The following is a 57481-nucleotide window of genomic DNA, read 5'->3' on the forward strand; positions in this document are numbered from 1 at the left end:
TCCTTTTGCTCAACCGGCGCGACCGCCTCGGTCTTCGGCAAGTTGATCGGTATCGCGTTGGTCAACAGCGGCGCGGTGACGATAAACACCACCAGCAGCACCAGCATCACATCCACCAACGGCGTCACGTTGATCTCGCTAAGCACCTCGTCGCTGTCTTGCGTGGAGAAGGCCATATCAGGACGCCTCCTTCACTTTCGCTGCGTTGCCCGGCGCTGCAACCTTGTGCGCAGTCGGGTGGATCAGCACCCGGAATGCACTCTTCTGCGCCAGGCTGTAGAAGTCGTGGGCGAAGTCATCAAGATCCGCCGCGGTCAGTTTCAAACGCCGTAAAAAGTAGTTGTAAACCAGTACCGCCGGCACCGCGACGGCGATACCCACACCGGTCGCAACCAGTGCCGCTCCGATCGGACCGGCCACGGTCTCAAGGCTCGCCGAGCCGGCCGCGCTGATGCCCTTCAACGCCTCCATGATTCCCCACACCGTGCCGAACAGACCAATGAACGGCGAGGTGCTACCAATACTTGCGACGACCGCCAGACCGGTTTCCAGCGAACGTCGCTCACGCACGATCTGCTGGCGCAAGGCACGTTCCAGGCGATCCTGATGGTTGATCGCCTGGCTCAGATCACTGGTCTGCGGCGCCTCGCCCACCTGTATCGCCGCATACCCGGCCTGGGCCACCCGTGCCGCGGCGCCGGGCCGGGTTTCGCTCAGTTCAGCGGCAGCGTCCAGACTCGACGCCGCCCAGAAGCGCTTGTGGAACTGGCGGTCCTGAGCTTTCAGGCGCCCGAACTGCACAGCCTTGAGCAACGCCAGACCCCAGGTGGCGACGGAAAAAACCACCAGCAGCCAGATCACCGCGCTTTCGATGGATTCCAGTGGAGATGCCAGTAACGTCATGATGTGTTCCCTCGTGTAAACATTTCGCGCGAATTTGGTTTCGGTTTAATGAATCTTGAAATCGATGGGCACGCTGACCCAGCCGTTCTGGGCGACATCACCCTGCTTGGCCGGAACGAAACTCCAACGCTTTACGGCGTTGAGCGCGGCGTCGTCGAGTTGCTGCCGGCCACTGCTTTTTGCGATCTGGATTTCGCCCGGTTTACCGCTGGCCAGCACGTGAACCCGTAACAACACCGTGCCTTCCCAACCGCGACGCTGGGCCAGCGACGGGTATTCCGGCGCCGGGTTTTTCAGGTACGCAGCGTTGGCTGATGCCGGCGTCACGGGCGGTGGCGCGGGTGGAGCGGGCGCGGCGACCGGTGCTGCCGGTTTCGGTGGTGCTGGCGGTTGCTCTACCGCTTTCTGCGCTGGTTTAGGCGCAGGTTTAACCACAGGTTTGGGTTTCGGGATCGGCTTGGGCGGAGGCGGTTTCACCGCCAACTCGTCCTCCACCGGCGCTGGCGGCTCGACCACAGGCGCCGGTGGCGGCACGACGGCCGGAGGCGCTGGTGGTGCCGGGCGTGAAAATTCGATAGTCATCGGTGGAATTTCCGGCGGCACGACGGGTAGCACCGGTGTCGGTTTCTGGCTGATCCAGTAGATCACCGCGCCATGCACCAGCAGCGCCAGCACGCCAAGCAAAATGGTTTCGCGCCGGCTCAAAATCCCCTTGGGCGCACGCTGCAAACGCAACTGCCCTAACGGCAGGCGGTGCGGCCGGCCGAGATCGACCAGTTCGCCAACCGGCGATTGACGCCACAGCAATTCCCCTGCGCTGGCGGCGGTCTGGACATTGCCCATTGATTCACTCCCTGCGGTCTTTTGCGTTCGCTACAAAAACTGTCGATCCACCGTTTGTTGAATCCCCCACGGTCGATTGACGAGTCGATCATTGGGCCTTTCGCTTATCTCCGAAAGTAACCTTTGACGTTATAGCTAGGCCTTTATGGAATATAAAAACCGGTCGTTTTTGCCAAAGCCGCACGCCGCGCGGGCTGCAGCGATGGCTAAAAAACCGCATGCTTTGCAGGCATCGAAAGTATTCACTCGCGGCATCAAAATCCGGCATCGCTCATCAGAAGTCATAGCGGCCGGTGACGCCCAACGTGCGCGGCGTGCCCAGCAAGCCTTCATAGCCGCCGTTGCCGCCCGTCCAAAGGGTCGTGTAGTAGGTTTTGTCGAAGGCGTTTTTCAGCCACAGCGACACGTCCCACTGCCCCTGATTGAAATCGCCGCGCAGGCCCGTGGAGAAGTTGACCACGGCGTAGCTGGGGATCTGGCCGTAATCGGAATCCTCAACCGTGCCCACCGCTTTGGAGCGGAACGCATAACTGCCGGTGACGTAAGGCTCGAAGCCGTTATCGAGGTTCCATTTGTATTCGCCGTTGGCGTTGCCGATCCATTTCGACGCGCCGACCACTTGATGGCCGCTGAGGTCGCAGGAGGCCGGTGCGCCAGGGGCCTGGCTGACTTCAGGTGGGCACGGCGCATCTTTGTAGGAGAGATAGCTGACGTCGTTATAGGAGCCGTTGAAATTCAGGGTCAGGCCACGCAGCGGCACCACCGTGCTTTCGAACTCGACGCCGCGCGAGCGCACGGAACCGGCGTTGGTCAGGTACTGCACGCGGTTCGCGGCGTCGTAGGCGTTGGTCTGGTAGGCGTTGACCTGCGTCCAGAACACGTTGGCGTTGAGTTGCAGGCGGTGATCCCAGAGGGTGCTTTTGAAACCGAGTTCGGCGTTATTTGCGCGTTCGGTACCGATCAACAGCGAGTCGGCGCCAGCAGTCGGTGCAGAGCCGACCGCAAGGTTGACCCCGCCGGATTTTTCGCCGTGGGACAGCGTGGCGTAACCGAGTACATCGTCGGTGATGCGATAGCTCAGATTGAGCAGACCGGAGGGGCTGGAGCTGTACTGATTCAAGTCACCGGAATCGTAGGCGCCGGCACGCCCCCGACGCGCATTGGCTGCCGCGCCCGCCACCGCCACACCGCCGACCGGCGCGTTGCGGCTGACCCAGGCGTTTTTCTCTTCATAAGTGCCACGCACCCCGGCGGTGAAGTCCAGACGCTCGGTCAGGTGCCAGGTGCCTTGGGCAAACAGGGCGAAACTGTCGGTCTTGATATGCCCATTGCCGACGCTGGTGACGTTGGCCAGCGCACCGGCCGGCGTGCCATTCCAGATATCGGCCTGCGGGCCGTACCAGGCGAAGGACTTGTTGTCCAGGTCCGAGCCGAAATAGTAGGCGCCAACGACGTAATCAAAGAACTCGCCCTTGGGCGAGGCCAGGCGAAATTCCTGCGAATACTGTTTGTCTTCCACCGACACGCCGGCGTTGTAACTGGCCGGCACGTTGAGGCCGTCGTCGTTGCGCGGCGTGAAGTTCCAGAAGCGATAGGAACTGATCGAGGTCAGGGTGAAGTCGCTCGGCAGCGTCCAGTTCGCTTCTACCGAAGTGCCGCCCTGATGCACGGTAACGTGCTGCTCGTTGTCGAGATTGACCTTGCGGTGCCGGCCATTGACCAGCGTCGCCCCGGCCGCGCTGGCCCGCGACTGATAAAGATTAACGCCGTTGATGGTCGGCCCGGTGTTGTAGAGCACGCGGGTGCCTGCACTGGAATCTTCTTCGTTGTAATCGCCGATCCAGCGCAGATTGAAATCTTCATTGGGCTTGAACAGCAACTGCGCACGGAAGCCCTCGCGCGAACCGCCGTTGAGGTCATGACCGTCGTATTCATTTTTGATGTCGCCGTCACTGCGCGTGCGATAAGCAGAAAAGCGTCCGGCCAGTTGATCGTTGAGCGGCCCGGAAATCGTGCCCTTGGTCTGAAAATAACCGTCCTCGCCCACCGATGTTTCCATGCTGCGCTCAGGCGTGAAACTGGGCGCGCGGGTACTGATGTTGATCACCCCGGCGGTGGTGTTTTTGCCGAACAGCGTGCCCTGCGGCCCACGCAGAACTTCGAGCTGTTCGATGTCCATCAGATCGAACACCGCCATCCCCGGGCGCCCCAGATAAACGTTGTCGATGTACAAGCCGACGCTGCCTTCCAGTCCATCACTGGCCGGGTTGTTACCCAGACCACGGATCGACACGCTGGACTGGCGCGCGTGCATGTAGGCGACGTTGACGCTGGGCACCAGTTGCTGCAAATCCTGAATGCGGTAGACCCGTTGCGCCTCAAGATTCTGCCCGCTGACCACGCTCATCGGCGTCGGTACGTCTTGCGAACTTTCCTCGCGGCGACGGGTGGTGACGGTCACGGTTTCCAGCTGCGAACTGTTGGCCGCCGCCTTACCTGCCGGGACCGGCGGCGGGGTTTCGGCCTCGGCAGCAAAACCGTGGGTCCAACTGGCGCTGCCTGCCAGCAACAGGGCCAGAGGCAGGCGTTTGAGCCGTCGGGGTGATGGGGGTGACGCGAGGTTCAACGGACTCATGGCGCGGCTCCTGGTCAAAAAACACACAGTCATCTTCAGCGCTGCATATTCTTTTGAGTTATTTATTTATGGATTTACAAATATTTACTGCATAAGAGATTGCCTTTATAAGGAGTCGACCTAATGCATATCCAATGCATTTCCCGGATATTTTTCATGTGAAAAATGCATATCGATCTGCGCCAACTTCGTCACTTCATCGCCCTGGCTGAACAACGCAGCTTCGTCGCTGGCGCACAGGCGGTGAACCTGTCGCAATCGGCGTTCAGCCGCAGTATTCAGGCGCTGGAACACAGCGTTGGCTGCCAGTTGGTCGACCGTGGGCGCAAGGAATTGCCGCCGACCAAACAGGGTCAGGTGCTGCTCGAACATGCGCGGCGACTGGTCAGCGGCGCGCAACAAATGGCCAACGAGATCAGCCAGTTCAATGGGCTTGAAGCCGGAGAATTACGCTTCGGTTGTGGGCCGGCGCCGGCAGCCGGATTGATTCCGCGCGCGATTGGCGCCTTCATTGGCCGTTACCCGAAAGCGCGCGTGCAGTTCCAGGTCGATGACTGGCAGAGCCTGAGCAAACGCTTGCTGAGCGAAGAGTTCGAGTTCTTCGTCGCCGACACCCGGCAATTCGAGGCAGACCCGGATTACCTGACGCACCGATTGCGGCCGCGCAAATGGCATTTCTGCTGCCGCGCCGGGCATCCGCTGGCGGCGTTTGCACGCGTCAGCGCCGAGCAGTTGATGAGTTATCCACTGGCAGTGAGCATTCGTCCGCCGAACCTGCGCAAGGTCATCGTCGACCTCAGCGGCCGCCCGGACTTCACGCCCAGCGTAGAGTGCGAAAACAGCTCCAGCCTGTTGAGCGTGGTACTGCGTTCGGAGGCGATCGGGATTGTCGGCGCTTATTCCGATGCGCTGCATCTGGCCAAGGCTGAGCTGGTGTGCCTGAAGATCGAAGGCCTGGCCGATGATCTTGAGGAGCTGTACACCCGCTACGGGATCGTCAGCCGCGCGGGGTATCGGTTGTCGCCGTTGGCCGAGGCGATGATTGAGCAGATCAAGGCGATTGATGCGATGGATGAGGAGGTGTGTTCGCTGGAGAATTTTGCTGTTTGATCTATTGCTATCGCGAGCAGGCTCACTCCTACAGGTGACCGCGTTCCAATTGTAGGAGTGAGCCTGCTCGCGATGGCGGCAGCCCAGGCACCAATGCAATCTCTGCATAAATCGCATTCCTCAAATGCACTTGCCGAACTCCCCCACCGAAAGCGAAAACCCTCACCTGTCCCACTGACCGGTGAACCCCATGCCCACCTCGCCCAATCCCGTGCGCAACGTGCTGTACATCATGTGCGATCAACTGCGCCGCGACTACCTGTCCTGCTACGGCCACCCGCACCTGCACACGCCCAACATCGATCGACTCGCTGCTGAAGGTGTGCGCTTTTCCCGCGCTTATACCCAAGGCACGATCTGCGGCCCGTCGCGGATGTCGGCTTACACCGGACGCTACGTCAGCAGCCATCAGGTGGCGTGGAATGCCGTGCCGTTGCCATTGGATGAACTGACGATTGGCGATTATCTGCGTCCCCACGGGATTCGTACCGCGCTGGTCGGCAAGACCCATGCGACAGCAAATGTCGACGCCCTGCAGCGTCTGGCGATCGACCCTGGAAGCGATCAAGCCACCATCCTCAACGAAGTCGGTTTTGAACCGTACATGCGCCATGACGGCATCTATCCCGACGATCCGCTGTTTGACGAAAAACGCGAATCCGCGCCTTACACCCACTATCTGCGCGACCACGGTTTCGACGGGCGCAATCCCTGGCACGACTGGGCCAACGCCGCCGAAGGCGAAGATGGCGAAATCCTCAGTGGCTGGAAAATGCGTCATGCGAATTTGCCAGCACGTATTCCCGAGCAACACTCAGAGACCGTCTACACTACAAATCGCGCCATCGACTTCATCACCGAGCAAGGCGAGAAATCATGGTGTTTACACCTCTCGTACATCAAACCGCACTGGCCCTACATCGTACCGACTCCGTACCATGCGCTGTACAGTACGAAATCGATTCTCGAACCGGTCCGCGCGACGCCCTCCGAAGCCAGCAATCACCCCGTCTACACTGCCTTTCGCCTGCATGAGGAAAGCCTCAATTTTTCCTGCGATTCAGTACGATTAAACGTAATTCCCACCTACATGGGCCTGGTCAAGCAAGTGGATGATCAGTTGGGGAGGCTTTTGGATTTTTTGCAGAGCAACGGGCGCTGGGAGGACACCTTGATCGTGTTCACCAGCGATCACGGCGACTTTCTTGGCGATCACTGGCTCGGCGAAAAGGAGTTTTTGCTCGAACAGGCGGTGGGTGTGCCGCTGATCGTGCGCGATCCGCGGGCAGCGGCGGACGTCACTCGCGGCACAGTTGATGAGCGCTTGGTGGAAACCATAGACGCGCTGCCGACATTTCTTCAGGCGCTGGGATTACCGGGAGCCGAGCACCGGCTCGAAGGGCGCTCGTTGATACCGCTGCTGCTGGGCGAGAATCCCGATTGGCGCCGCTATGCAATCAGTGAATACGACTACGCCTTCCAGGCGCCGGCGCGCGAACGCCTCGGCCAGCCAATCGACCGCTGCCGCATGACCATGGTGCGCAGCGAGCGCTGGAAATACCTGGCGTACGACGGTTTTCGACCGCAGCTGTTTGATCTGCTGAATGATCCGCAGGAGCTGCGCGATCTGGGGGATGACCCAGCGTACGCGGCGGTGCGCGAGGAGCATCTGGGGTATTTGTTTGAGTGGATGCGCGGGTTGAAGCGGCGTACGACGATCAGCCATGAAGAGATCGATTTGCGCGGGCAGCGGTTTCGTTATGGTGAGCCTGAAAGCGAGAAGGTCGTTCAGATCGGCGTGTGGTAAACGTCCTTCGCGAGCAGGCTCGCTCCCACAGGGTTTGGCGTCGATCACATCCGTTGTGTTCGACAAAAAAACACTGTGGGAGCGAGCCTGCTCGCGAAGAGGCCCGATCAGACGCCGCCAATATCCGCGCCTTTGATGGTCTGACTGCGCTGTCCATTCACGCCCACCGGCACTTCGCCCTTCAGCGTCACCCGGCGCACCACGCGATCCTGGGTGCCGTAATCATCAATCGCATAATGCTGCGTCGAGCGGTTATCCCAGATCGCCACATCACCGGCCTTCCAGCGCCAGCGCACGGTGTTTTCCTGGCGGATCACATGGCTTTGCAGCAAGCCGAACAGGTGCGCCGAATCCGCCTGCGAATAGCCCTTGATGCGCTTGACGAAATGCCCCAGCAGCAGGCTTTTTTCGCCGCTGACGGGGTGCACGCGCACCACTGGATGCTCGGTCTCGTAGACCGTGGAGGTGAACACCTTGCGATAACGCTCGAGTTTTTCTGCCGATACATCCGGTTTGGCGCTGGCGTAGTCGTATTCGTTGCTGTGCACGGCGACGAGTTTGTCGGCCAGTTCACGCAACTCGCTCGGCAAGCCGCTGTAGGCCGTCGCGGTGTTCGCCCAAAGGGTATCTCCGCCAAAGGCCGGGGCGACCACCGAACGCAGGATCGAGGCTTTTGGGTAAGCGTCAACGAAGGTCACGTCGGTGTGCCAGGAGTTGGCGCGCTGCCCTTCGGCGCCGTCCAGCTCAAGCAGATAACGCGTGCCTTCGCGCGAAGGGACCGTCGGATGCGCTACCGGCTCGCCGAGCAGATGAGCGAAGGCTTCCTGGCGCTGATCGTCGAGCTGAGTCTGCTCGCGGAAGAACAGCACTTTGTATTCGACCAGCGCCTGTTGAATCGCTTCGACAGTGGCCGCGTCCAGCTCACCGGACAGGTGCACACCGCGAATCTCGGCGCCGATACGGCCGGCCACCGGGTGAATGTCCAGCGTGTGGAGAGCGGGTTTTACAGCGAGTGCGGCATTGCTCATGGGAAGACCCTCATCGACCTGCTTGCGGTTGTACCGCAGCGAAACAACGCTCTATCTATATTCCATTTACATCTAATAGATATTTGCATGCTTCGTTGACGGAATAAGAGCTTGCATTTAAAACCTCTAGCAACCCTCGTCGCAAATGCCTTCGAGCTATTTTTAGGATGCCGGAAAAGCATATGGACCTTCGCCAGTTGCGCTACTTCATCGCCCTCAACGAGCACCGCAGTTTTGTCCGTGCGGCAGACGCGATGGGCATCACCCAACCGGCGTTCAGCCGCAGCATTCAAGGGCTTGAGCAGGAGTTCGGCTGCGTATTGGTCGATCGCGGCAACAAGGATTTGCGCCCGACGCCAGAAGGTCAGGTGGTGCTGCAACACGCCCTGACCCTGGTACAGGGCGCGGCGTTGCTCAGCGCCGAAGTGACGCAGATGACCAAGCTCGATGCCGGCGAAGTGCACTTCGGTTGCGGCCCGGCGCCGGCGGTGAAACTGGTGCCGGATGCGGTGGCGCAGTTCATCAACGCGCACCCGAAAGTACGCACCTGCTTCCAGGTGGATAACTGGGAAAAACTCAGCCGAGCGCTGAGCCGCGAAGAGATCGAATTCTTCATCGCCGACATCCGCCATTTCGAGGCCGATCCGAACTTTCAGACCCAACCGCTGACGCCCAAGCGCGGGGTGTTTTTCTGCCGGCCGGGGCACCCGTTGCTGGCCAAGGAAAGCCTGTCGACCAACGACATGTTCGACTACCCGCTGGCCGCCACGCTGATTCCGCCGGGCATTCGCAAACTGCTGGCGAACCTCAGCGGGCGCATCGATTTTTCGCCAACCATCGAAACCGAGCACTTTCCGGCACTGGTCAAAGTCGTGCTGCAATCCAATGCGATCGGTGTGGGCACGGAGGAGGCATTTGTCGAGGATGTCGCCAAGGGTTCGCTGGTGTTATTGCACTGGCGCAACCTGCCACAAAACCTTGAAAGCATGAACGCGCGCTGCGGCATCGTCAGCCGCACCGGGTTTCGTCTGTCACCGGCGGCCCGGGCGATGATCGAGACGTTGGTGGCGGTGGATCGCCAGGAAGATCGCGTTGCTGTTTAGAACGCCATCGCGAGCAGGCTCACTCCTACAGGGAAACGCATTCCAGATGTAGGAGTGAGCCTGCTCGCGATAGCGCCAGACCAGACGCCGAAAATTCAAAGTTGCGCTGCAGAAAGCTCAGGCGCCACCCAATCACTGACCTTGAACGGCTTGCGAATCAGCTTCTGCTGCGCCGCCAGGTCGACCTTGTCCTGCAGGCTGCTGAGGAACACCGGGTCCAGCGTCGAGGGGAAAATCTCGCTCAGATTCTGATCTTTCAGATCCTGAGCGAGGATCAGTGGCGGATAGCTCGCCAGCCCCGACACCAACTGTACATAGGCGTCTTTGTTGCTGTCCTGAGTCAGCCATTGCACAGCCTGTTGTTGCGCCTTGAGCAGTCTGGCGATGACTTCAGGGTGCGCGTCGACAAACTTGCCGTTGCCGAGCAAAACCGCCTGCACGCTGCCGGCGCCGCCAAGGTCTTTGGTGTTGAGCGGCAACTCCGCCAGGCCTTTTGCTTGCAAAGCACTCAAAGCGGAGCTGCCCCACGAGGCATCGATCTGTCTTGCCGCGAGCGCCGACACCGCTGCGTTGAAATCCAGATTGATGACTTTCACATCCTTCTCGCTCAAGCCCTGGCTCGCCAGCGCCGCATCGAACGACAGCTGCGTCGCCGTACCACGGAAGATCGCCACGCGTTTGCCTTTGAGGTCCTGCAGGGTCTTGATTCCCGAACCCGGCACCACGCCAAGGTATTGCTTGACGCCGCGCGCGGACGCGCTAAGCAAGCGCGTGTCCAGGCCGTTCGATTTGCCGATGATCGCGGCGAGATCACCGAGATAGGCCAGATCCACCTGGCCATTGGCAAACGCCTCGTTGATCACCGGTCCGGCGCCCTTGAAGAAGCTCCACTGAATCTTGATGCCCTGCTCGGCGAAGGCCTTTTCGAAGATCTGCTGATCGCGCAACACATCGACGATACCGCCGCCGCTGTGCTGCGTACCGGCGCTGAGGTCGGGCACGGCGATGCGAATCTCCTTGAGCTCCTCGGCCTGCGCACTGAGCGCAAGCAATCCTGCCAGTGCCGGGGCGACCAACAGGCTGATGACACGTTTGAAGGGAAGGTTCATGGGTGCGGCTCCTTGATCGCTGAGAAGCCGAAAGTAGGCTGAATGCGCACCTTCACTTAAATACTATAAATGCACATTTTTATAGTTTTTTGCGCTAAGCGAGCGTAACCGGGGGCTGTAGCGGGATATGCATTAAGAACATCGAAAATATTCTTCGAATGCATTGGATGCGCGTCGCTCTGGAAGCCTTAAATGGTCTTGCTTATCTCTTAATAGAATTGATTTGAATCTTGTTAGACCAATTTTGCATACCCGCACGTCACCTGTGGGAGCGGGCTCGCTCGCGAAGACCCTGTGCCATCCACCATCACTGGCACCTGACACTACGCCTTCGTGAGCAAGCCCACTCCCACAGATGCAAAGCGGTTCGCCATGCAACCCGACAACGGAGGTCACCCATGGCCCGTCAATCCCTGCTCAGCCTGCCCCTGACCGCGCCACCGCTGAAAAACCGACGGCCCTGGCCCAGCCTCAATCAACGCTTGTTGCCCTGGCTGCTGCCCATCAGCCTTTTTGCCCTGTGGTGGCTGGCCGCGCGCAATCAGTGGATGAGCGAGCAGATTCTGCCGACGCCATCGCTGGTCTGGAGCAGCGCTGTCGAACTTGCGCAAGGCGAGCTATGGAGCCATTTGTGGATCAGCCTGCAACGGCTGTTCTGGGGTTTGCTTGCAGGTATTTCGGCAGGCTCGATTCTGGGGGCCACGCTGGGGTTCAGTCGGCGTCTGGAGCGCTTGATTTTCCCGACCTTCGCCGGGTTGGCGCAGGTGCCGACGCTGGCATGGATTCCGCTGTTCATGGTGTTTTTCGGCATCGGTGAAGTGTTGAAACTGGTGGTACTGATCAAAGCCATCGTCGTACCGGTGACCCTGCACACGCTGGTCGGCGTGCGCGATGCGCAACCGAAACTGCGCGAAGCCGCCGCTGTATTGCGCCTGCCGCCGCGTCTGTTGATTCGTCGGCTGGTACTTCCTGCTGCGCTGCCGGCATTCATGGCCGGTGTGCGCCTGGCACTCGCCGCCGGCTGGACATCGCTGCTGGCGGTCGAGCTGATCGCCTCCAGCGAAGGCATCGGTTACCTGATGGTCTGGGCGCGGCAGCTGTTCATGCTCGATATCGTGTTTGTGTGCATCGTGATCATCGGGCTGATCGGCGTGGCCATGGATCGCGGCATCGGTTTGCTTGACCGCAAACTGGTGTACTGGCCACATCCGGCCACCGCGGAAATTCGCCGCGGCCCGCGTTATCAGGGCTGGCAGCGCCTGCAACCGTGGCTGCTGCCACTGGGCTTGCTGGCGCTGTGGCAGGTGGCGAATGATCAGCAGTGGGTCGACGCGAATATTCTGGTCAGCCCTGTGGCCGTGGTGAGCACGACATGGGATGGCCTGCTCGACGGCACGCTGGCCAACGGCATGGCGTTGAGTTTGAGCCGCACCCTCGGCGGCTTGCTGCTCGGTGGCGGACTCGGTTTCGCCTTGGGCCTGCTGCTGGGACTGTCGCGTTTGAGCGAACGCTTGCTCGGCCCGACCCTTGCCGCGTTGCGCCAGATCGCCATTTTCGCCTGGGTGCCGCTGCTCACGGCGTGGTTCGGTCTCGGTGAGTTGGCCAAGTGGGTATTCGTCGCCCTCGCCGGGTTTTTTCCGCTGTTTATCGCCACCCAGCGCAGCGTTGCCAACCTGTCGCCGCAGCTCAACGAAGCCGCGCAAGTGCTGCGCCTGAGCCTCGGCCAGCGCCTGCGTCGGCTGGTGCTGCCGGGCGCTGCGCCAGGGATTTTCGCCGGACTCAGGCTAAGCCTGATTTACGCCTGGCTTGGCACCATCGGCGCCGAATATTTCATGCCGTCCAACGGTGGCATCGGCAGCCAGATGATCGGCGCACAGCAACTGCTGCGCATGGATCTGATCATGGCCGGCATGCTCTTGGTCGGCCTCACTGGCGCCTTGCTCAACCTGATTGGCCAACGCCTGGAAATTCGCGCCACTCGCTGGAGACACGCATGAACGCACCGATTGTCAGCTTCAACCACGTAGGCAAATCCTTCGACGTCGACGGTTTCGAGCTGGAGGCCATTCGTGAATTCAACCTGGACATCGCCGAGGGCGAATTCGTCGCCATCGTCGGCTCAAGCGGCTGCGGCAAATCCACCCTGCTGCGGTTGCTGGTCGGCCTCGACACGCAGTTTCGCGGGCAGATCGACGTCGATGGCAAAGCCGTCAGCGGCATCGGCGGCGAGCGCGGCATCGTCTTTCAGGAGCACCGTTTGTTTCCCTGGCTGACCGTTGCCGACAACATCGGCCTGGGCCTGGTCAACGAGCCGCTGAGTGCGGCGCAAAAGCAACAGCGCATCAGCGATTTCATCGATCTGGTCGGCCTGCGCGACTTTACCCGCGCTTACCCGCATCAGCTCTCCGGCGGCATGGCGCAGCGCGTGGCAATTGCCCGAGGCCTGGTCGCCAGCCCGAGGATCCTGCTGCTCGACGAGCCCTTCGGCGCCCTCGATGCACTGACCCGCCAGCAAATGCAGGACGAGCTGCTGGCGATTCGCGAACGAGCAAAAATCACCACAATCCTGGTGACCCATGATGTCGAGGAAGCGATTTTTCTTGCCGACCGCGTGGTGGTGATGGAGCCGCGCCCCGGGCGGATCAAGCAAGTGGTCGACATCGCCCTGCCCCATCCGCGTCAGCGCAGCAGTTTCGACTTCCATCAACTGCGCGAAGAACTGCTGCACGAACTGACCAATGATGACCATTACCAACCGAGCGCACCGGTGCAGATCCGCGATCTGCCGCTGACGTTCATTGCCTGCTGAACAGGAGTTCCGCCATGCCGCAACGCCCCAATTTCCTGGTGATTCTGGCCGACGATTTAGGCTTCTCCGACATCGGTGCGTTCGGCGGCGAGATCGCCACGCCGAACCTCGATGCGCTGGCGTACAGCGGCCTGCGCCTGACCGACTTTCACACCGCACCGACCTGCTCGCCGACACGCTCGATGCTGCTGACCGGCACCGATCACCACATCGCTGGCATCGGCACCATGGCCGAAGCACTCACTCCGGAACTGATCGGCAAACCCGGTTATGAGGGTTACCTCAATGACCGCGTCGTCGCCTTGCCCGAGCTGCTGCGCGAGGCCGGTTATCAGACGTTGATGAGTGGCAAATGGCATCTTGGTCTGAAGGCCGAACTGGCGCCCCATGCACGCGGCTTCGAGCGCTCGTTTTCGCTGCTGCCGGGCGCCGCCAACCACTATGGTTTCGAGCCGACCTACGATGAACAAACACCGGGCCTGCTGAAATCCACCCCGGCGCTGTACATCGAGGACGATCAGTTTCTCGACGAGTTGCCCAAGGATTTCTATTCGTCCGATGCCTTCGGCGACAAGCTGCTGCAATACCTCAAGGAGCGCGACCAGACCCGACCATTCTTTGCTTATCTGCCATTCTCCGCGCCGCACTGGCCGTTGCAGGCACCCGCCGACATCGTCGAGAAATACCGCGGTCGCTATGACGCCGGCCCCGAAGTGCTGCGCCTCGAACGCCTGGAAAAACTCAAGGCTCTGGGGCTGATCGAGGCGGATGTCGAACCGCATCCGCTGATCCAGCTCGGTGCGCAGTGGGACGCATTGAGCAAAGAGCAAAAGCAGATTTCCGCGCGGGCAATGGAGGTCTACGCGGCGATGGTCGAACGCATGGACTGGAACATCGGCCGGGTCGTCGATTACCTGCGCCAGCAGGGCCAGCTCGATAACACCTTCATTCTGTTCATGTCCGATAACGGTGCCGAAGGCGCGCTGCTCGAAGCGTTTCCCAAGTTCGGCCCGGAGCTGATGACCTACCTCAACCAGCATTACGACAACAGCCTCGACAACATCGGCCGGGCCAACTCCTACGTCTGGTACGGGCCGAACTGGGCGCAGGTAGCGACCGCACCGTCGCGGCTGTTCAAGGCGTTTACAACCGAGGGCGGGATTCGTGTACCGGCGCTGCTGCACTATCCGCAGCTGCCGCTCAAAGGGCAGATCAGCCACGGCTTCGGTACGGTGATGGACATCACCCCGACCATTCTCGATCTGGCCGGCGTGCGCCATCCCGGCAAACAGTGGAAAGGCAAAGCGGTGGCGCCGTTACGTGGCAAGTCGTGGCTGGGCTTTTTGTCCGGCGAGACCGCGCAGGTGCATGACGAACACACGGTGACGGGCTGGGAATTGTTCGGGCGCCGCGCGATTCGCCAGGGGTCTTGGAAAGCGGTGTTTATTCCCGGACCGGTGGGGCCGGCGACCTGGCAGCTTTATGATTTGGCGAGCGATCCGGGGGAAATTCATGACTTGGCGTTGAGTCAGCCGCAGAAACTCACCGACCTGATCGGGCATTGGCAGCGCTATGTGGAAGAGACTGGGGTGATCCTGAGTGCTTCGCCGTTTCAGCCGGATTGACGGTGACCGATTTATAGCTATCGCGAGCAGGCTCACTCCTACAATTGGAATGCATTCCCCCTGTAGGAGTGAGCCTGCTCGCGAAGAGGTCTTCGCAGTCACCCATTACGCTCGGACTGTACGCACCTCTTCCTGCACAACGGCGTCCCGGCGCACAAACCGGTTCGCCCGCCCGAACGTGCCGAAATCATTGAAGCGCACACCCATCTCGCGCATCACCTTGTGCGCCACCGGCACGGTCATCTGGCGGATGTAAAACGGCTCCTTGACGACGAAATGATGAATCCCGTGACTGCTGCCAAAGTTGAAGCAGAACGCCTGCAACGGCCACAGCCACCATGGGTTCAACACCTGACATTGCTGCAACACATTGCCCGGTTCGATATCGCCGTAGTAATGCATGTTCGAGCTGATGAAATGCAGGCAAAAGGTGCGCAGCACGTTCGGGCCGATGATCACCACCACCGCGATATCGACCACCTGCATGACCGACAACGTGGTGGCGGACCACTCGATTGGCGCGCCCAGCACGTAGCCGATGCCGTTGGCCGCGTGAAACCCGAGAAACACATACCACGCGCCCCAATGCAGCAGCGCCAGCGGTGCGTAGACTTTCACAACGCGCTTGAGAATGCTCAGCTTGTGCGCCCAGGTCTTGGCCCGAAGCATGCGAATGAACGCTGACATGACGTTGTCACCGACCATCAGCAACCGCGCCAAGCCCCACGGCTCACCGTTGGTGATCGCGCGTTCTTCCATGTCGGCTTCGGTGCCGGACACCTTGTGGTGATTGAGGTGCAGATGGCGACGAATCCACGGGTTGATCGTGCTCGGTCGCGCCAGCCACACCAGGCCCATCATCAGATTGTGCGGCACGCGTTGCTTGCGGAAATACATGCTGTGGATCAAGTCGTGCTCAAGCTCATGGGTCAGCGAAGCGAAAAACGCGTTGAGCAACAGGCACACCCACCACGCCATGTGGCCGCTGATGTACAGCGCCGCCGAACCGATCATGCCGGCCAGGGCGAACGCCAGGATCCCCGCGCCGAGGGCATCCTGATGCCGCAGAATCGGATAACGCTCACGCAATTCCACGCCTTTGGCCAGCACCACCTCGCGAATATGCGCCGATCGCAGCACAGCATTGTGTCGCTGGGGACTTGCAGAAGTACCGTCCATGCTCCCATCCTCTGGTTATCGATGTCCGCATCCTGCCTCGGCCGGGTTCGAAACGCGGTAGCCGAGCACGCCAACCTGTTGACCGGAAGCGCCAATCAGCATGAAGGAACCGACCTCCCTCGCCAGCTGGACCCGTGCCTTGCGCAAGCAACTCGACGCGCTGGGGCTGGACAGTCTTGCCCTGTGCCAACAGGCCGGACTCGATCCGGCGTTGATGGACGACCCCAACGCGCGCTACCCGCTGTCCGGCACCACGCGCCTCTGGGCGCTCGCCGTCGAAGCCAGCGGCGACCCGGCCCTGGGCCTGCGCGTGTCACGTTTTGTCAGCCCGACCACGTTCCACGCACTGGGTTATGCGCTGGTGGCCAGCGGTAGCTTGCGCGAGGTGTTTGAACGGATCGTGCGTTATCACCCGGTGGTCAGCGATGCGCTGGAGCTTGAGCTGAGCCGCAACGTCGACCGCTATCAATTTCGCCTGAACATTCCCTCAGGCAATCCGGCGCCGGCCTTTGAAGCCATCGACGCGTTCACCGCGATCTACGTGCGCACCTGCCGCAATCGCCTCGGTCGCGATTACGCGCCACTGGCGGTCTATCTGCGCCGCCCTGAGCCGAGCGACGCCCAGCAATGGCACAAAGTCTTCCGCGCCCCCGTGCATTTCGGCTGCAGCGAAGATCGTCTGGAGTTCGCCCTCGCCGACTTTGACAGCCACCTCGACGACGCCAACCCGGAACTGGCCGAACACAACGAAGCCGTGCTCAAACGCACCATGGCTCAGCTCAAACCACTGACCTGGGAACGCAAGGTGCGCGATGCCATTGAAGAACAATTACCCGAAGGCGAACCGAGCGCCGAACGCATCGCCCAGGCCTTGCACCTGAGCCTGCGCAGCCTGCAACGGCATCTGGCGGATGAGGGTTGCCGCTTCGACACCCTGCTCAACGAAAGCCGCGAAAACCTCGCGCTGCTGCACCTGCGCGATCCGCAGTGTTCCTTGAGTGAAGTCAGCTATCTTCTGGGGTTCGCCGACACCAGCAGCTTCAGCCGCGCGTTCAAGCGCTGGACAGGGATGACGCCGGGGCAGTTTCGGGATGGGTTGCGTTGAGTTTCAATCAGCGAGATATGAGTCGGTGAAAGGACTCAAGTGTGAAAATTTTCCTTCTTGAGCATATCGAGTGTAGGACGGGCTGGTCGACGAACCGCGTCTAGCACATAGCCGAAGCCATTCAAGATTACCTCTACCTTACGCAGACCAATGTCAGAGACCGTGTTGTTCTCGATGCCGGAGATGGTCGCGCGACTCATACCGTACTTCAGAGCGAGGGCTTGCTGAGACAACCCATTCGCCTTTCGAAGGGTTCTGATTAATTTGCCTATGTTTTCCATCTGAGCCGCCTGCATTATTTACGATGCATTTTTTTTATTTTCAGCCGACATGCATTCTATTGAATGCATTTCTTGCGAAAAACTGACCATTATCTTTCTTTCAAATTATCAACGTCGTATCAAAAACCCCAACTCAAACACCGTCCCCGCCACATCACTCCTCACCCGCACCCGCCCGCCATGCAACTGCATGATCGACCGCACGATCGCCAGCCCCAACCCACCCGAATCCCCCGGTTCCGCACGCGAAGGGTCGACGCGATAAAAGCGATCGAACAGCTTGCCCAGATGCTCAGGCGGGATGATCGGGCCGTGGTTGTGCACTTGCAGCCAGCACATACCCGGTTCATCGCGGCGTTGCAGGCTGATCAGGGTGCCGGGGTCGGCGTGGCGGACGGCGTTGGCCAACAGGTTGCCGAGGGCGCGTTGCAGCAGTTGCTGGTCGGCGAGCAGTTCACCGTGCATGTGGTTTTGCAGTTGGAGGCCGCGATCATCCGCCAAGGGTTCGAAGTAGTCGCAGAGTTCGTCGCCGACGTTTTGCAGACTCAGCGTCTGCAGATTGAGCGCGCGCTCGGCCTGTTCGGCGCGGGCGAGAAACATCAGATTCTCGGCCATGCGCTTGAGCCGTTCGAACTCTTCCATGTTCGAGGCCAGCACTTCCTGATATTCCGCCGTACTGCGTGGATGGTTCAGGGCCTGGCCGTTGCTCGCCAGCAAGGTGTGCAGCGGCGTGCGGATTTCGTGGGCGAGGTCGGCGGAGAACTGCGAGAGACGCTGCACGCTGTCGTCCAGCCGCGCGAGCATGGCGTTGAGCGCGTGCACGGGTTCGCGCAATTCTGTCGGCGTGCCTTCGACGGGCAGGCGTCGATCGAGGCTGCGCAAATCGATGCTGCGTACCGCTTCGCTCAACTGACGCAACGGTTGCAGCCCCCGGCGCAGCAAGAGCAATCCCAAGGCAAAGGCGAGCAGTGCGCCGAGGCCGACAGACAGATACAGACGCAGGCGATAACTGCCGAGCATCTGCTCGCGCTCGCTCAGGACTTTGCCGGCAATCACCGTCAGCCGTTCGCCGTTGGGGCCTTGGGCCTGGCCGGACAACAACGCCAGTTCGGCACCATCGCTGGCCTGCCAGGTGAGCACGTCGCGGCGCTGCGGCATTTGTTGTCGCGGCAGCGCGTTCAACGCTGGCAACTCGCGCTGACGCGGGTTGATTGCGATGACACTGGAGCCGTCAGCCCGGCGCACCAGCAGCAGGCTGTCGCGATTGCCGAGCATGTTCTGATACAGCCGTGGCCGCGCCTGCAAGGCGTCGAGGCTGTCGCTGTCGGCGAGCAAGGCGCGCACTTGTTCGAGGCGACCGAGCAGGGCCATGTCGTCACGAAAGGCCAACTCCGAGGCCAGGGAGCGGTAGAGGAACACGCCAATTGCGCTCAGCACCAAGGCGCAGACCATGGCGAAGGCCAGCGCCAGGCGCCAGGCGATCGACTTACTCCGCATCGTCCGGCGCTTCCAGCTGATAGCCGACGCCGCGCACGGTGTGGATAAGTTTGGGCATGTACGGATCGTCGACCTTGGCGCGCAGACGACGCACGGCGACTTCAACCATGTTGGTATCGCTGTCGAAATTCAGGTTCCACACCTGCGAGGCAATCAGCGTGCGCGAGAGCACTTCGCCCTGGCGGCTGGCGAGCAGCTGCAACAGGGCGAACTCCTTGTTGGTCAGGGCAATGCGCTGGCCGCCGCGACTGACACGGCGGCGCAGCACGTCGATTTCCAGGTCGGCGATGTTGTACGACTCGGCTTCACGCATCGGCCCGCGCCGCAGCAACGTGCGCACCCGCGCGAGCAATTCGGCGAAGGCGAAGGGTTTGAGCAAATAGTCGTCGGCGCCGAGTTCGAGGCCGCGCACACGGTCTTCGATGGCGTCTTTGGCGGTGAGAAACAGCACCGGCGTGGCGCCGCGCTGGCGGATCAACTGCAGCAATTGCCAGCCGTTGAGACCGGGCAGCATGACGTCGAGGATGATCAGGTCGTATTCCTGCTGTTCGATAAAATAACGGCCATCGAGGCCGTTGAGCGCCACGTCCACGGCAAACCCGGACTCGCCCAGGCCCTTGGCGAGGAAATTGGCGGTTTTGGCTTCATCTTCTACAACCAGCAAACGCATGGCACACCTCGATTGATCAGGCACACAGGCTAGGCGTGTTCGGCGCCGTTGCCCATTACAAACTTGTAATCAGACTGACGAGGTTCTGACGAAGTGCGCCGGCTAAGGTGCAGGCCTTCCCATCCGGAGCCTGCACATGACCGTCAAATACCTTGTCGCCAGCCTGATGATCGGCCTCAGCGGCGCCGCCGTCGCCACGCCTGAACTGCCGCGTCACGCCGATCTCGATTCGAAAACCGCACGCTGGCTGGCCGATAAAGCGATGAGCAGTTGCACCGGCACGGTGTCGGTACTCGACCGTGGCGGCAACCTCTTGGTGACCCTGCGTGGCGATGGCGTCGGCCCGCACAACACCGCCGCCAGCCAGCGCAAGGCTTACACCGCGCTGTCGACCAAGACGCCGACGCGGCTGTTTGCCGAACGCGCCCGCAGCAACCCGGAAACCGCCAACCTCAACACCCTCGACGAGTTGCTGTTGCTGGGCGGCGGCATCCCGCTGTTCGCCGGCAGCGAATTGGTCGGCGCCATCGGCGTGGCCGGTTCCGGCGGCGGCGAGCAAGACGAAAACTGCGCCCTCGCCGCAGCCGACAAATCCGGCCTGACCATCACCCGTTCCCACTAAGGAGATCCTCCATGACCACCCTGCGCATGACCCTCGCCGCCCTAGGCCTGAGCGCTGCTTCAAGCCTGGCGCTGGCCGCCGGCAATCCGCTGAGCGTCCACGTGCTTAACCTGGAAAACGGCCTGCCGTCACCGGGCATCAACGTCACCCTGGAAAAACACGTCGGTGAGAACTGGCAACCGCTCGCGCAAGGCACCACCAACGAGCAAGGGCGGATCGCCGAACTGTTCCCGGCCAAACAGCCTTTCGAAGCGGGCGAATACCGCGTGGTGTTCAAGACCGGCGAGTACTACCAGAAGACCAGGCACGAGACGTTCTTCCCGGAAATTCCGGTGATCTTCCAGGTGAAGCAGACTGATCAGCACTACCACATCCCGCTGCTGCTCAGCCCGTACGGTTTCTCGACTTATCGCGGTTCGTGATCTCTACGCCAATCAAATGTGGGAGCGGGCTTGCTCGCGAAGGCGGAGTGTCAGTCGACGGATGCGTTTACTGACACTCCGCTTTCGCGAGCAAGCCCGCTCCCACAGGTGATTTGAGGCGTTCGTCAGAGTGTGGCCATCGCACGCAACCGCGCCGCGTCGAGGATTTCGATTTCGCCGTACGCCAGACCAATAATCCCCTGTCCCTGCAAATCCTTGAGGATCTGATTAGTGGTCTGCCGGGACAGCGCGAGCATCGCCGCCAATTGCTCCTGCGGCAGTTGCAGCACACGACGTGGCGCCTCGAGTTCGCCGTAGCCTTCGGCAATCATCAGCAAGCGATGGGCCAGACGCGCCGGGGCTGGCAACAGGCTCAGCTGTTCAAGGTTGATAAAGGCCAGGCGCAACTTATGGCTCATCAGCAGCGCCAGATGCCGCCAATACAGCGGCTGTTCATCGAGCAGCTTGAGCAACGCTGCCTGCGGAATATTCAGCAAGGTGCACGACCCGACGGCATAGGCGTCATGGGTGCGTGGCTGGCCGTCGAACAGACAGATTTCACCGAACCAGTGCGGCGCCTCCACCAGGCTCAGCAACGCCTCTTTACCCTGCTCGCTGACCGCGCCGATGCGCACGGCGCCGTCGAGCACCGCGTACAGACCGCACGGCGCATCGCCACGCTGGAACAGACGCTGCCCCGTCGTCAGCCGCCGCTCGCGGGCCAGCGCCAGCAGGCTATCCTGAAAGGACACCGGCAGATGACTGAACCACTGGCCGCTCAGCAGCCGTGCACGAATTTCCATAACCACTCCTGGAGTGTCGCCTGCCCGACAGAGCGAACGCGGATCCCGAGGGATGATGCGGTCAACCCTACTGGAGGAACAACAATGAAAAGCCTCGTCGATCACCTCAGTCAATACGCCGCCTACCACCGCGACCCGCGCAACATTGCCAGCCACTTTATCGGCATTCCGCTGATTGTGGTGGCGGTGGCTGTCTTGTTGTCGCGACCGCAGTGGTCGCTGGGCCCGTTGTGGCTGTCCCCCGCCGTTGTGGTGGCGCTCGCCTCGGCGTGGTTTTATCTGCGCCTGGAACTGAAGCTCGGCGTGTTGATGACGGTGCTGATGGGCCTGTCGGTCTGGGCCGGGCATGCCCTGGCGCAGCAGAGCACGATGGTCTGGCTGAGCAGCGGGTTGGCGATGTTTGTGGTGGGCTGGGTGATCCAGTTTGTCGGGCACCACTACGAAGGGCGCAAACCGGCGTTTGTCGATGACATCAGCGGGTTGATTGTCGGGCCGCTGTTTGTCGTGGCTGAGCTGGCGTTTCTGCTGGGGATGCGGCAGGAGTTGAAGCAGGCGATCGAAGCGCGGGCAGGAGCGGTGCGGGTCAATCCGAATCGTGCGGCTGTCTAGATCGTATTCGCGAGCAGGCTCGCTCCCACAGGGATTTTGGTTGTTCACAAATTTTGTGTTCAACACCCATCCACTGTGGGAGCGAGCCTGCTCGCGAAGCTTTGCTTCTAAAGGTTGGCGACTTTCTGCCAGACCTTGGGTTTGAAGAACAAGGTCTCACCCTTGGCCAGGCCGATCAGGCTGTCGTGATCCTTGACCACTTCGGCCTCAATCAGATCCGTCTGCCCTTCCACCTTCAGCGTCACCCGCGTCGTCGCGCCCAATGGGCGAATATCGCGCACCTCAGCGGCATGGTGATCTTCCAGTTCATGTCTGGACAGCGACACCTCGTGCGGGCGGAACAGCACGTGGTTGTCGTCGCTGAGCAGCAAACGGTTGGAATCACCGAGAAAGTGGTAAACGAAATCGCTGGCCGGGTTTTCGTAGACGTCGCCCGGTGAGCCGATCTGTTCGATCACGCCCTTGTTCATCACCACAATGCGGTCGGCGACTTCCATCGCTTCTTCCTGATCGTGGGTCACGAACACCGACGTCAGGTTGATGTCCTCGTGCAGACGCGCCAGCCAGCGGCGCAGTTCTTTACGCACCTTGGCGTCGAGGGCACCGAACGGCTCGTCGAGCAGCAGCACTTTCGGCTCCACCGCCAGGGCACGGGCCAGGGCAATGCGCTGACGCTGGCCACCGGACAACTGCTCCGGGTAGCGATCCGACAACCAGTCCAGTTGCACCATGTTCAGCAGTTCATGAACCTTGGCGGCGATCTGGCTTTCGTTCGGGCGTTGGTTTTTCGGTTTCATGCGCAGGCCGAACGCGACGTTGTCGAATACGGTCATGTGGCGGAACAAGGCGTAATGCTGGAACACGAAACCGACGTTGCGATCACGCACGTCGTGGCCGGAGACGTCCTCGCCATGGAAAACGATGTTGCCCTGATCCGGGGTTTCCAGACCGGCGATAATCCGCAGCAACGTAGTCTTGCCGCAGCCCGACGGGCCGAGCAGCGCCACCAGTTCACCGCTCTGGATGTCCAGGCTAATGTTGTCCAGCGCCTTGAACGCATTGAAATTCTTGCTGACGTTACGCACTTCGATCGACATGAATTATTCCTCCGCGGCGCTGGCGCGCAGGCGGTTGATACGGTTTTCGCTCCACTGCTTGAGCAGCAGGATGAAGAGCGCCAGGATCAGCAACAGGCTCGCCACGGCGAACGCGGCCACATGGTTGTATTCGTTGTAGAGGATCTCGACGTGCAGCGGCAAGGTGTTCGTCACCCCGCGAATGTGCCCGGACACCACCGACACCGCACCGAATTCACCCATGGCCCGCGCGGTACACAGCACCACGCCATAGATCAGGCCCCACTTGATGTTGGGCACGGTGACGTGCCAGAACATCTGCCAGCCATTGGCGCCCAGCAGCCGTGCGGCTTCTTCTTCCTGAGTGCCTTGTTCCTGCATCAGCGGGATCAGTTCACGAGCCACGAACGGCACGGTGACGAAAATCGTCGCCAGCACAATGCCCGGCAGAGCGAAGACGATCTGGATGTCGTGATCCTGCAGCCACGGCCCGAACAGACCCTGGGCGCCGAACATCAGCACGTAGACCAGACCGGCGATCACCGGCGATACCGAGAACGGCAGATCGATCAGCGTCACCAGCATGCTCTTGCCGCGGAACGAGTACTTGCTCACGCACCACGCTGCGCTGACGCCGAACACCAGGTTCAGCGGCACCGAAATCAGCACGGCGAACACGGTGAGTTTCAATGCCGACAGTGCATCCGGTTCAAAGATTGCGGTGAAGAATGCACCGAGACCATTCTTCAAACCTTGCGATACGACGATGAATAATGGCAGCAGCAAAAACAGGAAAAAGATCAGCCAGCCAAGACCGATCAGGATTCTGCGCGAAGTGGCGCTGCCGCGCCGCGCAGCATTGGCCGAGGAAGCGGCCGCAATAGACGATTGGGACATGTTCGCGCCTCCTTATGGGGTTTCGATGCGCCGCTGCAGCAAGTTGATCAGCAGCAACAGGACAAAGGACACCACCAGCATCAACACGCCGATGGCCGTGGCGCCGGTGTAATCGTACTGGTCGAGCTTGACCATGATCAGCAGCGGCAGGATTTCGGTTTTCATCGGCATGTTGCCGGCGATGAAAATCACCGAACCGTACTCACCGACGCCACGGGCAAATGCCAGGGCGAAACCGGTCAGCCAGGCGGGCAGCAGCGCGGGTACGAGGATGTGGCGGAATACTTGCCACGGCTTCGCACCGAGGCAGGCGGCAGCTTCTTCGACTTCACGGGGAATGTCGGCCAGCACCGGTTGCACCGTGCGCACCACGAAGGGCAGCGTAACGAAGGTCAGCGCCAGGGTGATGCCCAACGGCGTGTAGGCGATCTTGAAACCGAGGTCAGCGGCGAATTGCCCGACCAGTCCGGCCGGCGCGTATAGCGCGGTCAGGGCGATGCCGGCCACAGCAGTCGGCAGGGCGAACGGCAGATCGATCATCGCGTCGATCACCTTGCGCCCGGGGAAGGTGTAGCGCACCAGCACCCAGGCCAGCAGCGTGCCAATGATGCCGTTGATGATCGCTGCGCACAGCGCGGTGCCGAAGCTCAGCTTCAACGCCGCCAGCACCCGCGGTGCGGAGATGATCGTCCAGAACTGATCCCAGGTCAGCTGGGCGGCGTGGACGAACATCGCCGCCAGCGGGATAAGCACAATCAGGCTGAGGTACACCAAGGTGTAACCCAGTGTCAGCCCGAAGCCGGGTATGACGGGGGAGATACGACGCGACATATAAGTCCCTGGTTGAAAAGCATTCCGCTGAACGCACCAATGTGGGAGCGGGCTTGCTCGCGAAGAGGGAGTATCAGTCAACTTTACGTCGTCTGACACTCCGCTTTCGCGAGCAAGCTCGCTCCCACATTTTCCGCGCCTGGCTTCAGGCTTGATGTGAGGCTGAAGTCAGCTTACTGCGCCTGATAAATCTGGTCGAACACGCCACCGTCATTGAAGAATTTAGGCTGCGCGCTTTTCCAGCCGCCGAAGTCCTTGTCGATGGTCACCAGCTCCAGTTTCGGGAACTGCTGGGCGTATTTGGCCGCGACGTCCTTGTCACGAGGACGATAGAAGTTTTTCGCGGCGATTTCCTGGCCGGCCGGGCTGTACAGATGCTTGAGATAGGCTTCGGCGATCTGCGCGTTGCCCTTCTTTTCGGCGTTCTTGTCGACCACGGCCACCGGCGGTTCGGCGAGGATCGACAGCGAAGGCACGACGATATCGAATTTGTCCGCGCCGCCGTCTTCTTTCAGCGCCAGGAACGCTTCGTTTTCCCAGGCCAGCAACACGTCACCCTGACCGTTGTTGACGAAAGTGATGGTTGAACCACGGGCGCCGGTGTCGAGGATCGGCACGTGCTTGAACAGGGTTTGCACGTATTGCTTGGCCTTGGCTTCGTCACCGCCGTTGGCTTTCAGGCCGTAGGCCCACGCGGCAAGGAAGTTCCAGCGGGCACCGCCGGAGGTTTTCGGGTTAGGGGTGATCACCGAGACGTCATTCTTGATCAGATCGCCCCAGTCCTTGATGCCTTTCGGGTTGCCCTTGCGCACCAGGAACACGATGGTCGAGGTGTACGGTGTGCTCGCTTGCGGCAAACGTGTCTGCCAGTCGGCAGGCAATGACTTGCCGAGTTTCGCCACTTCGTCAATGTCGCCGGCCAGCGCCAGGGTCACAACGTCGGCACGCAAACCATCGATGACTGCTCGCGCCTGTTTACCCGAGCCACCATGCGATTGCTGGATTTTCACCGTGTCGCCAGCGTGATCCTTCTGCCAGAACTTGATGAATTCAGCGTTGTAGTCCTGATACAGCTCGCGCGTCGGGTCATACGACACGTTAAGCAGCTCGTAATCCTTGGCAACGGCGGAACCGGCAAACACGGCACTGGCCAGCGCGGCCAAAGCGTAACGGCGAATCGACGACATGGTGAAAGCTCCTGGGATTCTCGGTGGTGGCTTTTTCTTATGTATTGCGAAGATCGGGTGTGTCGGTTCAAAGATCGCAGCCTGCGGCAGCTCCCACATCAAGCTCCCCGCAGGAACTGCCGCAGGCTCGGGCCGCGATCGGACGATCTTTTGATCTCAGCCCGGTTGCTTGCCCGGTTGCTGCAAACGGAATTTCTCTTTGCGTTCTATCTGCACGACCTGAGCGTTGTGCACAGTGATCTCCACCGCGCCGAACCGCAGATCGCGCAGGGCGCTCTGGATTTCACGCAAGATGGTGTTTTCGTCCTGACCGTCAACGCTGCGAAGGGATGCGCTCATGGTGCTGCTCCTTTGAAGGGGATTTGCCTGGCAGTGGCGGCACTGCGTTCGGCGTGGGAGCAATATAAGAGAGCCACAGATATTCTTAAAAAGACTATTTAAGAATGTTTATATAACCGGAAAAACAATATGTGGCCGAGCAAGGGTTTGCGCGCTGTCGCAGGTTCCTAAAAACACCGCCGCCCCCTGTGGCGAGGGAGCTTGCTCCCGCTCGAGTGCGAAGCGCTCGCCGTTTTTAAGGGGGCTACTACGCAGCCCAGCGGGAGCAAGCTCCCTCGCCACAGCGGGGTTCAGCCGATCATCGGCGCGCGTGCCCAATCAATTTCATGGGCAGGACTGGGCCGTGCAAACCAATACCCCTGACCCAACTCACACCCCTGATCCAGCAGAAACGCCGCCTGCTCGACCTGCTCGATTCCCTCGGCATGCACCTGCATCCCCATGCTCCGGGCCAGTGCGATAATCACCCGGACAATCGCCGCATCGTCTTCGTCCCACGGCAGCCCGGCGACGAAACCCTGATCGATCTTCAGCTTCTGTACCGGCAGACGCTTGAGCCGCAGCAGCGACGAATAACCCGTGCCGAAATCATCGATGGCCAGGCGCACGCCCAGCTCTCGCAAGCGATGCATCTGCTCAAGCGCCACTTCCGGATCATCCATTACCGCACTTTCAGTGACTTCCAGTTCCAGGCAGGCCGGATCCAGCCCGGTGTCGTGCAGCACCTGCGCCACTTGCTGGTACAGCTCACGCCGGGCAAACAAGCGCGATGACACGTTCACGGCGACGAACGACAGCACTACGCCGCTCTGCTGCCATTGGCACATCTGCCGGCAGGCCTGCTGCATCACCCAGGCGTCGATGTCGGCGATCAACCCGGTGCGCTCGGCAATCGGAATGAATTCCGCTGGCGACACCAGCCCCCGCTGCGGATGCTGCCAGCGCACCAGTGCCTCGACGCCGATCAGTCGGCTGGTTTGCAAGTCATGCACCGGTTGGTAGTACACCCGCAGCTCCTGCTGCTCCAGTGCGCGCCGCAATTCGAAGGCGATTTCGACCCGTTGCTGCGCGTGGGCGGTGAGTTCCTCGGTGTACAGCGCATAACCGTTGCGCCCGCTGGTTTTCGCCTTGGACAGCGCCGCATCGGCATTGCGCAGAAACTGCTCGGCGTTCAGCGCGTCACTGGGAAACAGACTGATGCCGATACTGGCATTGATGAACAGTTGATTGCCGTCGATGCAGAACGGCTCTTTGAGCGCATCGAGCATGCGCTGGGCCAACGCCGCCGCCTGTCCCGGCTGTGGACAACGTTCGAGCAGCAGCGCGAATTCATCACCGCCAAGCCGCGCCAGGGTGATGCCCGCCCCGAACAGGCCCTGCAAGCGCGCCGCCACAGCCTTGAGCAGGCGATCGCCGACGTTATGCCCCAGGCTGTCGTTGATCAGCTTGAAATGATCCAGATCGAGCATCAACAGCGCACATCCGTGCCTGTGTGTCTGGGCCGACGCCAGCGCTTGTTCGGCGCGGTCGCTGAACAGCAGGCGGTTGGGCAGGTCCGTCAGCGGATCGTGGTGGGCGAGGTGCTTGAGTTCCTGCTCGGAATTCTTGATGGCGGTGATATCGGAAAACACCGCCACGTAATGGCTGAGCCGGCCCTGGTCATCGTGAATGACGCGGATGGTTTGCCATTGCGGATAGATCTCGCCGCTTTTACGACGGTTCCAGATTTCGCCGCTCCACTCGCCGGACGCGCTCAGCGTGGCGAACATTGCCTGATAGAAACCCGGCGGGTGATGGCCAGACTTGAACAGGCTGGGCTGCTGGCCGATCACTTCGTCGCGCTGGTAGCCGGTGATCGCCATAAAGGCGCGATTGACGTGGACGATCAATCCCTGACGATCGGTGACCAGCACCCCTTCGCGGGTGCAATCGAACACGGCGGCGGCCTGCCGCAGGCGCTCGCGGTCAGCGTGGCGCTCACGCAAGCGCGCACCGATGCCGATAAACGCGCACAGGCGTGCCCGCGCCACGAAAATCAGCCCGGCGCTGATCGCGGCCAGCACATAACCGTTGATCAGTTGCCATCGGACAACATCGACGGGGTCATGGAAGAAATTGTTTAATAAATGATCAGTGCCTTGCAGCCAGACCACGGCAAGTACCAGATAGAGCAGCGCTGCACGCAAGGCATCGCGATAAGTGGCAGGCATTCGACTGTCCATGTCCCTACAAAAAGGTTGGAATTATAGGTCAAGAAACATCCAGCGACGCTTCTCTTGAAGGGCGACTGGTTTTATCTGTGTGCTTAGTGATAATGCAACGGCTGTTTTTATCTTTATCGAGGGCCCTATAGCCTATGTGGTACGAAGGTTTTCTTGGCTTGTCGGCCTGGTCTCTGGTCGCGGTCACCCTGCTGATGACCCATGTGACGATTGTCGCCGTCACGGTCTATCTGCACCGCTATTCGGCGCACCGTTCCCTTGAGCTGAACGCTGGCCTGAAACATTTCTTCCGCTTCTGGCTGTGGCTGACCACGGCGCAGAACACCCGCGAGTGGACCGCTATCCACCGTAAACACCATGCCAAATGCGAAACCGAAGATGACCCGCACAGCCCGGTCGTCAAAGGCCTTTCCACGGTATTGCGCACCGGTGCCGAGCTGTACCGCGCCGAAGCGCAGAACCCGGAAACCCTGCGCATCTACGGCAAAAACTGCCCTGAAGACTGGGTCGAGCGCAACGTTTACAGCCGCTACCCGCTGCTCGGCGTGGCGATCATGGGCGTGATCGACTTGCTGCTGTTCGGCACCATCGGCATCACCATCTGGGCGATCCAGATGATGTGGATCCCGGTGTGGGCCGCCGGCGTGATCAACGGCCTGGGCCATGCCGTCGGCTACCGCAACTTCGAATGCCGCGACGCGGCGACCAATCTGGTGCCGTGGGGCATCCTGATCGGCGGCGAAGAACTGCACAACAACCATCACACCTACCCCAACTCGGCCAAGCTATCGGTGAAGAAATGGGAGTTCGACCTCGGTTGGGCGTGGATCAAAGTCTTCAGCTTCCTGGGTCTGGCCAAGGTGCAGCGCGTCGCCCCGATTGCCCACCGCGTCGAAGGCAAGGGCAGCCTGGACATGGACACCGCGATGGCGATCCTCAACAACCGTTTCCAGATCATGGCCCAGTACCGAAAGCTGGTCATCGGTCCGCTGGTCACGCAGGAACTGGCCAAGGTCGATCATTCGGTGCGCCACCAGTTCCACCGGGCCAAGCGCCTGCTGTCGCGGGAAACCAGCCTGCTGGAAGATCGTCATCATCTGCGCATACAGAGCATGCTCGAGCACAGTCAGGCGCTGAAGGTCATTTACGAAAAACGCCTGGCATTGCAGCAGATCTGGGTCAAGACCAGCTCCAATGGTCACGACATGCTCGCAGCCATCAAGGAATGGATTCACGAGGCGGAGGCCAGCGGTATCCAGTCCCTGCGTGAATTTGCCGATCAGCTGAAAACCTACTCGCTGCGTCCAGCGTAACCGCTGCCCCTGTGGCGAGGGGATTTATCCCCGTTCGGCTGCGCAGCAGTCGCGAAATCGGGTGACGCGTTTTTCCAAAAGACGCGTCACCCGTACCACCCGGCGGAAGCACACCACCTCGCAACCAAAAGCGCGGAACTTCGGCAAAATTCCCCTATCTCAAAAGCACTTCGCCATCCCGGCGGGCTGTTCTGTGGCCGTTGTCGATATTGCGGCACGCCCTTTGAGATCTGTGCCGATGGTCAACAATAACCAGAAAGACACCCCCCTTGCGCAGTGGCCCGAAGCCGCGCAAACCCTTGTGGCGCTCATGCACGCCCAGGGCGAAGTCGCCCGGCTGAGCGAACGCGAACAACTGATCAGTTCGCTGCTGGTCAGCGTCAACGCCGTGTTATGGGCCTTCAATTGGGAAACCCGGCAAGTGCTCTACGTCAGCCCCGCCTACGAACGGGTCTTCGGCCGTTCCGCCGCACTGCTGCTGGCTGATTACAACCAGTGGCGTGACAGTATTTATCCCGATGACCTGGAATATGCCGAACAGAGCCTCGCCGAAGTCCTGCACAAAGGGGCGGTGGAAGATCGCGAGTACCGCATCATCGCGGCCGATGGACAGGTGCGTTGGCTCAGCGACAAATGCTTCATCAACCGTCAGGACGAGCCGGGGCAACCGGTGATCATCGTCGGCATCGCCGAAGACATCACCGACAAAAAGCACATGGAGACCGAGCTGCAACGTCTGGCAACGACCGACGTGCTCACGCAAAGCAGCAACCGCCGCCACTTCTTCGAATGTGCCCACCGCGAGTTCGAACAGGCCCGCCTGCAGGGCACCCCGCTGGCATTCCTGCTGCTGGACATCGATGATTTCAAAGTGATCAACGACAGCTACGGACACCCGGAGGGCGACCATGTGCTGCAACGGATCGCCGATTGCGGGCGCGGATCTTTACGGCGTGGCGACTTGTTCGGGCGCATTGGCGGCGAAGAATTTGCCGCGGTATTTCCGGGCTGCGCGCCAGACATGGCGGTTCAGGTGGCCGAACGCTTGCAACAGGAAATCCAGCGTTTGCGCTTCAGCCATGAAGGACAGACGTATGGCATCACGGTCAGCCAGGGTCTGACCAGCCTCACCGAGGCCGACGCAAGCCTCGACAGCCTGTTCGCCCGGGCGGACGCGGCGATGTACGAAGCCAAGCGCCAAGGCAAGAACCGGATTATTGCGGCCTGACCCAATTTCAGATTCAACACATTCCCCTGTAGGAGTGAGCCTGCTCGCGAAAGCGGAGTGTCAGACGAAACTTAAATAACTGACACTCCGCTTCGCGAGCAGGCTCACTCCTACAGGGGGGTTGTGTAGACCGGTTACTTTCGCATCCGTATCAATTCCGGCAACCCGATCTTCAGCAAACGCGCCGTGCGGCTTTTCGCCAGTTCTTCGACACCTTCATGTTCAGTCAGCCGCGCCATCTGCGCGGCCATGTTCATCACCAGCGCCTCGCGGGAGTAAACCCCGCCGCCCAGCGCATAAACCGAGGCAATCAACTCGCGCAGTTCCAGTGGCAGGCGCCAGCGTGTCCGCAGCGCCGATCCATACGCCGCACCGAACTGCGCCAATGCTTCGCCGACCTCTTCCTGATCATCAAGCGCACCGCCCGCCTGCTGCCACTCCTGCAAACAACGCAGCAACGCCAGATCGCCGAGCCGATGCAGCATCCCGGCGCAATAGCAGCGCTCCTGATCCAGATCGAGCAAGCGCGCCAGGGTGCGTGCGTATTCTGCGGTGTGCAGCGACAGGCCCCAGTAGCGCTCGGCGTAATCGGCCAGACACGGATCGCTGAGGCGGGCACTGCGCTTGAGCGCCAACCCCAGGATCAGATTCATGCTCTGGCCGGTGCCGAGTCGATGCAGGGCTTGAGCCAGCGTCTGCACCGGCGCGCCATGGTGCTGTGCTGCACTGTTGGCGGCCGCGATCAACACGGCGGTAATCTGCGGATCGGTACGGACTTCTTGCTCCAGCAGCTTCAGATCCAGCCCCTCGGGATTGAGGCTGCGCTTGACCGCCACCTGCACGTCGGTCATCAGCGGCGCGCCATCCGCCTGCTCGCGACGCCGTTCAAGAAACACCGCCAGAGTCATACCCGGCGCCAGGATCGGCACTTCGCAAACCACGGCTTCGCCGGCATTGAGCAACAAACCCTGCAAGCGCTCGGTCAGGCCTTCCATGTTCAGCGGTTTGGTCAGGTACGCCGTCGGCGCCAGCGGGATGGCTTCGCGGACACTGGCGCTGTCGTTGCGACTGCTCATCAGGATGAACGGCAGCGGCGGATTGCGCTTGCGCTGGCGCACGCTGCGCAGCACGTTCAGACCATCGACACCGGGCAGCTCCCAGTCGACGATAGCCAAGTCATACGGCACCTCACTGAGCAGTGACATGGCTTGCTGGCCGTCGGCGCACAGATCCAGGCGGGCGTCGCAACGCACGTTCAGCAGCACCTGCTTGAGCAGGTCGCGAGACCACGGGTCCGCCTCGGCAATCAGCACCCTGGGTGCGGCGGGTAAATCAACGGCATTCATGCGCGCTCTCCTTGCAATGCCTGAACCTTAGCCAATGCTGGCCATTCGATACAGCGCAAACGCGTCCGATGTGGTTCAAGGGCCGTAAAAAAACCCGCCGAAGCGGGTTTTTGTAGAGCAGGTCACACCATCGGATCAGAGTTCAGCGAAGCACTCTTCGATGATCGCCAGGCCTTTGTCCAGTTGCTCGTCCGGCGAGGTCAGCGGTACGAGTACGCGCAGCACGTTGCCGTAAGTGCCGCACGACAGCAGGATCAGACCCTTGTCGCGCGCCTTGGCCACGACCGACGCAACGGCCGCCGCGTTCGGCTTGTGGCTGTCGCCGTTTTCGAACAGCTCCACCGCGATCATCGCGCCCAGCGCACGCACTTCACCGATCACCGGGTACTTGGCCTGGATCGCCTTCAGGCCGGTGACCAGACGCTCGCCGACAGCCTTGCAGCGGTCCAGCAGTTGTTCTTCTTCGAACACTTCCATGACCGCCAGCGCAGCCGCGCAAGCGATCGGGCTACCGGCGTAGGTGCCGCCCAGACCGCCCGGGGCAATGGCGTCCATGTACTCGGCCTTGCCGCAAACACCGGCCAGCGGGAAGCCACCTGCGATGGATTTGGCGAAGGTGGTCAGGTCAGCGGCAACGCCCATCTGTTCCATGGCGAAGAACGTGCCCGTACGGCCAGCGCCAGTCTGCACTTCGTCAGCGATCAGCAGGATGCCGTGCTGGTCGCACAGCGCGCGCAGACGCTTCATGAACTCTTTCGGCGCGACGTAGAAACCACCTTCGCCCTGGACCGGCTCGATGATGATCGCGGCGATGTCTTTCGGCTCGGCGTCGTTCTTGAAGATGCGCTCGATGGAAGCGATCGAATCATCGATGCTCACGCCGTGCAACTCGTTCGGGTACAGCGCGCGGAAGATGCCACCGGGCATCAGGCCCATGCCGGCCGAGTACGGCACGACTTTACCGGTCAGGCCCAGGGTCATCATGGTGCGGCCGTGATAGGCGCCGGTGAAGGCGATCACGCCGGCACGACCAGTGGCGGCGCGGGCGATCTTCACGGCGTTTTCCACGGCTTCGGAACCAGTGGTCACCAGCAGGGTTTTCTTGGCGAAATCACCTGGCACCTTGGCGTTGATTTTTTCGCACAGCTCCACGTACGGCTCGTAGGCCAGCACCTGGAAGCAGGTGTGGGTCAGCTTGTTCAGCTGCTCGGTCACGGCGGCGATGATTTTCGGGTGTACGTGGCCGGTGTTCAGTACGGCGATGCCGCCGGCGAAGTCGATGAACTCACGACCTTCAACGTCGGTCACGGTGGCGTTCTTTGCCGATTCGGCGAAAATCGGGTGAATCTGGCCGACACCACGTGGAACAGCTGCGGTGCGACGGGCCATCAGTTCAGCGTTAGTCTTGCTCATTACAGTCCTCATTCGCCGCTCATCGGGCGGCGCGGTTCAAGGATGAAGCGGGAGGAATCGGCGGTGGCAGCATGCGATGATCGACTGCCACGGCGTTCCCGGCCGCAGAGAAATTTCGGTTTGAAACGACGCAAAGGGACAGCGCTCTCGTGCCCTTTGCGTTTACAGCGATCTCTTGCAGGGCTTAGATGCCCAGGCAGAGGTATTTGATTTCCAGATAATCTTCGATGCCGTATTTGGAGCCCTCGCGGCCCAGGCCCGAGGCCTTGATGCCGCCGAACGGCGCGACTTCGTTGGAGATCAGCCCGGTGTTGACGCCGACCATGCCGTATTCCAACGCTTCGGCAACACGGAACACGCGGCCCAGGTCACGCGCATAGAAGTACGATGCCAGACCGAATTCGGTGTCGTTGGACATCGCGATCACTTCGGCTTCGTCTTTGAAACGGAACAGCGGCGCCAGCGGACCAAAGGTTTCTTCCTTGGCCACGGCTGCGTTTTTCGGCACGTTGGTCAGGATGGTCGGCTCGAAGAAGTTACCTTCCATCGGCTTGCCGCCAGCCAGCACGGTCGCGCCTTTGCTCACTGCGTCGGCGATGTGTTCCTGAACCTTGGCCACGGCTTTTTCATCGATCAGCGGGCCGGTGGTGGTGCCGTCTTCCAGACCGTTGCCGATCTTCAGCTTGGCCACAGCCACTTTGAGTTTTTCGGCGAACGCGTCGTAGACCGAATCCTGAATGTACAGACGGTTGGCGCAGACGCAGGTCTGGCCGTTGTTGCGGTATTTGGAAATGATCGCGCCTTCGACGGCCTTATCCAGATCGGCATCGTCAAACACGATGAACGGCGCGTTGCCGCCCAGCTCCAGCGAGACTTTCTTGATGTCCTTGGCGCACTCGGCCATCAACTGGCGACCGATTTCGGTCGAGCCGGTGAAGGACAGTTTGCGCACGATCGGGTTGCTGGTCAGCTCGCTGCCGATGTCGCCGGCGCTGCCGGAGACCACGCTGAACACGCCTGCCGGAATGCCCGCACGCTGCGCCAGTTCTGCAAGGGCGAAAGCCGAGAAAGGGGTTTGCGAAGCCGGCTTGAGCACCATGGTGCAACCGGCGGCCAGCGCCGGGCCGGCTTTACGGGTGATCATCGCCGCCGGGAAGTTCCACGGGGTAATGGCGGCGGTCACGCCGATCGGTTGCTTGATCACGATCAGGCGTTTGTCCGGCTGATGGCCCGGGATCACGTCACCGTAGATGCGCTTGGCTTCTTCGGCGAACCACTCGATGAACGACGCGGCGTAAACGATTTCACCCTTGGCCTCGGCCAGCGGCTTGCCCTGCTCGAGGGTCATCAGGCGCGCGAGGTCGTCCTGGTTTTCGATCATCAGTTCGAACCAGCGACGCAGCTTGCCAGCACGCTCCTTGGCGGTCAGTGCACGCCAGGCCGGCAGCGCCTTGTCGGCCGCTTCAATGGCACGGCGGGTTTCAGCCGCGCCCATCTTCGGCACGGTGCCGAGGATTTCGCCAGTGGCCGGGTTGTTGACCTTGATCGTCTGACCGTTGTCCGCATCGACCCAAGCGCCATCGATGAAGGCTTGCTGGCGGAACAACAGGGTGTCTTTAAGCTGCATGTCGGCTTTCCTTAACAGCACCGCGACCGGCGCGGAGCAAATTATGATTGTAGAAAGGCGCCTCGCAAGGCTGCCGTCAGGGAAATCAGCGACCGGGTGTGGCGCCTCAACCGTGCACGCTGGGTGACACCGGCGCTGCAACACCCGACCAGAGAGCGTTTGAAATCTCAAACGGATCGTAGGTTCAAAGGGGGTAAAGGACAATAGGTCGTTCGAAAAAAAGAACAAAATTGCCGTTTTTCAGATCAACGCACCCAACGCCCTTGCTGCAGGAAAAACCATAGAACAGTCCCGGCAAAGCGCCAAGCGAGGGTTTTGCAGAACGTTACCGCTTTATGGAATGCCACGATTTGCGCCGACACGCGCACTGACAAAACCCGCCAAACCCGGCATGGACGCCCCGAGCCGACCTAGGTATGATGTCGCCCGCTGCACCAGTAGCTCAGCTGGATAGAGTACTGCCCTCCGAAGGCAGGGGTCGTGGGTTCGAATCCCGCCTGGTGCACCACGAATCAAACGAGAAAGCCCCGGACTGTGATGGTCCGGGGCTTTTTTGTGGCTGATGCAAACACGTCGGCTTTACTCCGTCGTCCAGTCAAACTCGTCGTAATCATCATCGTCTTCCTCCTCAACCTCTTCTTCAAAGATGTCCTCTTCTTCAAGCACATCCTCTTGCGGCTGATTCAGCAGAAATTCCTTACGCGTCTCGGTAATCGCTCGCCGCATGTCCTCGCCCTTTTGCGGGCAGTTGAGTAACTGGGCGATGCGGTCGATTTTCGGTGCCACGGTGTCCTCCAGCGCATCGGCAATAAGCCGATAGTGCGCGTTTTTGCGAGGCAATGCCAAATGGCTGGGTGCGAAAACCGACAAATGCTCAGAACAGATTGAACGGTACGTTCGCCACCAGCCGAAACTCGTCGTAGCTGCCGTCAATCTGCCCGCCACTGGCCCGGTGGTTGTAGACGATGCTGCGCAGCACGGTGTTTTTCAGAGTCCCGGACTGCACGACATAAGCGACCATCAAACCGTTCTCGTTGTGTTTGGCACGGTCGAGGCCGCGCACGTTGTAGCCCGCGTTACGACCTGCACGATCGCCGTCGTAGTGAGTGCCGTCGATGTTCCAGCCCTTGGCATGCCAAAGGCTGGCGGTCAGGCCCGCAATGCCGTAGCTGGCCAGATCAAGGTCATAGCGCACCTGCCAGGATTTTTCGTTGGGACCGTTGTAGTCCGAGTAGAGCGAGTTGGCCATGTAGTTGCCGGTCGATTCCCATACGTAGTCGAAGTACTCGTCGCCGGACACCTGCTGCCAGGCGCCGGTCAGCGCATGGGCACCGTGGGCGGCGGTCACCGCCAGGCTATAGGCGTCGTTATCGATAAAGCCCAGATGCTGCTCGCCCTGATCGCGGGTGCGGTAATAGTTGAAACTGGTTTTCACAGCCAGATCCGCGCGGCTGCCGGCCTGATGAATCACGCCCAGATAATACTGCTGCCACATGTCTTCGAAGCGCGAGCCGTAGGCGCTGAAGGTCAGGCCGCCCGGACTCTTGGCAGTGCCACCGGCGTAGCTGATGCGCGAGCCGCTGTAGGCGCGATTGCCGAAGGTGGTGGTCAGGCGTTCGCTACCGCTGCCGGTGCGCGGAATGGCGCGCTCGAAACTTCCTGCTTGCAGCGCCAGCCAGTCGCGTTCGTTGCTGTTGAGGGCAACGCCCTGGAAGGTGGAAGGCAGGGCGCGGTTGTCTTTGTAGCGCAGGATCGGATTTTCCGTGAGCATGCGCCCGGCCTTGAGCTCGGTGCTCGACATCCGCAACTTCATCGCCCCTACCCCCAGCCGGCTCCAGGTCGGCACGGCGTCGCCCGCGCTGTCGACCAGTACGCGGTCGCCGCCATTGGCAACCGCGCCGTGGCCGCGTTCGAGGGTGACCGCGCTGAACAATGAGGCATCCACACCCAATCCCAAATCACCCTGAGTGTAGCCGGAGCTGTAATTGAGCATGCCGGTCTGCACCCAGGTGATGCGCTCGCGGGTTGGCTGTGCCACGCCGTTTTTCTTGATCACCAGGTGCGTGCTGCGCTGGGTGTGCTGATTGGAATAATAGTGGCGCAAGTTCAGGTTCAGCTGGCTACCGTCGAGCAGGCCTGTGGCCTGATCCTGCGGCGATACCGCTTCGGCGGCCCAGCCGGATGGCACGACGGCCAGGGTTGCGACCATCGCGCGAAATACATGTGCTTTCATCAAAACGTGCCTGCAAAAGAAAAGACGCACCACTGCGACGCGGTGCGCTTGGGCGATACACACAAGCGCAGGGCATCAGCGCAACGGTACGGACGGCCAGCGCTCGATCGGTCCGCGCCAGCTCTCGTATGCCTTGGCGCAGCGCAACAGCCACTGATCGGCGAAGCGCGGAGCAATCATCTGCAAACCGATCGGCATGCCTTGGGTGGTGAAACCGCAGTTGATCGACAGCGCCGGTTGCTCGCCCATGTTCCACGGCACGGTGAACACGATGTGTTCGAACGGTTGGCGCGGATCGTTGCCCGGCGAGGGCCACTCGGCCGGAAAACTGCTGACCTGATTGGTCGGAGACAAGACCAGATCGAGATCGTCAAAGACCCTTGCACAGCGGCGCCGCATTTCGAAAGTCTGGTTGAAGCCGTCGACCGCCTGCACCGCGCTCATCGTTGCGGCGGGGGCCGCCCACGCCTCGATGTACGGCAAGACCTTGCTGCGCTGCTCCGGAATCAGGGCCTGCAATTGCGCCAACTGTCGGGCGCGCCAGAAATCATCGAGGCCATCCAGCAAACGGCGATCCATCACCGGCCCGATCAGCACCACTTGCGCACCGTGTGCCTCGAACAGCCGCGCCGCCTGACGCACCGCGTCGCACACTTCGCTGTCGGGCTGGAAGCCGCAACCAGGGTCCAGCATCAAGCCGACTTTCACGCCCTGCAGCGCCGGAGCTTGCAACTGCCAGTCCAGCGTTTGCGCGGCGAGGCTGGTTGCGTCGCGGCGGTCCGGGCGCGTCAGGTAGCCCATCATCAACGCGCAGTCATCGACGGTGCGGGTCATCGGCCCGGCGCAGCGACCGGTGTAATACGGATCAATCGGAATCCGGCCCAGGGTTGGCTTGAAACCGACCAGGCCACACCAGCCCGCCGGCAGCCGCACCGATCCGCCGATGTCGGTTCCGACATGCAGCGGCCCGTAACCGGCGGCGGCCGCTGCGGCTGCACCGGCGCTCGAACCTCCGGGGTTACAGGCAGGGTTCCAGGGATTGCGCGTGATGCCATGCAGACTCGACAAGCCCGAGGACAGCATGCCGAAGTCCGGCACGGTGGTTTTGCCCAGAATGATCGCCCCGCTCTCACGCAGACGCGCAGCCGGCGGCGCATCTTCGCTCGCCGGCACGGCAGATATGGCAGCGGTTCCTTGAGTAACGCAGTCGCCCTGAGTGGCAATCAGCTCCTTGAGAGTCACCGGTACGCCGTCGAGGCCGCCGCGCGGCGCGCCCCGGCTCCAGCGTTCGCTCGACGCTCGTGCCTGCTCGCGTATGCGCTGCGGATCGAACGCACACAGCGCTGCGATGCTCGGCTCCCAGCGTTCGATGTGGGCCAGCAGGTGATCGAAATACTCCAGCGGCGACAACTGGCGGCGGGCGTACAGGTCGAGCAATTGCGTCGCCGATAAATCGTGTAATTCCATCATCTATAGCCATCCGTGCCAGAGCCGTGGTGCGTAACTGCTTCGCTTGCCTTAGCGTTCCGGGACCAGCGCCGGCCGCGTCCAGGCCGGCTCGTGCCGACCGAAACACAGGGCGCAGCCAACCCCCACAGCGCCCATCACCGCCGCATAAGCCACGCACACCCACGGGCTCCACGGCATCAGGGCGATGAGCAGCAGCGGCGTGGTGCTCGCCCACAGTGCGTAGGCGATGTTGTAGGTAAACGAAATGCCCGAGACGCGGATGTGCGCGGGAAACAGGCTGACCATCACCGACGGAACCGCGCCGACCACGCCGCAGCTCAACCCGGCCAGCGCGTAAGCCAGCCCGAGCCAGGCGCCGCCACTGATCAGGCAGCCATAAAGCAGTGCGATGCCGACCGGCAGCAATACGCTGTACAGCTTGACCGTACGCCAGGCGCCGATGCGATCGACGATCAGCCCGGCGATCACGCAGCCGATGTTGAGAAAAACGATGCCCAGACTACTTAGGGCAAAGGTGTGGCCGGGCGTCATGCCGAAACTTTTCTGCATGACGGTTGGCGTGATCACCACCAGTACCACCACGGCCGATGTCAGCACGCAGGTCAGGATGAACGCTGGCAGCAAAGTCTTGCGGTGTTCGCGCAGCACGGTGCGCAACGGCAGTTCGGCGTCCGCCGCACGGCGTGCCTGCAATGCCACGAAAACCGGTGTCTCGTTCAACCAGCGGCGCAGCCAGACGCCGATAACGCCGAACACCCCGCCCAGTAAAAACGGCAGGCGCCAGGCGTAATCGAGAATCTCCGCCGGGGTAAACACTTGCGCCAGCAGGGTCGCCGTCAGCGCGCCGAGCAGATAACCAAAGGTCAATCCGGCCTGAAGGAACCCCAGCGCATAACCACGATGCCCGGCTGGGGCATGCTCGGCCACGAACACCCAGGCGCTGGGCACTTCGCCGCCCACGGCGGCGCCTTGCAGGACCCGCAACAGCAGCAACAACAGCGGTGCGAAATAGCCGATCTGGGCGTAGGTCGGCATGATGCCGATCACCAGGCAAGGCACCGCCATCATCAGGATGCTCAGGCTGAATACCCGTTTACGGCCCGACTGATCGGCGAAATGCGCCATCAGGATTCCGCCCAGCGGGCGCGCCAGATAGCCGGTGACAAAAATGCCGAAGCTTTGCAGCAGGCGCAGCCACTCCGGCATGTCTGGCGGAAAGAACAGTTGGCTGAGGGTCAGGGCAAAAAACACAAAGATGATGAAGTCATAGATTTCCAGGGCACCGCCAAGGGCGGCAAGGCCCAGGGTCTTGTAGTCGGACCGGGAAAATCGGTGAGGGGGCGAGACATTAAGAGCAGTCATGGATGAGCTCTGAATAGGTCAGTAAAGGAGCGACACCGGCGCACGAAGCGCCCTTGCGAATCGGCTTGCTCCTGCGCCACCTGATCAGTTTCAACAGCGCGGTATCGTCTATGCAAACGCAACGCCGGACAACAAAACCCAAGCTCTGTGCTGCTTTTTAGAGGAAATCTGTACATTGAGTTTTCGCTTGTTTAAACAATAATCAGGCCCTCCCTAATCCCCGGATATTTGGCCAATCATGGAAGAAATCACCAGTAACTTCGCCGATTTTGCGCATCCAGACACAGAGTCCATTGCCATCATCCGAGGCCGCGTCCTACAAGCCTTGCAACACTATCTGCTGGAACGCGACTTCAAACAGCTGATGCCGATCCTGATGTCGCCGATCACCGATCCGTTGAACCATGCGGTGTATCCGGCAGAGATCCAGTACGAACAACGGCGCCTGAAACTGACGGCGAGCATGATCTTTCACAAGCAGTTGGCGCTGACTGCCAAGGGCCACGACAAGATCTTCATCGTCGCGCCGAACATTCGCCTGGAGAAGGCCGAAATCAAGGACTCGGAAAACCACTTGCTGGAATTTTCCCAGTTCGATTTCGAGATCCGCGATGGCGACATGCACCAGGTCATGGCGCTGATCGAAGGCCTGATCAAGCATGTCTTCAGCGAGGTCAACCAGCATTGCGCTGGCGAGCTGAAGCAATTGGGTCGGCAACTGCCGCACTTTGCCACGGCTTTCCCGATCTACAGTTCCGACGAACTGCGCGCCGAGCATGGCGACGACTTCGAAAAAATCATGTCGGCGCAAGCGCACACGCCGTTCTTCGTCACCAACTACCGCCGCGAGTTCTACGACCGCGAGACCCCGGGCAAGCGCGGTACGTACAACAACTATGACCTGATCTATCCCGATGGCTATGGCGAAGCCTTGTCGGGTGCCGAGCGCGAGTTCGAATACGAGCAGATCGTCTACCGCATGAACGAGCTGTCGATGGACTTGCAGCCGTTTGCCAACTACCTGGAAGTGGCTCGCCGTGGCTTGCTGCACCCGAGCGCCGGCGGCGGTCTGGGCATCGAGCGCCTGCTCAAGTTCATTTGCGGCAAGCGGCGCATCCGCGACGTCGCGCTGTTCGACCGCACCGTCGGTACCAGCTTCCTGTTCTGATCCGCATCTGAATCGCAACGCCTGCCCCGCTTCGGCGGTGGCCGGCTGCGCCATGGAGAAACACTATGCCTGCACTGCGCATTCACTGGTGCTCACCGCTCGATAGCGGTCAGCAAAAGGCTTCGGAAAAATACAACACCGGTGCCCTCGATTTCGCTGGCATCGTCGACTTTGCCCAGGAAGCCGATGAGTTGGGCATCGACTCGCTGCTGATGGGAATCAGCTACCACATGCCCGATCCGTTGCCGATGATCGGCGCGCTGGTGCGTGAAACCGAGCGGGTCAAATTCATCCTTGCCTACCGTCCCGGCCTGCTGCCGCCGACGCTGTTCACCCAGATCGTCAACACCGTTTCCTGGATGTCCGACAAGCGCATTGCGCTGAACCTGGTGGCCGGTATCTCGCCGGATGAACAAGCTTATTACGGCGACTTCGTTGCCCACGACGGTCGCTATGAACGTACCGGCGAATTCCTCGACATCCTGCATCGGTTCTGGAAAGGCGAATCGCCGCTGACTTACCACGGCGCCCACTACCGCATCGAAAAAGCCCAGTTGGGCCTGCCCTTCAAAGATGCCGAGCGGCCGCGCATTTACCTCAGCGGCGCCTCGGACATTGCCCAGCAAATCGCTATCGCGCACAGCGATTGCTGGCTGCGTTACGGCGATACCCCCGAGGGGATTGCCGAGGCCAGCCGCACCGTGTTGCAGGCAGGTTGCTCGGTGGGCATCCGCATGCACGTACTGGCCCGCGAAACCCGTGAAGAAGCGCTGGCCGCCGTCGAAAGCATGATGGAAAACCCCGACGAGCAGCACCGTGAATGGGTCCGCGAATTTGTCGGGCGCTGCGATTCCCAAGCGGTGAAGACCTCGTTCCAACTGGCGGAAAAAGCTCAGCACGACTGGCTGTCGCCGATGCTCTGGTCGGGCGCGGTAGCTTATCGCGGCGGCCCGGCACTGTGCGTGGTCGGCAGTTATCAGGAAGTCGCCGAGTACCTGTTCGAGTACAAAAAGGTTGGCGTCAGCGAGTTCATTTTCTCCGGCTGGCCGACCCGCGATGAAATGCGCCGGTTCTGCAAGTACGTGCTGCCTTACCTGCGCGAGCTGGAAACGGTGTGGGATCGCGATCATGCCTGAGGTCAGCGCCGATGCCCGGCGCAGGGCGATTCGCCTGTTCGGTGCCGGACTGTTATGCGCCTTGCTGGCAGAACAGACCGTGCTGTTTGCCGTTCCGTTGATGATTTTTCAACTGACCGGCAACGTGCGCTATTCCGGCATCGCCTTCGCGCTTGAATGGCTGCCGGCGCTGATCGCCTACCCGTTTGCCGGGTTACTCGCCGACCGCTTTGGCGGCCGCTTGTTGTTCCGCGCAGCCAACACGGCCCGCGGACTGAGCCTGGGCGTCACCTTGTGGATTTGCTGGTTTGCGCCGCAATGGACGATCTGGGCGCTGATCGGAAACGGCATCGTGCTGTCGGTGCTGATGGCTCCGGTGCGCATGGCGGTGGAGAAAAGCGTACCGCTGATCGCTGGCCCCGAGCGCCTCGCCCATTGTCAGTCGCTGGTGCAGAACATGGAGCTGCTGGCGATGGCGCTCGGCCCGGCACTCGCGGCCGGGTTGGCGATGTACACCGACAAGCGCTGGTTGTTGGGCCTCGCCGCGATGGCGCTGTTCGGCGCCGCGTTGTGCTGGAGAAACCTGCCGACGGCGCGAACCCCGGCCAGCGGTGCGGGCAGCGTGCTCAAGGATCTGGCTCTGGGCTGGCGACTGTTGCTCGGCAACCGGCCGGTGCTGACGCTGGCCGGCCTGAACTTCACCATCAACCTGGCCTTTGCCGCGGTACTGAGCGCCAACGCGTTTGTCATCAGCGGAGTCTTCAGCGCTGCCGACGGCGTGTTCGGTCTGATGAACGCCGGGGCCGGCGCCCTCGGCCTGCTGAATTTCATTCTGGTGCCGCGCCTGCTGGCCCGGCTGTCGATCTATCGACTGGGCGCGCTGGGCTTCGCCTTGCTGTGCCTGGGCCTGATCTGCATGGGCGTGGCCAACGGCGTGGTGCTGTATGCCCTGAGCTTTCTGCTGGCGATGGCCGGGTGTGCGTGGTTCAACGTGTTCAATCGCACGCAGCGGATCAAAGCCATCGACAAAGCCCATCTGGGCAAAGTCATGGGGCCGTTTTACCTGGTCAATCTGCTGTCCTATCCGCTGGGCGGTCTGCTCACCGCCAGCGTCGGCCACGTCTACGGCCCGCAGGTGCTGATTCTGGTGTTGGCGCTGGTGCTGACCGTGCCTGGCACTCTGCTGTTCATCCTGACCACCCGACGCTTCCAGTTGGCGCTGGGTGGCCCGTCGCTCGCCATGGAGGCGTCCCAATGAAAGTCCTGCCGCACTGCCTGCTCGCTACCGTCGAGTCCGACTCGCACATGTGGAACCTGGTGTACTTGCAATTGTGGCTCGGCGAACACGGCTTGCAGGTGAAAAACCTGGGCAGTTGCACGCCGATCGACGCCGTACTCGGCGCGCTTGAACAGCGTCGCAGCGACCTGCTGGTGATCAGCAGCGTCAATGGCCATGGGTATTCGCAAGGCCTGGAACTGATTCGTCAGGTGCGCCAGCGGTATCCCCGGCTGCGCTGTGTGATCGGCGGCAAGCTGACCACTTCCGAGGCGCAAACCCTGGCGGTGCGCCGGGCGTTGATCGACGCCGGCTACAACCAGGTGTTCGTCGGCGCCGATGCGATCGAGGCATTCAGCGCGTACCTGAGCGCCCTGCCCACGCAACCCGACGCCGAACCTGCACCTGCCCTCTGTGCGCCGTCCTGGGGCTGATCCCCGACCGCCGCCGACTTCGCCCATTCAAGGATCACTACGATGCACATCGTTATCGTCAACCGCTGGCCGCGTTTTCATGATGAGCGCCGCTGGGACAATGAACTGACTCGCTACGAGGCGTTCTTCGATCATCAACAGCACCGCATCAGTTACGTGGTCGATGCGCCCGGCGCCCAGGGCGTGCTCGCCCCGGCGCAGCAGATTGCCCATCAGGTGCAGGTCGAGGACGTCAATCAATACGAGCAATTGCTGGGAGCAGTCCAAGAGGTCATCGCGCGTGTCGGGCCGGTCGACCAGTTGATCGCGCTGTCCGAGTTCACCCTGGAAATTGCCGCGCGGGTACGCCAGGCCCTGAATATCCCGGGAGACGGGCCGGATGAAGTGGCGGTCTACCGCGACAAGGCGCGCATGAAGGAAATCCTTCAGGCTCAGGGTCTGCCGGTGCCGGCGTTTGCCCGCTGCCAATCGGTCGAGCAGGCCCTGCACTTTGCCGGCGAGATCGGGTTTCCGCTGATCCTCAAACCGGTCGATGGTGCCGCGAGCATGGGCGTGGAAAAAGTCGAGAACGAAGCCGACCTGCGCCGTCTGCTCGCCACCCTCGACCTCAGCCGTTATGAGATCGAAGCCTTCATGCATGGCCAGACCTACCACATCGACGGCTTTGCCGATGTCGACGGCAGCGTGCCGTTTCAAGTGATATCGCGCTACATCAACAGTTGTCTGGATTTCGCCAAGGCCCAGCCTTTGGGCTCGGTCATCGTTCAGGCATCGCCCCTGCGCAAACGCATCGAAGCGTTCAGCCAACAGATCCTGCGCGCCTTGAGCCTGCGCTGTACCGCGTTCCACCTGGAGATTTTCGTCGAGCCGGACGAGTCACTGGTGTTCCTCGAAATCGGCGCGCGGGTTGGCGGCAGTGAAGTGCCGCACCTGATCAACAAGGTATTCGGGGTCAATCTTTACGAACACTGGCTGCGCCGCCTCGCAGGCGAAAAGGTGCCCGTGCCCGCCATCGACGACGATCCGAGTGGCGGCTGGCTGGTCATTCCCAAACCCGCACAGCTGCCTTGCCGCGTGGTGAAGGCGCAATCACTGCGCGAAGCATTGCCCAACCTGTGGCGCGAGCTGTTGCCCCAACCGGGAGAAATCCTTGAGGCCGGCGGCAGTTACGACGCCCTGCACAGCGGCCGCTTCATTTTTGTCGGCGGCAGCGAAGTCGCGACTGAGCGCGATATCCGCCACACCACCCAGACGTACCAATTCCAGGCTGAAGCGCTATGAACGCCATTCAATTGCAAGCCAGTCACGACGAACCGTTGCTGGGCGAACTCAATCGTTATCTGAAGGCCGACGAACGTCGCGCCGTCGCCACGATCGGCGAGCGCCTGATCGCCGCGGCAGGTGGCCTCGACCGGCTGACCGACTACAAACTGATGGTCGCCTACGGCGGTGGCAAGGACAGCTCCTACACCGTGGCCATGCTGCGCGCCACGCAGTTGCATCTGTCGGTGTTGCACGGTCGCACCTTTCAGCTGCGCATCGCCAACATGCGTCACGCCGGCGTACCGGATGCGGTAATGGCCAACATTGATCGGGTCTACCGCGCCTTGCACCTGTTCGACGATTCGCGAGTGGAAATGCTGGTGGTCGATCATCAGCAAATCCGCCCGTTCGAACGCCACCTGCCGTTCCCTGACAATGTGCAGGCGATGAACCGTTTTGACGTGTTGATGAACGGCCACCGTACCGCTGGCGACGGCCGACCGACCTTCTGCAACAGCTGCAACCTGGCCGTGGCCGATTTTTATGGACGCGCAGCGTGGTGGCAAGGCGGGGTCGACGCGGTCGTCACCGGCGACTCGCGCAAGGAACAGAAACACTACTTCACCTGGATCATGCGTCTGGCGCAGCGCCTGGGCCTGAACGTCGACGAGTGTCGCCGCCAGGGTTTTCGCGGACTGCTGCAAGCGCTCGATGGCGTGGCCCAGAGCTATTTCATCGAGCTGTTCGGCGAAGGCTTCGACCAGCAGCGCGAGGAGCGTCGCGTCGCCTGCGGCGATGAGCATGCCGACCCGGCGTTCGTCAGTATTTACGATCTGGTCAGCTACAAAGTCGAGGATCACTGGGAACTGATCACCGAATTTCTCGATTTCCGCTTCGAAGAGCTGGCGTTCAGTTTCACCGAATCGGACTGCGCCAACCCAATGCTGATGGCGCACTTTCGCGGGCTTAAAGCCGAGTACGTACAAGGCCGCCGCTACAACCAGGGGATTGCCGAATATCTCGAACTGGCGCAGGCGCTGATGCGCAAAAAAGAAATGCCCCAGCGCCTGATCGATCTGGCCATGGCTGCGTATGCCGACGAACAGGGCATGCAAGCCCGTCGCACACTTGCCGCGCGCTTTGCCGAGCAGGCCTTCGGGCTGGATGAGGCGCAACTGGTCTGCATGCAGTTTGCCCCGTTCGTCGACCGCGGCCGCGAGCTGTCGAGTTTTCTAGGACTTTGCCACCCGCAGCAGTTGGGCAACATCGATGTGCTGCACCAGATCCTCGCCGGCGAACACAACGAACCGGGCCTCAGCCAGTGGCTGAGCCAGGTCAGCGGTCTGCCGTTGCCGGCGTTGCGCAGCTTGTATGCGCACCAACGGATCGACTTCGACAGCGATGCCACGCTGATCGCCCGGGTCCGTGCCGGCGATCCGCATAAGGGCCGCATCAGTCGCTACGACCCGGCCACCGGTGAAACCGTGGTCGAACTGGTCTCGGGGCGCTAGGCATGACCACGTCTCGCGGCGGCTATTTTGAGCAGTTCATCGAGCGTGCCCGTGCCCGCGGCGAACTGGTGGTGCAACCGCGCATGGGCTTTGGCACCCTTCAGCAGATGCGCGCCGGGCTGGCCAGTGTCGCCGACCTGCCCTGCGCGGCCATCGGCACCATCACCCTGGACAGCTACACCCGCGTCGGCGATTACCAAAGCGCCTTGCAGTGTCTCAACAGTGCTGCGCCGATGAACGGCTTTCCGATCATCAGCCACCCGGTCGAAGCGGTGCGCAGCATGCTCGCCGGGCTGTACGGTGCGCAGTTTCCGATCCAGATCCGCCACGGCACGGCCAAACCGCAAAACGTATTCCAGCGCCTCGCAGCCCTGGGGCTGGACGCCACGGAAGGCGGCCCTGTGTCGTATTGCATGCCTTACAGCCGCTTGCCGCTGGCCGAGGCGGTCAGCGCCTGGGCCGACAGCTGCCGGTTACTGGCCGACGCGACCGAGCATGCGCACATCGAGAGTTTCGGTGGCTGCCTGCTCGGGCAGCTGTGCCCGCCGTCGCTGCTGGTCGCCATGACCCTGCTCGAAGCGCTGTTCTTCCGCCAGCACGGGATTCGCAGTGTTTCGCTCAGCTACGCCCAGGGCACTTCGCTGGAGCAGGACTTCGGCGCGTTGCAGGCATTACGCGAATTGGCCGCCGACTATCTGGACGGTGCCCACTGGCATGTCGTGGTGTATTCCTACATGGGCGTCTTTCCGACCACACAGCACGGCGCCCGCCGTTTGATTGGCGACAGCGCGCGCCTGACTCAGGCCGCCGGTTGCGAACGGCTGATCGTCAAGACCGTCGCCGAATCGCGGCAAATCCCCAGTGTCGACGACAACCTCGACGCCTTGCGCATGGCGGCCGAAGCGGCGGCCGGGGAGCTGCCAACGATGGGCGCGGGCGGCGCTGGCTATTACGAGCAAACCCTCTTCGAAGCGCGACGACTGGTGGAAACCGTGCTGGATCTGCATGCCAACATTGGTCTGGCGCTGATTCAGGCGTTCGCTCGCGGCTTGCTCGACATCCCTTATTGCCTGCATCCGGACAACCCCGGACGCGCCACCACCCGCATCGACGACCGCGGCGCGCTGCGCTGGGGCAATACCGGCGGCCTGCCGTTGCCGCGTGGCAGCGGCGGGTCGCTGAACGGCCCCGGCGTCAGTTCCAGCGAACTGTTTCAGATGTTGCATTACACGGTAAATCGTTATGACCAACCCTTGCATTGATTCCAGCCTCGCGCCGTTCATTCTGGTCGACGCGTATTCCACGGGTGCCCTGTTGGCCCGTGCACTGGCCGGCGAGCGGCGCTTGCTGCATGTACGCTCCCGCGCGCAGATGCCGGCGGCGTTTGCCGCAAGTTGCCCGACGGAGCTGTTCGTCGCCGATTACAGCGTCGCCGACGAAAGCCTGGAAGCGCTGATTGCCAGGCTCGCCGCGCACCAGCCGGCGGCGGTGTTGACCGGCAGTGAATTTGGCGTCGAGCTGGCCGATTTGCTCGCCGCCCGCCTCGGCCTGCCCGGCAATGACCCGGCGACATCGGCGGCCCGCCGCGACAAATCGCTGATGGCCGAGCAGGTCGCTCAGGCCGGACTGCCGGTGGCGGCGCAATTGCGCACCCGCTCGATGGCCGAGGCGCTCGCCTGGTTCAAGGCGCGTGGCGGCGCCAGCGTCGTCGCCAAGCCGCTGGACAGTGCTGGCTCCGACAACGTGTTCATCTGCCACGACGCGCTGGAGTTGCAGGCCGCCGTCGAAACGATTCTCGGGTCGACCAACCTGATGATGCTCGACAACCAGGCGCTGCTGTTGCAGGAATACCTGAGCGGCGACGAGTACGTGATCAACAGCGTCAGTCATGAGGGCGAGCACTGGATTACGGACGTATGGAAAAGCTCGAAAACCTTCGCTGCTGATGGTCGCAAGATCTATGACTGCGAGGACCTGCTGCCAGCCGACGCCTCGCAATTGCCACAGCTGATCGAATACGTGCAGGGCGTACTCGACGCACTGGGCATCGTCCATGGCCCGGCGCACACCGAGTTGATTCTGACCGCCGACGGCCCGCGTCTGCTGGAAACCGGCGCGCGGCTTTCCGGGCTGGCCTGCCCCCCCGCCCTGCAAGCGGCGACCGGTAACGATCAGGTCGCGCTGACCTGTCTGAGCTATCTGACGCCTGCGCATCTGGTCCAATGGCCCAAGCGCTATCGGCTGCTGCAACACGCCAGGTGCCTGAACCTGATCGCCCATCGCTCGGGTCTGTTTGCGCAGGACCAGGCACGCCAACGCCTGGAAACCCTGGCGAGTTTTCATAACGTCAGATTCCGCCACGCCGAGGGGGCAGCGATTACGCCCACCATTGACCTGAACAGTTCACCCGGCGCGGTGTTTCTGTTGCACCCGCTGTCCGCGCGTATCGAGGCCGATCACGCCGCGTGGCGAGGCTGGGAACGCGACTGGTTGTAACCACAGACAACCCCGCCAACGGGGCTTGAAAAGGAAAGAGAGCATGAGCCTGCATACCCGAACCAAACGACTGAGCGTGCCGCAATTGGTCGCCATGAAGGGACAACAGAAAATCGTCTCCCTGACCGCCTACACCAGCCATATGGCGAAGTTGATGGACCCGATCGTCGATTTCATCCTGGTCGGCGATTCCACCGCCATGGTCGGTTACGGCCGCACGTCGACCCTGGACATGAGCCTGGATGAAATCATTGCGCACACCCGCGCGGTGGTCAGCAGTACGCGCCTGGCGTGTGTGATTGCCGACATGCCCTTCGGCAGTTATCAGGAGTCGCCGCAACAGGCCTACCGTAACTGTGCGCAGGTGCTGGCACGGACCGGCTGCGACGCGATCAAGCTGGAAGGCGGCGCCGTGCTGGCCGAAACCGTGGAGTTTCTGGTCAAGCGCGGCATCCCGGTGATGGCGCATATCGGCCTGATGCCGCAATACGTTCACACCATGGGCGGTTTCAAGGCACAGGGCATGAACGAAACGGCGGCGCAGGCGATTGAAGCCGATGCGCGCGCGCACCTTGCCGCCGGCGCTTTCAGCCTGCTGCTCGAAGGCGTTGCCGAAGGTGTCGCGCGGCGGGTGACCGAGCTGTCGCCAATGCCGACCATTGGCATTGGCGCCTCGCCGTCATGCGACGGCCAGGTGCTGGTGACCGAGGACATGCTGGGCCTGGGCGGGGACCACGTGCCACGTTTCGTCAAACAGTACGCCGATGTCGGCGCGCTGATCACTCAGGCCTGCGACGCCTTTGCCACGCAAGTGCGCGAGGGCACGTTCCCCGAGGCCCGGCACTGCTATGGCGTCGACTGAGCGGCGGACACGGCGCTCTCATCGTGAATCGCCTGAGTCAGCATCTTCAATGCGTGGGCAATGTCCTTGCTCCAGTCGAGGGTGTAGCTCAGGCGCAGGTGATGCTGCCATGCGCCCTGCTGACTGAATATCTCGCCGGGCGCAATCACGATGCGTTTGGCCAACAGACGCTCGAACACCCGGCGCATGTTCACTGGCCGCGTCGCTTCGACCCAGAATGCGGCGCCGCCCAGCGGGGCGACGATGCGCAACTGGCCGTCGGTGTGTTCGTGCAGCATTTCCTGCATACGCTGCATGCGGCCGACCAACAGACTGCGCAACATTTGCGTGTGCTGATCGATCCGGCGCGTGGTGTACAAGCGCGCGATCGCCTTTTGCCGGATCGGCGACAAGCGGAACGCCCGCTCAAGAAACAGCCGATGCAGTTCGGGCCCCTGGAACCGGCTCAACACATAGCCGTAGGGGGCTTCCGAACCGATGATCTTGTCGAAGGTGGAAAACACCACCAGACGCTCGGGGTCGGCAAAATCACGGTAGCGCGTGGCGCCTGGCGCGAAACAGAACTCGCCGTAGCTGTCGTTTTCAAACAGCCAGATGCGCCGTTCCGCCAGCCAGCGGCAGATCAGTTTCTTGTCCTCGCCCGGCATCAGGCTGCCATGGGGAATATTCACCGTCGACGACAGCACCGCCACGCTGATCGTCTCGCGCTGCAACAACAGCTGCAGTTGCGGCAAGTCAAAGCGCCCATCATCGCCCAACGGCAGTTCAATGACGCGGATCCGCGCGGCCTGCAACTGGCGCAGAATCGCCCAGGAACACGGCGACTCCACCAGCGCCACGGTGCCGGTCAGTTGCAGCGCTTCGAGGGATAACTCCAGCACGCTGCGCAGGTCCGAGCCGATGTACACGTGCTCGGCGCGCCAGTAGCAGCGCGTCGAGCGGGTGTAGCGATCCGCCAGAACGCTGCGCAACTCGGTCTCGCCAAAGGGCTGATACAGCGGCGCGTGGGAACGTGGGTACTGGCGCGTCAATTCGCGCTCGGTCATCAGCAGCGGGTTTTCCAGCGACAGCAGCATCGCCGGTGCATCGCTGCTCAGCGCCAGCATGCCGGGCTGCCGGGCACTGGCGAAAACGCTGTCGAGCAGGTTCGGCGAGCCCTCGCTGACCAGCGCCGAAGGCATGGCCCGGGTGTAATATCCGAGCTTGGGGCGCGCATAGATCCGCCCCTGATCCTCGAGCAGGGAGTAGGCATATTTGGTCGTGGAGACTGACACGTTCAAACGCTGCGCCAATTGCCGCAGCGACGGCAGTTTCTGCTCGCCTTCGGGATGGGCGGCTTCGATCAGTTCGACGAGATAGCGATAAACAGCCTGGTAGGCAAATGTCGAATCTTTACTTGGGTTCATGCTCAATCGCTTCAAATCCTGGTGCGTTAGGTACTGCGCCCGCCCGTCGAGGTCAAAACCTCGAGGCCAGCGCTTGCACTCGGCCATCCATGCCAACGCTCGGGCATCGTATCGATACCGTCGGGCAAAAGCGTCATCAGCAATGGGCGTTTTCAGTCGTCACGCCACGTGCCGGGAGTGATCGGCACGGCGTTCTCCATGAACATGCGTCGCTAGCCTGGCACCCGACATCTTCAGCAGTCCGGGTGACAAATTCCAGCGTTCAGGGTTGAACCGTTGCAAAGGGTAGCGCACATCGCCATCGGCGCGATGCGATGGCGACCGTGGCCGCACCCGGGAAGGCGCCAGGCGCGTGTCGACGCACCTGGCGAGTGCTCGCGGTCATCGAGCAAATGCAATCTCACCGCACGGGCCACAGGCCGCACGCGGTGTGGTCAGCCAATCAGCGGTGATAACGCCGCACCGCACTGCTGTTGCGCAGCACATGGCCTTTGATTTTTTCCATCAGCTCGGCGCGGGTCAACCCGGCCGGCAAGGCGTCGGGGGCCAGATCCAGCGCGTAGATCTGGATGATGTAATGGTGCGCGCTGTCGCCCACCGGCGGGCACGGCCCCATGTAATGAGTATTGCCCTTGCTGTTGGTGCCGCCGACACCTTCGAGGCTGGATTTTGCACCGACACCGGCCGCAATCTGGCGCGTGCCGGCTTTGATGCCGTAGTGAATCCAGTGATCGACGCCCAGGCCTTTCTGGCCGTCCGGGTCGTGCATGACGATCGCGTAGCTCTGGGTGCCGGCAGGACCTGCGTTCCAGCTCAGCGCCGGCGACTGGTTCTTGCCGCCGCAACCGGGCGCATCGCTGGCCGCCGCCGAGGTGAACAGGCGGTTATCGGACACGCCCGGGATGCTGAGGGTGAAACGCTCCTGGGCCTGCGCCGGGAACTGCACGCAAAGGGCGACGGCAACGGCCGCCAGCCAAGGGTTGAGAGAGGTCAATCGGGTCATTTCCGGGAGCACCTTTGTGCAGTGGGGCCGTCGTCGGCCTGCAAACTATAGCGGTACCGTTCGTGCCGTGGCAGTGGCAAATGGCTGAACCTCGCGCAGCCACGCAAACTCACAAGAGAAATTGCCTGCGAGGAAGCCAACGATGTCCCTGCACCGTGTCGCCCGTTTCACCGATGTCCCGCAAGACCGTGGCCTGCAAGTCGAAATCGGCGACTGCAAGATCGTTCTGTTGCGTGCCAACGGCCAGTTACGTGCGTTTCAGGGCCTCTGTCCCCATGCCGGGGCGCCGCTGGCGGAAGGCGCGCTGTGTCATGGAAGGCTGATCTGCCCTTGGCACAAAGCCGCATTCCGCGCCGAGGACGGCGGCCTGTGCGAGCCGCCGTCGCTCGACAGCCTCAAGCGTTATCCTTTGGAGTTGCGCGGCGATGACGTCTGGGTCGATGACCAGTCCCTGCCCGATCCACACACCCCGCCGGCTGACGATCCGCGCACCTTCGTGGTGGTCGGCGCGGGAGCGGCAGGCACCGCGTGCGCCGCGGCCCTGCGGGAGAAAGGTTTTGGCGGGCGCATCGTGTTGATCGACGGCGAAGCGGATCCCGGCTACGACCGCACGGCACTGAGCAAATTCGTTCTCGCCGGGCAGATGTCGCCGAAAGAAGTCCCGCACCTGCGCGAAGAGGCGTTCTATCAAGCGCAGCGCATCGAACGGCTGCAAGGCGAAGTCAGCGCACTCGACGCGCAAGACAAAATCCTTAAGCTGAACAACGGCGGCACGCTGCGTTACGACGCCGCCGTGCTCGCCACCGGCGGCGCGCCCAATGCGCTGCAACTGCCCGGCGCCGAGCTGGCCAACGTCTTCGTTCTGCGCTCCAAGGCCCACGCCGAACAGCTCATGAATGCCGCCAGGCCTGGCCAACGCGCAGTGATCATCGGCGACAGTTTCATCGCCCTCGAATGTGCTTCGGCCCTGCGCCAGCACGGCCTCGACGTCACGGTGCTGGCGCGGCATGCAACGCCTTTCGCCGCGCAATTTGGCGAAGCGGTGGGTCAAGCGATTCGCGCATTGCACGAAGAGCACGGCGTGAAGTTCATCATCGGCCATGAAACCACGCAAATCCTCGGCGAGGACAAGGTCGAGGCGGTGTTGCTGGACAACGGGCTGCGGCTTGCCGCGGATCTGGTGCTGGCCGGTATCGGCGTTCATCCGGCCACCGAGGCATTCGCGTCGTTGCCCAAAGAAGACGACCAGTCGTTGCGCGTCGACGATGGCATGCGCGTGTGCGAAGGGCTGTGGGCCATCGGCGATATCGCCACGTTCCCGTTGGGCGGCCACCCAACACGCATCGAGCATTGGCGCCTGGCCCAGCAACACGCGCGCATCGCCGCCGCCAACATGCTCGGCGGCGAGGAACATTATCTGGATGTGCCGTTTTTCTGGACGAACCACTTCGGCAAGAACTACGACTATCTCGGACATGCCGAAGAATGGAACGAAGTCGAGTTCAGCGGCGAGCCGCAGAAACCGCCGTTCATTGGCCTGTTCGTGAACAACGGCCTCGTCGTCGCGGCGGTGGCATGTGACAAGCAACGCGCGATGGCACTGCTGGCCGAGCGGATGAAGCAACCTTTGCGGATGAAAGAGGCCTGGACGCTGATTCAGGCCTGACATTGATTCCTACAGGGCGCCGTTGTCGTATCGATCAGGCCAGCGGATTCAGCGGCTCGCGATTGTCGTCTTTCTCGGCATGCACAAAGATCACCCGCGGATACTGCAGCGGCGCCAGGGGCGGTGGCAATTGCTCCGGCTGCACTGGCCAGAAATGCGTTTCCACGTGACTGATGTCACCGTCCTGATCGTTGTGAATGGTCATCACCCCCGGCGTGCGCAGCTTCTGGAAACGCTCATCGCACAGCTTGAAGCTTTTGCTCAACCCTTGGTCGTCAATCACTGGCGATGGCAAACGGCGCTGGGCGAAGCTGCGGCTTTTTCGTTGTTGATAACGCGCCCAGCCGATCAGAATCACGGCGTTGACCAGCGCCACCCAGAGATAGACCTGCAAGGTTCCCAGCGCTTCGAACGCCGAGTTGTCGATACGCGGTCCGCCGGCGTGGGTTTCGATCAGCGGCCAGAGCCCGCGCACCAGCAAGAACAACAAGCCAATCCATGCCAGCAGGGTGAGGATGACATCGATCACCACCAGAAATGGCCGCTGACGAGTCCGGATAATTTTCATTTAATGACCTCTTCCTGGTCGTCGCCAATCGGTTTGATACCCCGGTCAGGGCTGACCCAGCGCGCGCGTTTCTGATGTTGGCCGAACAGAACCTTCGGAAAGCTGACCAAGGTAGTCAGCAGACTGACAAGCCAGAACACCAGCGGATACCAGACCACCCAGAACATGGTCTTGCCCAGGCCCGGTTCATAACGACGGTCGATGACGATGCTCACCGCGAACTGCACCAGGCAGACAAACGCCAGCAGCAAACCGGTAAACGCCGGCGGCATCAGATGATCCACGGCAATGGCGTCTGGCATCACCACGAACTTGCCCACGGCCCAGAAAATCACCGACAGCAAAAAGGTGAACGCCCAACCGGTCGAGAGGCAATATTCGAACAGCAAGGGCCACAGGTAACGGTGCCGGTACTGCCAGATGCCGCGAATGTTCTTGAACAGCACCTCGGCGCCGCCCTGGGCCCAGCGCAGACGCTGCTTCCACAGCCCGCCCAGTGTCTCGGGCATCAGAATCCAGCACAACGCGCGCGGTTCGTAGAAGATGCTCCAGTGATCCAGTTGCAGCTTCCAGCTGATGTCGATGTCTTCGGTAATCATGTCCGGGCTCCAGTAGCCCACGCGGTTCAGCGCGGTACGCCGAAACGCGACGATCACTCCCGACACGGTGAAGATCCGCCCGAACACCCGTTGGGTGCGCTTGATCAGGCCGATGATCGATGAGAACTCGCCGACCTGCACCCGCCCGACAAGCGTCGAGCGTGTGCGGATTCGCGGGTTGCCGGTCACCGCGCCAAGACGGGCGTTATCCAGCATCGGCGCGACCAGATAAGCCGCAGTATTGGGCGCCAGCAATGCGTCGCCATCGATGCACACCAGATATTCACTGCGTGCAGCAATCGCGCCCATGCGCAGGGCGACAGCCTTGCCCTGGTTTTCCGCCAGGTGCAGCACTCGCAGACGCGGGTCCTCCTTGGCCAGGGCGTCGAGCACTTCGGCCGTGTTGTCCCTGGAGCCGTCATTGATCGCGATAACTTCGATGTTCGGGTAATGCTGGGCCAGCGCCGCATGAATGGTGTCGGCGGCGTTGTCGCCTTCGTTGTAGCAAGGGATCAGGATCGAGATCAGCGGCTCGCCTTCCAGCGGCGGCGGTAAAGTGTCGTCCTTCCAGGGCCAGTGACGCTCCCAGTGCAGCCAGAAATACAGGCCACCGGCAATCCACAACCCGGACATGAACAACGGATAGAAGAACACGAAGTCCATCAGGAACTGCCCGGTGAGCAGAAAGATCAGCCCCAGTGGCACACCGAGGACAATCGCCAGAACAAGCAGGGCCAGCAGTCTATCCAGCATGTTATGGATTCCATTTGTTGGAGAGCGCAGGCCTGACGGTTTTCAGGTCCGGCAGGTTGTCGAGGAAGTTGTCCGGGTAGTAACCGAAACTGGTCGCGCCCTGACGTTTCAGACGCCCCATCCAGTCCGCCAACTGCGCGCCGTCGATGTCGGCCTGATCCTTTTGCGTCCAGTCCCGTGCCTGCAATTCGAACACCGTGCGGTTGAGCGCACCCGGACGTTGCTTGACGGTTTCCACCAGTTTTTCCAGCCATGGGCCGGACTGTTCCCGGGTCTGTTTTTCCATCAGCGGCATGGCCATCGGCGCCGTCCAGTCGTAGGTGGCGAGGAAATCATCGAGGTTCTGCGCGAACCACGCTTCGCTGTCGGGATTGAGCATCGGCTCGGCAAACAGGTTGCGCGCTGTCAGCACTTGCGGGCCGCGAATCGCGCGAACCCTGGCAGTGAGTTCGTTGGTGAAGTCGATCAGGTAACGGCTCTTGAAGCGCGTCCAGCGTTGCATCGCCGCCGGATCGTCACGCAGCGCAGCAATCGAGCCCGGCAATCCCTGAGCAGCGTAGGCCTTCAGGGCGTCAGGGCTGGCATCTTCGAAATCCGAGAGCAGCGCATCGTCGTGATAAAGGATGCCGTCGACCGAGGCCAGGCGCGCCACGTCCT

51 protein-coding genes and 1 tRNA gene (2 of these 52 running past the window's edge) are annotated in these 57481 nt (G+C 61.5%); 23 read left to right on the top strand and 29 right to left on the bottom strand.

Annotated elements, in window-relative coordinates:
• The 4 genes from HU755_RS10240 to HU755_RS10255 all read right to left on the bottom strand — a co-directional run.
• Positions 1-176, bottom strand: the start of a protein-coding gene (locus HU755_RS10240; RefSeq protein WP_186619399.1) for a biopolymer transporter ExbD. The gene continues 226 nt to the left of window position 1, outside the view; only the first 176 of its 402 coding nucleotides appear in the window; the start codon lies at positions 174-176; the stop codon falls past the left edge of the window.
• A gap of 1 nt (position 177) precedes the next feature.
• A complete protein-coding gene (locus HU755_RS10245; RefSeq protein ID WP_186632106.1) occupies positions 178-903 on the bottom strand; it encodes a MotA/TolQ/ExbB proton channel family protein in 726 nt (241 codons plus the stop codon).
• Positions 904-948: 45 nt separating this feature from the next.
• Positions 949-1746, bottom strand: coding sequence for an energy transducer TonB (locus HU755_RS10250; RefSeq protein WP_186632109.1), 798 nt, complete (start codon positions 1744-1746; stop codon positions 949-951).
• Between the two features lie 274 nt (positions 1747-2020).
• A complete protein-coding gene (locus HU755_RS10255) occupies positions 2021-4381 on the bottom strand; it encodes a TonB-dependent receptor (RefSeq protein WP_186632112.1) in 2361 nt (786 codons plus the stop codon).
• Between the two features lie 165 nt (positions 4382-4546).
• On the opposite strand from HU755_RS10255, the gene HU755_RS10260 reads away from it, so the two are divergent.
• Both HU755_RS10260 and HU755_RS10265 read left to right on the top strand, forming a co-directional pair.
• Positions 4547-5491, top strand: coding sequence for a LysR family transcriptional regulator (locus HU755_RS10260; RefSeq protein WP_186632115.1), 945 nt, complete (start codon positions 4547-4549; stop codon positions 5489-5491).
• Between the two features lie 190 nt (positions 5492-5681).
• Positions 5682-7298 carry an alkaline phosphatase family protein gene (locus HU755_RS10265; protein WP_186632118.1) on the top strand — a complete coding sequence of 539 codons (1617 nt, stop codon included), beginning with the start codon at positions 5682-5684 and terminating at the stop codon, positions 7296-7298.
• A gap of 107 nt (positions 7299-7405) precedes the next feature.
• On the opposite strand, the gene HU755_RS10270 is transcribed toward HU755_RS10265, so the two are convergent.
• Positions 7406-8326 (bottom strand): TauD/TfdA family dioxygenase, encoded by a 921-nt coding sequence (locus HU755_RS10270; protein ID WP_186632121.1) that lies wholly within the window; start codon positions 8324-8326, stop codon positions 7406-7408.
• Positions 8327-8508: 182 nt separating this feature from the next.
• Here HU755_RS10270 and HU755_RS10275 point away from each other — a divergent pair, with 182 nt between their 5' ends.
• The gene (locus HU755_RS10275; RefSeq protein ID WP_186619392.1) at positions 8509-9429 is read left to right on the top strand and encodes a LysR family transcriptional regulator; all 921 of its coding nucleotides are present in this window, start codon (positions 8509-8511) and stop codon (positions 9427-9429) included.
• 95 nt (positions 9430-9524) lie between these two features.
• Here the strand turns inward: HU755_RS10275 and HU755_RS10280 are convergent, their stop codons facing one another.
• A complete protein-coding gene (locus HU755_RS10280; protein ID WP_186632124.1) occupies positions 9525-10538 on the bottom strand; it encodes an ABC transporter substrate-binding protein in 1014 nt (337 codons plus the stop codon).
• A gap of 398 nt (positions 10539-10936) precedes the next feature.
• Between HU755_RS10280 and HU755_RS10285 the strand changes: the two genes are divergently transcribed.
• The 3 genes from HU755_RS10285 to HU755_RS10295 are packed head-to-tail and all read left to right on the top strand — an operon-like array spanning position 10937 to position 14972.
• Positions 10937-12535 carry an ABC transporter permease gene (locus tag HU755_RS10285; RefSeq protein WP_186632127.1) on the top strand — a complete coding sequence of 533 codons (1599 nt, stop codon included), beginning with the start codon at positions 10937-10939 and terminating at the stop codon, positions 12533-12535.
• On the top strand, positions 12532-13347 hold the full coding sequence (locus tag HU755_RS10290) for an ABC transporter ATP-binding protein (protein WP_186548577.1): 816 nt from the start codon (positions 12532-12534) through the stop codon (positions 13345-13347). The genes HU755_RS10285 and HU755_RS10290 overlap by 4 nt, the downstream gene beginning before the upstream one ends.
• A gap of 14 nt (positions 13348-13361) precedes the next feature.
• Positions 13362-14972, top strand: a complete 1611-nt coding sequence (locus HU755_RS10295; RefSeq protein ID WP_186632130.1) for an arylsulfatase — start codon at positions 13362-13364, stop codon at positions 14970-14972.
• Between the two features lie 105 nt (positions 14973-15077).
• On the opposite strand, the gene HU755_RS10300 is transcribed toward HU755_RS10295, so the two are convergent.
• Positions 15078-16151 carry a fatty acid desaturase gene (locus HU755_RS10300; protein ID WP_186632133.1) on the bottom strand — a complete coding sequence of 358 codons (1074 nt, stop codon included), beginning with the start codon at positions 16149-16151 and terminating at the stop codon, positions 15078-15080.
• Between the two features lie 100 nt (positions 16152-16251).
• Between HU755_RS10300 and HU755_RS10305 the strand changes: the two genes are divergently transcribed.
• Positions 16252-17256 (top strand): AraC family transcriptional regulator, encoded by a 1005-nt coding sequence (locus tag HU755_RS10305; RefSeq protein WP_186632136.1) that lies wholly within the window; start codon positions 16252-16254, stop codon positions 17254-17256.
• Between the two features lie 35 nt (positions 17257-17291).
• Here the strand turns inward: HU755_RS10305 and HU755_RS10310 are convergent, their stop codons facing one another.
• The 3 genes from HU755_RS10310 to HU755_RS10320 all read right to left on the bottom strand — a co-directional run bounded on the left by HU755_RS10310 (position 17292) and on the right by HU755_RS10320 (position 19704).
• On the bottom strand, positions 17292-17537 hold the full coding sequence (locus HU755_RS10310; RefSeq protein WP_186632139.1) for a helix-turn-helix domain-containing protein: 246 nt from the start codon (positions 17535-17537) through the stop codon (positions 17292-17294).
• A gap of 108 nt (positions 17538-17645) precedes the next feature.
• Positions 17646-19034 carry a heavy metal sensor histidine kinase gene (locus HU755_RS10315; protein ID WP_186632142.1) on the bottom strand — a complete coding sequence of 463 codons (1389 nt, stop codon included), beginning with the start codon at positions 19032-19034 and terminating at the stop codon, positions 17646-17648.
• Positions 19024-19704 (bottom strand): heavy metal response regulator transcription factor, encoded by a 681-nt coding sequence (locus HU755_RS10320; RefSeq protein ID WP_186548591.1) that lies wholly within the window; start codon positions 19702-19704, stop codon positions 19024-19026. Before HU755_RS10320 ends, HU755_RS10315 begins: the two co-directional genes overlap by 11 nt.
• A gap of 136 nt (positions 19705-19840) precedes the next feature.
• Here HU755_RS10320 and HU755_RS10325 point away from each other — a divergent pair, with 136 nt between their 5' ends.
• Positions 19841-20326, top strand: a complete 486-nt coding sequence (locus HU755_RS10325) for a heme-binding protein (RefSeq protein ID WP_186619385.1) — start codon at positions 19841-19843, stop codon at positions 20324-20326.
• An 11-nt stretch (positions 20327-20337) separates the two neighbouring features.
• The gene (gene uraH / locus HU755_RS10330) at positions 20338-20748 is read left to right on the top strand and encodes a hydroxyisourate hydrolase (RefSeq protein WP_186632145.1); all 411 of its coding nucleotides are present in this window, start codon (positions 20338-20340) and stop codon (positions 20746-20748) included.
• 125 nt (positions 20749-20873) lie between these two features.
• Here the strand turns inward: uraH and HU755_RS10335 are convergent, their stop codons facing one another.
• Entirely contained in the window at positions 20874-21551 is a 678-nt protein-coding gene (locus HU755_RS10335; protein WP_186632148.1) for a Crp/Fnr family transcriptional regulator, read from the bottom strand.
• An 84-nt stretch (positions 21552-21635) separates the two neighbouring features.
• Between HU755_RS10335 and HU755_RS10340 the strand changes: the two genes are divergently transcribed.
• Positions 21636-22160 (top strand): DUF962 domain-containing protein, encoded by a 525-nt coding sequence (locus tag HU755_RS10340; RefSeq protein ID WP_186619382.1) that lies wholly within the window; start codon positions 21636-21638, stop codon positions 22158-22160.
• Positions 22161-22267: 107 nt separating this feature from the next.
• Here the strand turns inward: HU755_RS10340 and HU755_RS10345 are convergent, their stop codons facing one another.
• The 6 genes from HU755_RS10345 to dibA form a co-directional block, all read right to left on the bottom strand.
• The gene (locus HU755_RS10345; RefSeq protein ID WP_186632151.1) at positions 22268-23257 is read right to left on the bottom strand and encodes a sulfate/molybdate ABC transporter ATP-binding protein; all 990 of its coding nucleotides are present in this window, start codon (positions 23255-23257) and stop codon (positions 22268-22270) included.
• A 3-nt stretch (positions 23258-23260) separates the two neighbouring features.
• Entirely contained in the window at positions 23261-24133 is an 873-nt protein-coding gene (gene cysW / locus HU755_RS10350; RefSeq protein WP_007917679.1) for a sulfate ABC transporter permease subunit CysW, read from the bottom strand.
• Between the two features lie 12 nt (positions 24134-24145).
• Positions 24146-24964 carry a sulfate ABC transporter permease subunit CysT gene (gene cysT / locus HU755_RS10355; RefSeq protein WP_007917680.1) on the bottom strand — a complete coding sequence of 273 codons (819 nt, stop codon included), beginning with the start codon at positions 24962-24964 and terminating at the stop codon, positions 24146-24148.
• Positions 24965-25137: 173 nt separating this feature from the next.
• Positions 25138-26151: a sulfate ABC transporter substrate-binding protein gene (locus HU755_RS10360; protein ID WP_186548603.1), complete on the bottom strand. Its 1014-nt coding sequence runs from the start codon at positions 26149-26151 to the stop codon at positions 25138-25140.
• A 156-nt stretch (positions 26152-26307) separates the two neighbouring features.
• Positions 26308-26490 (bottom strand): sulfur starvation response protein OscA, encoded by a 183-nt coding sequence (gene oscA / locus HU755_RS10365; protein WP_186548605.1) that lies wholly within the window; start codon positions 26488-26490, stop codon positions 26308-26310.
• Between the two features lie 290 nt (positions 26491-26780).
• Complete coding sequence (gene dibA, locus HU755_RS10370; RefSeq protein ID WP_186632154.1) at positions 26781-28700, bottom strand: phosphodiesterase DibA; 1920 nt, start codon at positions 28698-28700, stop codon at positions 26781-26783.
• 146 nt (positions 28701-28846) lie between these two features.
• On the opposite strand from dibA, the gene desA reads away from it, so the two are divergent.
• Positions 28847-30025, top strand: coding sequence for a delta-9 fatty acid desaturase DesA (desA, locus tag HU755_RS10375; protein ID WP_186548607.1), 1179 nt, complete (start codon positions 28847-28849; stop codon positions 30023-30025).
• 238 nt (positions 30026-30263) lie between these two features.
• On the top strand, positions 30264-31253 hold the full coding sequence (locus HU755_RS10380) for a sensor domain-containing diguanylate cyclase (protein WP_186632157.1): 990 nt from the start codon (positions 30264-30266) through the stop codon (positions 31251-31253).
• A 134-nt stretch (positions 31254-31387) separates the two neighbouring features.
• On the opposite strand, the gene HU755_RS10385 is transcribed toward HU755_RS10380, so the two are convergent.
• From HU755_RS10385 to gabD, 3 genes are all read right to left on the bottom strand, one after another.
• Positions 31388-32599, bottom strand: a complete 1212-nt coding sequence (locus HU755_RS10385; RefSeq protein ID WP_186632160.1) for a response regulator — start codon at positions 32597-32599, stop codon at positions 31388-31390.
• A 135-nt stretch (positions 32600-32734) separates the two neighbouring features.
• Positions 32735-34012, bottom strand: a complete 1278-nt coding sequence (gabT, locus tag HU755_RS10390; RefSeq protein WP_186548613.1) for a 4-aminobutyrate--2-oxoglutarate transaminase — start codon at positions 34010-34012, stop codon at positions 32735-32737.
• A 184-nt stretch (positions 34013-34196) separates the two neighbouring features.
• Complete coding sequence (gene gabD, locus HU755_RS10395; RefSeq protein ID WP_186548616.1) at positions 34197-35639, bottom strand: NADP-dependent succinate-semialdehyde dehydrogenase; 1443 nt, start codon at positions 35637-35639, stop codon at positions 34197-34199.
• Positions 35640-36070: 431 nt separating this feature from the next.
• Here gabD and HU755_RS10400 point away from each other — a divergent pair.
• Positions 36071-36147: transfer RNA gene (locus HU755_RS10400), tRNA-Arg, on the top strand.
• A gap of 71 nt (positions 36148-36218) precedes the next feature.
• Here the strand turns inward: HU755_RS10400 and HU755_RS10405 are convergent.
• The 4 genes from HU755_RS10405 to HU755_RS10420 form a co-directional block, all read right to left on the bottom strand.
• Positions 36219-36485: a hypothetical protein gene (locus HU755_RS10405; protein WP_186632163.1), complete on the bottom strand. Its 267-nt coding sequence runs from the start codon at positions 36483-36485 to the stop codon at positions 36219-36221.
• A gap of 28 nt (positions 36486-36513) precedes the next feature.
• Positions 36514-37848 (bottom strand): OprD family outer membrane porin, encoded by a 1335-nt coding sequence (locus tag HU755_RS10410; RefSeq protein ID WP_346655430.1) that lies wholly within the window; start codon positions 37846-37848, stop codon positions 36514-36516.
• A gap of 99 nt (positions 37849-37947) precedes the next feature.
• Entirely contained in the window at positions 37948-39342 is a 1395-nt protein-coding gene (locus tag HU755_RS10415) for an amidase (RefSeq protein ID WP_186632169.1), read from the bottom strand.
• Positions 39343-39390: 48 nt separating this feature from the next.
• A complete protein-coding gene (locus tag HU755_RS10420) occupies positions 39391-40704 on the bottom strand; it encodes an MFS transporter (protein WP_186632172.1) in 1314 nt (437 codons plus the stop codon).
• Positions 40705-40942: 238 nt separating this feature from the next.
• On the opposite strand from HU755_RS10420, the gene HU755_RS10425 reads away from it, so the two are divergent.
• The 9 genes from HU755_RS10425 (at position 40943) to panB (ending at position 50829) form a co-directional block, all read left to right on the top strand.
• Positions 40943-41872 carry an asparagine synthetase A gene (locus HU755_RS10425; protein ID WP_186632175.1) on the top strand — a complete coding sequence of 310 codons (930 nt, stop codon included), beginning with the start codon at positions 40943-40945 and terminating at the stop codon, positions 41870-41872.
• 65 nt (positions 41873-41937) lie between these two features.
• Entirely contained in the window at positions 41938-43008 is a 1071-nt protein-coding gene (locus HU755_RS10430; protein WP_186619372.1) for an LLM class flavin-dependent oxidoreductase, read from the top strand.
• Positions 43001-44245 (top strand): MFS transporter, encoded by a 1245-nt coding sequence (locus HU755_RS10435; protein ID WP_186632178.1) that lies wholly within the window; start codon positions 43001-43003, stop codon positions 44243-44245. The genes HU755_RS10430 and HU755_RS10435 overlap by 8 nt, the downstream gene beginning before the upstream one ends.
• Positions 44242-44697, top strand: coding sequence for a cobalamin B12-binding domain-containing protein (locus HU755_RS10440; RefSeq protein ID WP_186632181.1), 456 nt, complete (start codon positions 44242-44244; stop codon positions 44695-44697). The genes HU755_RS10435 and HU755_RS10440 overlap by 4 nt, the downstream gene beginning before the upstream one ends.
• Positions 44698-44739: 42 nt before the next feature.
• Positions 44740-45978 (top strand): acetyl-CoA carboxylase biotin carboxylase subunit family protein, encoded by a 1239-nt coding sequence (locus HU755_RS10445; protein ID WP_186632184.1) that lies wholly within the window; start codon positions 44740-44742, stop codon positions 45976-45978.
• Positions 45975-47471 carry a hypothetical protein gene (locus HU755_RS10450; RefSeq protein ID WP_186632187.1) on the top strand — a complete coding sequence of 499 codons (1497 nt, stop codon included), beginning with the start codon at positions 45975-45977 and terminating at the stop codon, positions 47469-47471. The genes HU755_RS10445 and HU755_RS10450 overlap by 4 nt, the downstream gene beginning before the upstream one ends.
• 2 nt (positions 47472-47473) lie before the next feature.
• Positions 47474-48733, top strand: a complete 1260-nt coding sequence (locus tag HU755_RS10455; RefSeq protein ID WP_186632190.1) for a methylaspartate mutase — start codon at positions 47474-47476, stop codon at positions 48731-48733.
• On the top strand, positions 48714-49967 hold the full coding sequence (locus tag HU755_RS10460; protein ID WP_186632193.1) for an ATP-grasp domain-containing protein: 1254 nt from the start codon (positions 48714-48716) through the stop codon (positions 49965-49967). The genes HU755_RS10455 and HU755_RS10460 overlap by 20 nt, the downstream gene beginning before the upstream one ends.
• A 43-nt stretch (positions 49968-50010) precedes the next feature.
• Positions 50011-50829, top strand: coding sequence for a 3-methyl-2-oxobutanoate hydroxymethyltransferase (panB, locus tag HU755_RS10465; protein WP_186619365.1), 819 nt, complete (start codon positions 50011-50013; stop codon positions 50827-50829).
• Here the strand turns inward: panB and HU755_RS10470 are convergent.
• Positions 50814-52235, bottom strand: coding sequence for a PLP-dependent aminotransferase family protein (locus HU755_RS10470; protein WP_186632195.1), 1422 nt, complete (start codon positions 52233-52235; stop codon positions 50814-50816). The two genes, panB and HU755_RS10470, sit on opposite strands and share 16 nt — an antisense overlap.
• Before the next feature lie 442 nt (positions 52236-52677).
• Positions 52678-53238 carry a YbhB/YbcL family Raf kinase inhibitor-like protein gene (locus HU755_RS10475; protein ID WP_186548649.1) on the bottom strand — a complete coding sequence of 187 codons (561 nt, stop codon included), beginning with the start codon at positions 53236-53238 and terminating at the stop codon, positions 52678-52680.
• Positions 53239-53380: 142 nt separating this feature from the next.
• On the opposite strand from HU755_RS10475, the gene HU755_RS10480 reads away from it, so the two are divergent.
• Positions 53381-54904 (top strand): apoptosis inducing factor family protein, encoded by a 1524-nt coding sequence (locus tag HU755_RS10480; RefSeq protein WP_186632198.1) that lies wholly within the window; start codon positions 53381-53383, stop codon positions 54902-54904.
• Between the two features lie 34 nt (positions 54905-54938).
• Here the strand turns inward: HU755_RS10480 and pgaD are convergent, their stop codons facing one another.
• The 3 genes in view from pgaD to pgaB are tightly spaced (at most 1 nt apart) and all read right to left on the bottom strand, a layout consistent with a single transcriptional unit that may run on beyond the window.
• Positions 54939-55472: a poly-beta-1,6-N-acetyl-D-glucosamine biosynthesis protein PgaD gene (gene pgaD, locus HU755_RS10485; protein ID WP_186632201.1), complete on the bottom strand. Its 534-nt coding sequence runs from the start codon at positions 55470-55472 to the stop codon at positions 54939-54941.
• Complete coding sequence (gene pgaC, locus HU755_RS10490; RefSeq protein WP_186548655.1) at positions 55469-56824, bottom strand: poly-beta-1,6-N-acetyl-D-glucosamine synthase; 1356 nt, start codon at positions 56822-56824, stop codon at positions 55469-55471. The genes pgaD and pgaC overlap by 4 nt, the downstream gene beginning before the upstream one ends.
• 1 nt (position 56825) lies before the next feature.
• Positions 56826-57481, bottom strand: the end of a protein-coding gene (pgaB, locus tag HU755_RS10495; protein ID WP_186632204.1) for a poly-beta-1,6-N-acetyl-D-glucosamine N-deacetylase PgaB. The gene runs 1342 nt beyond the window's last position; the window shows 656 of its 1998 coding nt (coding positions 1343-1998); its start codon lies beyond the right edge, outside the window; the stop codon is at positions 56826-56828.

Origin of the sequence: Pseudomonas sp. SWRI111, from assembly GCF_014268555.1 — a bacterium.
GTDB classification, from domain to species: Bacteria; Pseudomonadota; Gammaproteobacteria; order Pseudomonadales; family Pseudomonadaceae; genus Aquipseudomonas; species Aquipseudomonas hamedanensis.

Bases quoted from the DNA above. Each gene is read 5' to 3' on its own strand.
- HU755_RS10245 (WP_186632106.1), bottom strand. From the start codon at position 903: ATGACGTTACTGGCATCTCCACTGGAATCCATCGAAAGCGCGGTGATC.
- HU755_RS10250 (WP_186632109.1), bottom strand. From the start codon at position 1,746: ATGGGCAATGTCCAGACCGCCGCCAGCGCAGGGGAATTGCTGTGGCGT.
- HU755_RS10255 (WP_186632112.1), bottom strand. From the start codon at position 4,381: ATGAGTCCGTTGAACCTCGCGTCACCCCCATCACCCCGACGGCTCAAA.
- HU755_RS10260 (WP_186632115.1), top strand. From the start codon at position 4,547: ATGCATATCGATCTGCGCCAACTTCGTCACTTCATCGCCCTGGCTGAA.
- HU755_RS10265 (WP_186632118.1), top strand. From the start codon at position 5,682: ATGCCCACCTCGCCCAATCCCGTGCGCAACGTGCTGTACATCATGTGC.
- HU755_RS10270 (WP_186632121.1), bottom strand. From the start codon at position 8,326: ATGAGCAATGCCGCACTCGCTGTAAAACCCGCTCTCCACACGCTGGAC.
- HU755_RS10275 (WP_186619392.1), top strand. From the start codon at position 8,509: ATGGACCTTCGCCAGTTGCGCTACTTCATCGCCCTCAACGAGCACCGC.
- HU755_RS10280 (WP_186632124.1), bottom strand. From the start codon at position 10,538: ATGAACCTTCCCTTCAAACGTGTCATCAGCCTGTTGGTCGCCCCGGCA.
- HU755_RS10285 (WP_186632127.1), top strand. From the start codon at position 10,937: ATGGCCCGTCAATCCCTGCTCAGCCTGCCCCTGACCGCGCCACCGCTG.
- HU755_RS10290 (WP_186548577.1), top strand. From the start codon at position 12,532: ATGAACGCACCGATTGTCAGCTTCAACCACGTAGGCAAATCCTTCGAC.
- HU755_RS10295 (WP_186632130.1), top strand. From the start codon at position 13,362: ATGCCGCAACGCCCCAATTTCCTGGTGATTCTGGCCGACGATTTAGGC.
- HU755_RS10300 (WP_186632133.1), bottom strand. From the start codon at position 16,151: ATGGACGGTACTTCTGCAAGTCCCCAGCGACACAATGCTGTGCTGCGA.
- HU755_RS10305 (WP_186632136.1), top strand. From the start codon at position 16,252: ATGAAGGAACCGACCTCCCTCGCCAGCTGGACCCGTGCCTTGCGCAAG.
- HU755_RS10310 (WP_186632139.1), bottom strand. From the start codon at position 17,537: ATGGAAAACATAGGCAAATTAATCAGAACCCTTCGAAAGGCGAATGGG.
- HU755_RS10315 (WP_186632142.1), bottom strand. From the start codon at position 19,034: ATGCGGAGTAAGTCGATCGCCTGGCGCCTGGCGCTGGCCTTCGCCATG.
- HU755_RS10320 (WP_186548591.1), bottom strand. From the start codon at position 19,704: ATGCGTTTGCTGGTTGTAGAAGATGAAGCCAAAACCGCCAATTTCCTC.
- HU755_RS10325 (WP_186619385.1), top strand. From the start codon at position 19,841: ATGACCGTCAAATACCTTGTCGCCAGCCTGATGATCGGCCTCAGCGGC.
- uraH (WP_186632145.1), top strand. From the start codon at position 20,338: ATGACCACCCTGCGCATGACCCTCGCCGCCCTAGGCCTGAGCGCTGCT.
- HU755_RS10335 (WP_186632148.1), bottom strand. From the start codon at position 21,551: ATGGAAATTCGTGCACGGCTGCTGAGCGGCCAGTGGTTCAGTCATCTG.
- HU755_RS10340 (WP_186619382.1), top strand. From the start codon at position 21,636: ATGAAAAGCCTCGTCGATCACCTCAGTCAATACGCCGCCTACCACCGC.
- HU755_RS10345 (WP_186632151.1), bottom strand. From the start codon at position 23,257: ATGTCGATCGAAGTGCGTAACGTCAGCAAGAATTTCAATGCGTTCAAG.
- cysW (WP_007917679.1), bottom strand. From the start codon at position 24,133: ATGTCCCAATCGTCTATTGCGGCCGCTTCCTCGGCCAATGCTGCGCGG.
- cysT (WP_007917680.1), bottom strand. From the start codon at position 24,964: ATGTCGCGTCGTATCTCCCCCGTCATACCCGGCTTCGGGCTGACACTG.
- HU755_RS10360 (WP_186548603.1), bottom strand. From the start codon at position 26,151: ATGTCGTCGATTCGCCGTTACGCTTTGGCCGCGCTGGCCAGTGCCGTG.
- oscA (WP_186548605.1), bottom strand. From the start codon at position 26,490: ATGAGCGCATCCCTTCGCAGCGTTGACGGTCAGGACGAAAACACCATC.
- dibA (WP_186632154.1), bottom strand. From the start codon at position 28,700: ATGCCTGCCACTTATCGCGATGCCTTGCGTGCAGCGCTGCTCTATCTG.
- desA (WP_186548607.1), top strand. From the start codon at position 28,847: ATGTGGTACGAAGGTTTTCTTGGCTTGTCGGCCTGGTCTCTGGTCGCG.
- HU755_RS10380 (WP_186632157.1), top strand. From the start codon at position 30,264: ATGGTCAACAATAACCAGAAAGACACCCCCCTTGCGCAGTGGCCCGAA.
- HU755_RS10385 (WP_186632160.1), bottom strand. From the start codon at position 32,599: ATGAATGCCGTTGATTTACCCGCCGCACCCAGGGTGCTGATTGCCGAG.
- gabT (WP_186548613.1), bottom strand. From the start codon at position 34,012: ATGAGCAAGACTAACGCTGAACTGATGGCCCGTCGCACCGCAGCTGTT.
- gabD (WP_186548616.1), bottom strand. From the start codon at position 35,639: ATGCAGCTTAAAGACACCCTGTTGTTCCGCCAGCAAGCCTTCATCGAT.
- HU755_RS10410 (WP_346655430.1), bottom strand. From the start codon at position 37,848: ATGGTCGCAACCCTGGCCGTCGTGCCATCCGGCTGGGCCGCCGAAGCG.
- HU755_RS10415 (WP_186632169.1), bottom strand. From the start codon at position 39,342: ATGATGGAATTACACGATTTATCGGCGACGCAATTGCTCGACCTGTAC.
- HU755_RS10420 (WP_186632172.1), bottom strand. From the start codon at position 40,704: ATGACTGCTCTTAATGTCTCGCCCCCTCACCGATTTTCCCGGTCCGAC.
- HU755_RS10425 (WP_186632175.1), top strand. From the start codon at position 40,943: ATGGAAGAAATCACCAGTAACTTCGCCGATTTTGCGCATCCAGACACA.
- HU755_RS10430 (WP_186619372.1), top strand. From the start codon at position 41,938: ATGCCTGCACTGCGCATTCACTGGTGCTCACCGCTCGATAGCGGTCAG.
- HU755_RS10435 (WP_186632178.1), top strand. From the start codon at position 43,001: ATGCCTGAGGTCAGCGCCGATGCCCGGCGCAGGGCGATTCGCCTGTTC.
- HU755_RS10440 (WP_186632181.1), top strand. From the start codon at position 44,242: ATGAAAGTCCTGCCGCACTGCCTGCTCGCTACCGTCGAGTCCGACTCG.
- HU755_RS10445 (WP_186632184.1), top strand. From the start codon at position 44,740: ATGCACATCGTTATCGTCAACCGCTGGCCGCGTTTTCATGATGAGCGC.
- HU755_RS10450 (WP_186632187.1), top strand. From the start codon at position 45,975: ATGAACGCCATTCAATTGCAAGCCAGTCACGACGAACCGTTGCTGGGC.
- HU755_RS10455 (WP_186632190.1), top strand. From the start codon at position 47,474: ATGACCACGTCTCGCGGCGGCTATTTTGAGCAGTTCATCGAGCGTGCC.
- HU755_RS10460 (WP_186632193.1), top strand. From the start codon at position 48,714: ATGACCAACCCTTGCATTGATTCCAGCCTCGCGCCGTTCATTCTGGTC.
- panB (WP_186619365.1), top strand. From the start codon at position 50,011: ATGAGCCTGCATACCCGAACCAAACGACTGAGCGTGCCGCAATTGGTC.
- HU755_RS10470 (WP_186632195.1), bottom strand. From the start codon at position 52,235: ATGAACCCAAGTAAAGATTCGACATTTGCCTACCAGGCTGTTTATCGC.
- HU755_RS10475 (WP_186548649.1), bottom strand. From the start codon at position 53,238: ATGACCCGATTGACCTCTCTCAACCCTTGGCTGGCGGCCGTTGCCGTC.
- HU755_RS10480 (WP_186632198.1), top strand. From the start codon at position 53,381: ATGTCCCTGCACCGTGTCGCCCGTTTCACCGATGTCCCGCAAGACCGT.
- pgaD (WP_186632201.1), bottom strand. From the start codon at position 55,472: ATGAAAATTATCCGGACTCGTCAGCGGCCATTTCTGGTGGTGATCGAT.
- pgaC (WP_186548655.1), bottom strand. From the start codon at position 56,824: ATGCTGGATAGACTGCTGGCCCTGCTTGTTCTGGCGATTGTCCTCGGT.